Source organism: Robiginitalea insularis (assembly GCF_052497835.1).
On record NZ_CP199296.1, the window covers coordinates 830,967 to 888,637 of the forward strand.

At 46.4% G+C, this 57,671-nt stretch carries 51 protein-coding genes and 5 tRNA genes (1 of these 56 only partly in view); 22 read left to right on the top strand and 34 right to left on the bottom strand.

Annotation, left to right across the window (positions count from 1 at the left end):
- Window positions 1-542 carry the start of a TAT-variant-translocated molybdopterin oxidoreductase gene (locus tag ACT6NV_RS03770; RefSeq protein ID WP_445385938.1) on the bottom strand. Its footprint begins 2,575 nt before the window's first position, so only the first 542 of its 3,117 coding nucleotides appear in the window; it begins with the start codon at window positions 540-542; its stop codon lies off the left edge, out of view.
- 27 nt (window positions 543-569) lie between these two features.
- Window positions 570-1,964 (bottom strand): cytochrome c3 family protein, encoded by a 1,395-nt coding sequence (locus ACT6NV_RS03775; protein WP_445385939.1) that lies wholly within the window; start codon window positions 1,962-1,964, stop codon window positions 570-572.
- A gap of 322 nt (window positions 1,965-2,286) precedes the next feature.
- Here ACT6NV_RS03775 and ACT6NV_RS03780 point away from each other — a divergent pair, with 322 nt between their 5' ends.
- Window positions 2,287-2,658, top strand: coding sequence for an SPOR domain-containing protein (locus ACT6NV_RS03780; RefSeq protein ID WP_445385940.1), 372 nt, complete (start codon window positions 2,287-2,289; stop codon window positions 2,656-2,658).
- 79 nt (window positions 2,659-2,737) lie between these two features.
- Here ACT6NV_RS03780 and infB read toward each other — a convergent pair whose 3' ends face one another.
- The 3 genes from infB to rimP are packed head-to-tail and all read right to left on the bottom strand — an operon-like array spanning window position 2,738 to window position 7,155.
- Window positions 2,738-5,392, bottom strand: coding sequence for a translation initiation factor IF-2 (gene infB, locus ACT6NV_RS03785; protein WP_445385941.1), 2,655 nt, complete (start codon window positions 5,390-5,392; stop codon window positions 2,738-2,740).
- Between the two features lie 44 nt (window positions 5,393-5,436).
- On the bottom strand, window positions 5,437-6,669 hold the full coding sequence (nusA, locus tag ACT6NV_RS03790) for a transcription termination factor NusA (RefSeq protein ID WP_445383150.1): 1,233 nt from the start codon (window positions 6,667-6,669) through the stop codon (window positions 5,437-5,439).
- Between the two features lie 12 nt (window positions 6,670-6,681).
- The gene (rimP, locus tag ACT6NV_RS03795; RefSeq protein WP_445385942.1) at window positions 6,682-7,155 is read right to left on the bottom strand and encodes a ribosome assembly cofactor RimP; all 474 of its coding nucleotides are present in this window, start codon (window positions 7,153-7,155) and stop codon (window positions 6,682-6,684) included.
- A gap of 189 nt (window positions 7,156-7,344) precedes the next feature.
- Between rimP and ACT6NV_RS03800 the strand changes: the two genes are divergently transcribed.
- Window positions 7,345-8,694: a cation:proton antiporter domain-containing protein gene (locus tag ACT6NV_RS03800; protein ID WP_445385943.1), complete on the top strand. Its 1,350-nt coding sequence runs from the start codon at window positions 7,345-7,347 to the stop codon at window positions 8,692-8,694.
- Between the two features lie 184 nt (window positions 8,695-8,878).
- Here ACT6NV_RS03800 and ACT6NV_RS03805 read toward each other — a convergent pair whose 3' ends face one another.
- Window positions 8,879-10,135 carry a S8 family serine peptidase gene (locus ACT6NV_RS03805; protein ID WP_445385944.1) on the bottom strand — a complete coding sequence of 419 codons (1,257 nt, stop codon included), beginning with the start codon at window positions 10,133-10,135 and terminating at the stop codon, window positions 8,879-8,881.
- Window positions 10,136-10,386: 251 nt separating this feature from the next.
- Window positions 10,387-10,458, bottom strand: a tRNA-Gln gene (locus tag ACT6NV_RS03810).
- Between the two features lie 170 nt (window positions 10,459-10,628).
- On the opposite strand from ACT6NV_RS03810, the gene ACT6NV_RS03815 reads away from it, so the two are divergent.
- Window positions 10,629-13,952: a protein O-mannosyl-transferase family gene (locus ACT6NV_RS03815; protein WP_445385945.1), complete on the top strand. Its 3,324-nt coding sequence runs from the start codon at window positions 10,629-10,631 to the stop codon at window positions 13,950-13,952.
- A gap of 46 nt (window positions 13,953-13,998) precedes the next feature.
- Here the strand turns inward: ACT6NV_RS03815 and ACT6NV_RS03820 are convergent, their stop codons facing one another.
- The 3 genes from ACT6NV_RS03820 to ACT6NV_RS03830 all read right to left on the bottom strand — a co-directional run bounded on the left by ACT6NV_RS03820 (window position 13,999) and on the right by ACT6NV_RS03830 (window position 16,389).
- The gene (locus tag ACT6NV_RS03820; RefSeq protein WP_445383155.1) at window positions 13,999-14,295 is read right to left on the bottom strand and encodes a thioredoxin family protein; all 297 of its coding nucleotides are present in this window, start codon (window positions 14,293-14,295) and stop codon (window positions 13,999-14,001) included.
- Between the two features lie 91 nt (window positions 14,296-14,386).
- Window positions 14,387-15,616: a metallophosphoesterase gene (locus ACT6NV_RS03825; RefSeq protein ID WP_445385946.1), complete on the bottom strand. Its 1,230-nt coding sequence runs from the start codon at window positions 15,614-15,616 to the stop codon at window positions 14,387-14,389.
- A gap of 29 nt (window positions 15,617-15,645) precedes the next feature.
- The gene (locus tag ACT6NV_RS03830; RefSeq protein ID WP_445385947.1) at window positions 15,646-16,389 is read right to left on the bottom strand and encodes a copper homeostasis protein CutC; all 744 of its coding nucleotides are present in this window, start codon (window positions 16,387-16,389) and stop codon (window positions 15,646-15,648) included.
- A 41-nt stretch (window positions 16,390-16,430) separates the two neighbouring features.
- Between ACT6NV_RS03830 and ACT6NV_RS03835 the strand changes: the two genes are divergently transcribed.
- From ACT6NV_RS03835 to tsf, 6 genes are all read left to right on the top strand, one after another.
- A complete protein-coding gene (locus ACT6NV_RS03835; RefSeq protein WP_445385948.1) occupies window positions 16,431-17,414 on the top strand; it encodes an isoaspartyl peptidase/L-asparaginase family protein in 984 nt (327 codons plus the stop codon).
- Between the two features lie 39 nt (window positions 17,415-17,453).
- The gene (polA, locus tag ACT6NV_RS03840) at window positions 17,454-20,285 is read left to right on the top strand and encodes a DNA polymerase I (protein WP_445385949.1); all 2,832 of its coding nucleotides are present in this window, start codon (window positions 17,454-17,456) and stop codon (window positions 20,283-20,285) included.
- Between the two features lie 140 nt (window positions 20,286-20,425).
- Window positions 20,426-20,881, top strand: coding sequence for a 50S ribosomal protein L13 (gene rplM, locus ACT6NV_RS03845; protein ID WP_445385950.1), 456 nt, complete (start codon window positions 20,426-20,428; stop codon window positions 20,879-20,881).
- The gene (rpsI, locus tag ACT6NV_RS03850; protein ID WP_445385951.1) at window positions 20,881-21,267 is read left to right on the top strand and encodes a 30S ribosomal protein S9; all 387 of its coding nucleotides are present in this window, start codon (window positions 20,881-20,883) and stop codon (window positions 21,265-21,267) included. Before rplM ends, rpsI begins: the two co-directional genes overlap by 1 nt.
- Window positions 21,268-21,501: 234 nt before the next feature.
- A complete protein-coding gene (rpsB, locus tag ACT6NV_RS03855) occupies window positions 21,502-22,653 on the top strand; it encodes a 30S ribosomal protein S2 (protein ID WP_445385952.1) in 1,152 nt (383 codons plus the stop codon).
- 65 nt (window positions 22,654-22,718) lie between these two features.
- Window positions 22,719-23,543, top strand: a complete 825-nt coding sequence (gene tsf, locus ACT6NV_RS03860) for a translation elongation factor Ts (RefSeq protein ID WP_445385953.1) — start codon at window positions 22,719-22,721, stop codon at window positions 23,541-23,543.
- A gap of 51 nt (window positions 23,544-23,594) precedes the next feature.
- Here tsf and ACT6NV_RS03865 read toward each other — a convergent pair whose 3' ends face one another.
- Window positions 23,595-25,457 carry a M61 family metallopeptidase gene (locus ACT6NV_RS03865; RefSeq protein WP_445385954.1) on the bottom strand — a complete coding sequence of 621 codons (1,863 nt, stop codon included), beginning with the start codon at window positions 25,455-25,457 and terminating at the stop codon, window positions 23,595-23,597.
- Between the two features lie 147 nt (window positions 25,458-25,604).
- Here ACT6NV_RS03865 and pyrH point away from each other — a divergent pair, with 147 nt between their 5' ends.
- Window positions 25,605-26,312 carry a UMP kinase gene (pyrH, locus tag ACT6NV_RS03870; RefSeq protein ID WP_445385955.1) on the top strand — a complete coding sequence of 236 codons (708 nt, stop codon included), beginning with the start codon at window positions 25,605-25,607 and terminating at the stop codon, window positions 26,310-26,312.
- 39 nt (window positions 26,313-26,351) lie between these two features.
- On the top strand, window positions 26,352-26,906 hold the full coding sequence (frr, locus tag ACT6NV_RS03875; RefSeq protein WP_445385956.1) for a ribosome recycling factor: 555 nt from the start codon (window positions 26,352-26,354) through the stop codon (window positions 26,904-26,906).
- 50 nt (window positions 26,907-26,956) lie between these two features.
- Here the strand turns inward: frr and ACT6NV_RS03880 are convergent, their stop codons facing one another.
- The gene (locus ACT6NV_RS03880; RefSeq protein ID WP_445385957.1) at window positions 26,957-27,097 is read right to left on the bottom strand and encodes a hypothetical protein; all 141 of its coding nucleotides are present in this window, start codon (window positions 27,095-27,097) and stop codon (window positions 26,957-26,959) included.
- 134 nt (window positions 27,098-27,231) lie between these two features.
- On the opposite strand from ACT6NV_RS03880, the gene ACT6NV_RS03885 reads away from it, so the two are divergent.
- From ACT6NV_RS03885 to ACT6NV_RS03900, 4 genes are all read left to right on the top strand, one after another.
- The gene (locus ACT6NV_RS03885) at window positions 27,232-29,631 is read left to right on the top strand and encodes an efflux RND transporter permease subunit (protein WP_445386665.1); all 2,400 of its coding nucleotides are present in this window, start codon (window positions 27,232-27,234) and stop codon (window positions 29,629-29,631) included.
- A gap of 104 nt (window positions 29,632-29,735) precedes the next feature.
- Window positions 29,736-31,169, top strand: coding sequence for an asparagine--tRNA ligase (gene asnS / locus ACT6NV_RS03890; protein ID WP_445385958.1), 1,434 nt, complete (start codon window positions 29,736-29,738; stop codon window positions 31,167-31,169).
- 49 nt (window positions 31,170-31,218) lie between these two features.
- Entirely contained in the window at window positions 31,219-32,676 is a 1,458-nt protein-coding gene (rpoN, locus tag ACT6NV_RS03895) for an RNA polymerase factor sigma-54 (protein ID WP_445385959.1), read from the top strand.
- Window positions 32,673-33,281, top strand: coding sequence for a hypothetical protein (locus tag ACT6NV_RS03900; protein WP_445385960.1), 609 nt, complete (start codon window positions 32,673-32,675; stop codon window positions 33,279-33,281). The genes rpoN and ACT6NV_RS03900 overlap by 4 nt, the downstream gene beginning before the upstream one ends.
- A 77-nt stretch (window positions 33,282-33,358) precedes the next feature.
- Here ACT6NV_RS03900 and ACT6NV_RS03905 read toward each other — a convergent pair whose 3' ends face one another.
- The 8 genes from ACT6NV_RS03905 to ACT6NV_RS03940 form a co-directional block, all read right to left on the bottom strand.
- The gene (locus tag ACT6NV_RS03905) at window positions 33,359-34,042 is read right to left on the bottom strand and encodes a porin family protein (RefSeq protein ID WP_445385961.1); all 684 of its coding nucleotides are present in this window, start codon (window positions 34,040-34,042) and stop codon (window positions 33,359-33,361) included.
- Window positions 34,043-34,124: 82 nt separating this feature from the next.
- The gene (locus tag ACT6NV_RS03910) at window positions 34,125-34,607 is read right to left on the bottom strand and encodes an ExbD/TolR family protein (RefSeq protein ID WP_445383172.1); all 483 of its coding nucleotides are present in this window, start codon (window positions 34,605-34,607) and stop codon (window positions 34,125-34,127) included.
- 11 nt (window positions 34,608-34,618) lie between these two features.
- Window positions 34,619-35,224, bottom strand: coding sequence for an ExbD/TolR family protein (locus ACT6NV_RS03915; RefSeq protein ID WP_445385962.1), 606 nt, complete (start codon window positions 35,222-35,224; stop codon window positions 34,619-34,621).
- A gap of 11 nt (window positions 35,225-35,235) precedes the next feature.
- Window positions 35,236-35,679, bottom strand: a complete 444-nt coding sequence (locus ACT6NV_RS03920) for a hypothetical protein (protein ID WP_445385963.1) — start codon at window positions 35,677-35,679, stop codon at window positions 35,236-35,238.
- Between the two features lie 22 nt (window positions 35,680-35,701).
- Window positions 35,702-36,490, bottom strand: coding sequence for a MotA/TolQ/ExbB proton channel family protein (locus ACT6NV_RS03925; protein ID WP_445383175.1), 789 nt, complete (start codon window positions 36,488-36,490; stop codon window positions 35,702-35,704).
- Window positions 36,491-37,032: 542 nt separating this feature from the next.
- Window positions 37,033-37,120: transfer RNA gene (locus tag ACT6NV_RS03930), tRNA-Ser, on the bottom strand.
- A gap of 72 nt (window positions 37,121-37,192) precedes the next feature.
- On the bottom strand, window positions 37,193-38,224 hold the full coding sequence (locus ACT6NV_RS03935) for an asparaginase (protein WP_445385964.1): 1,032 nt from the start codon (window positions 38,222-38,224) through the stop codon (window positions 37,193-37,195).
- A 19-nt stretch (window positions 38,225-38,243) separates the two neighbouring features.
- Entirely contained in the window at window positions 38,244-39,011 is a 768-nt protein-coding gene (locus tag ACT6NV_RS03940) for a TatD family hydrolase (protein ID WP_445385965.1), read from the bottom strand.
- Window positions 39,012-39,047: 36 nt separating this feature from the next.
- On the opposite strand from ACT6NV_RS03940, the gene ACT6NV_RS03945 reads away from it, so the two are divergent.
- Window positions 39,048-39,485 carry an aspartyl protease family protein gene (locus tag ACT6NV_RS03945; RefSeq protein WP_445385966.1) on the top strand — a complete coding sequence of 146 codons (438 nt, stop codon included), beginning with the start codon at window positions 39,048-39,050 and terminating at the stop codon, window positions 39,483-39,485.
- A 26-nt stretch (window positions 39,486-39,511) separates the two neighbouring features.
- Here the strand turns inward: ACT6NV_RS03945 and odhB are convergent, their stop codons facing one another.
- Together odhB and ACT6NV_RS03955 are read right to left on the bottom strand one after the other, a co-directional pair.
- Window positions 39,512-40,759, bottom strand: coding sequence for a 2-oxoglutarate dehydrogenase complex dihydrolipoyllysine-residue succinyltransferase (odhB, locus tag ACT6NV_RS03950; protein WP_445385967.1), 1,248 nt, complete (start codon window positions 40,757-40,759; stop codon window positions 39,512-39,514).
- Window positions 40,760-40,794: 35 nt separating this feature from the next.
- Window positions 40,795-43,611, bottom strand: coding sequence for a 2-oxoglutarate dehydrogenase E1 component (locus ACT6NV_RS03955; protein ID WP_445385968.1), 2,817 nt, complete (start codon window positions 43,609-43,611; stop codon window positions 40,795-40,797).
- 101 nt (window positions 43,612-43,712) lie between these two features.
- Here ACT6NV_RS03955 and ACT6NV_RS03960 point away from each other — a divergent pair, with 101 nt between their 5' ends.
- Together ACT6NV_RS03960 and ACT6NV_RS03965 are read left to right on the top strand one after the other, a co-directional pair.
- Window positions 43,713-43,973 (top strand): hypothetical protein, encoded by a 261-nt coding sequence (locus ACT6NV_RS03960; protein ID WP_445385969.1) that lies wholly within the window; start codon window positions 43,713-43,715, stop codon window positions 43,971-43,973.
- Entirely contained in the window at window positions 43,930-44,241 is a 312-nt protein-coding gene (locus ACT6NV_RS03965; protein WP_445385970.1) for a hypothetical protein, read from the top strand. Before ACT6NV_RS03960 ends, ACT6NV_RS03965 begins: the two co-directional genes overlap by 44 nt.
- A gap of 2 nt (window positions 44,242-44,243) precedes the next feature.
- On the opposite strand, the gene ACT6NV_RS03970 is transcribed toward ACT6NV_RS03965, so the two are convergent.
- The 4 genes from ACT6NV_RS03970 to ACT6NV_RS03985 form a co-directional block, all read right to left on the bottom strand.
- Window positions 44,244-44,606, bottom strand: coding sequence for a hypothetical protein (locus tag ACT6NV_RS03970; protein ID WP_445385971.1), 363 nt, complete (start codon window positions 44,604-44,606; stop codon window positions 44,244-44,246).
- A gap of 31 nt (window positions 44,607-44,637) precedes the next feature.
- Window positions 44,638-45,915, bottom strand: coding sequence for an amidohydrolase family protein (locus tag ACT6NV_RS03975; RefSeq protein WP_445385972.1), 1,278 nt, complete (start codon window positions 45,913-45,915; stop codon window positions 44,638-44,640).
- A 21-nt stretch (window positions 45,916-45,936) separates the two neighbouring features.
- Complete coding sequence (gene galE, locus ACT6NV_RS03980; RefSeq protein ID WP_445385973.1) at window positions 45,937-46,968, bottom strand: UDP-glucose 4-epimerase GalE; 1,032 nt, start codon at window positions 46,966-46,968, stop codon at window positions 45,937-45,939.
- Window positions 46,969-47,037: 69 nt separating this feature from the next.
- Window positions 47,038-48,192 (bottom strand): DegT/DnrJ/EryC1/StrS family aminotransferase, encoded by a 1,155-nt coding sequence (locus tag ACT6NV_RS03985; protein WP_445385974.1) that lies wholly within the window; start codon window positions 48,190-48,192, stop codon window positions 47,038-47,040.
- 93 nt (window positions 48,193-48,285) lie between these two features.
- On the opposite strand from ACT6NV_RS03985, the gene ACT6NV_RS03990 reads away from it, so the two are divergent.
- The 4 genes from ACT6NV_RS03990 (at window position 48,286) to ACT6NV_RS04005 (ending at window position 51,454) form a co-directional block, all read left to right on the top strand.
- Window positions 48,286-49,527, top strand: a complete 1,242-nt coding sequence (locus ACT6NV_RS03990) for a 3-deoxy-D-manno-octulosonic acid transferase (RefSeq protein ID WP_445385975.1) — start codon at window positions 48,286-48,288, stop codon at window positions 49,525-49,527.
- 15 nt (window positions 49,528-49,542) lie between these two features.
- Window positions 49,543-49,749, top strand: a complete 207-nt coding sequence (locus ACT6NV_RS03995; RefSeq protein ID WP_445385976.1) for a hypothetical protein — start codon at window positions 49,543-49,545, stop codon at window positions 49,747-49,749.
- A 62-nt stretch (window positions 49,750-49,811) separates the two neighbouring features.
- Window positions 49,812-51,140: a sugar porter family MFS transporter gene (locus ACT6NV_RS04000; protein ID WP_445385977.1), complete on the top strand. Its 1,329-nt coding sequence runs from the start codon at window positions 49,812-49,814 to the stop codon at window positions 51,138-51,140.
- 185 nt (window positions 51,141-51,325) lie between these two features.
- The gene (locus ACT6NV_RS04005; RefSeq protein WP_445385978.1) at window positions 51,326-51,454 is read left to right on the top strand and encodes a hypothetical protein; all 129 of its coding nucleotides are present in this window, start codon (window positions 51,326-51,328) and stop codon (window positions 51,452-51,454) included.
- 90 nt (window positions 51,455-51,544) lie between these two features.
- Here the strand turns inward: ACT6NV_RS04005 and ACT6NV_RS04010 are convergent, their stop codons facing one another.
- The 8 genes from ACT6NV_RS04010 to ACT6NV_RS04045 all read right to left on the bottom strand — a co-directional run bounded on the left by ACT6NV_RS04010 (window position 51,545) and on the right by ACT6NV_RS04045 (window position 57,666).
- The gene (locus tag ACT6NV_RS04010) at window positions 51,545-53,011 is read right to left on the bottom strand and encodes a deoxyribodipyrimidine photo-lyase/cryptochrome family protein (RefSeq protein WP_445385979.1); all 1,467 of its coding nucleotides are present in this window, start codon (window positions 53,009-53,011) and stop codon (window positions 51,545-51,547) included.
- Between the two features lie 91 nt (window positions 53,012-53,102).
- The gene (locus tag ACT6NV_RS04015; RefSeq protein WP_445385980.1) at window positions 53,103-54,056 is read right to left on the bottom strand and encodes an L-threonylcarbamoyladenylate synthase; all 954 of its coding nucleotides are present in this window, start codon (window positions 54,054-54,056) and stop codon (window positions 53,103-53,105) included.
- An 81-nt stretch (window positions 54,057-54,137) separates the two neighbouring features.
- Window positions 54,138-54,614, bottom strand: a complete 477-nt coding sequence (locus tag ACT6NV_RS04020) for a hypothetical protein (RefSeq protein WP_445385981.1) — start codon at window positions 54,612-54,614, stop codon at window positions 54,138-54,140.
- 75 nt (window positions 54,615-54,689) lie between these two features.
- On the bottom strand, window positions 54,690-55,229 hold the full coding sequence (locus tag ACT6NV_RS04025) for a DUF4287 domain-containing protein (RefSeq protein ID WP_445385982.1): 540 nt from the start codon (window positions 55,227-55,229) through the stop codon (window positions 54,690-54,692).
- A 124-nt stretch (window positions 55,230-55,353) separates the two neighbouring features.
- Window positions 55,354-55,449: transfer RNA gene (locus ACT6NV_RS04030), tRNA-Leu, on the bottom strand.
- Between the two features lie 88 nt (window positions 55,450-55,537).
- Window positions 55,538-55,619 (bottom strand) — tRNA-Leu (locus ACT6NV_RS04035).
- A gap of 110 nt (window positions 55,620-55,729) precedes the next feature.
- Window positions 55,730-55,811, bottom strand: a tRNA-Leu gene (locus ACT6NV_RS04040).
- Window positions 55,812-55,980: 169 nt separating this feature from the next.
- Window positions 55,981-57,666 carry an adenylate/guanylate cyclase domain-containing protein gene (locus ACT6NV_RS04045; RefSeq protein ID WP_445385983.1) on the bottom strand — a complete coding sequence of 562 codons (1,686 nt, stop codon included), beginning with the start codon at window positions 57,664-57,666 and terminating at the stop codon, window positions 55,981-55,983.
- Window positions 57,667-57,671 lie beyond the last annotated feature (5 nt).

Genomic DNA, 57,671 nt, shown 5'->3' on the forward strand with positions numbered 1-57,671 from the left:
TTTCCGGAAGCCTGCAGGCCTGCCAGTTTTGCCTTTACCGTAGCATCCAGTACATCCCATTCCACTGGGTTTCCCTGGGCAGTAGGACCTTGTAAGCGGGTGCTGTCATACAAAGAAAGGACGGAAGCCTGCACTCTTGCATTGGCGCCTCCCAACACGCTGGCCTCCTTGTTGTTCTCTATTTTAATGGGGCGTCCCTCACGGGTCTTCACCAGGATACTGGCAAAGTCGTAACCATCTGCTATAGTGGTAGCGTAATAGTTGGCTACACCGGGGATGATACGTTCCGGCTGGAATACATAAGGAATGGACTTGTGGACGGGGCCTTCACAGGCTGCCAGGGAAGCCGCCGCCGTGCTAAAGCCAACGTATTTGAGAAAATCCCTGCGACTGGTCTGACTGGAAGCCAGCTGCTCCTTATCCCCCAGAAATTCATCTACAGGTACTTCCTCAGGGAATTCGTTCTGTCTAAGCGTCTCAACAATGGAATTGTCTGCGGAGAGTTCCGCTTCACTTTTCCAATATTTCTTGTTTGATGCCATACGATCTTTACAATTATCTCCTTATGATTAATAATGACACTTGCCACATTCCAGACCACCCATCTGGGCTGCAGTCACTTTATCCACTCCGTATTTCTTGGCAAGCTCTTCATGAATTTGCTCGTAGTACTCGTTGCCTTCCATCTGTACGTTGGTCTCACGGTGGCAATTGATACACCATCCCATTGTCAGCGGGGAGTACTGGTACATGATTTCCATTTCTTCAACCGGACCGTGACAGGTCTGGCATTCAATCTGCCCTACCGTTACGTGCTGGGAGTGATTGAAGTAGGCGAAGTCAGGCAGATTGTGGATTCGGACCCACTCAACAGGTTGTGTCTCCCCTGTGTATTGCTGGTTTTCTTCATCCCAGCCCACGGCCTTGTACAATTTCTTGATCTCTCCCGTATAAAATTCATTGGTATACCCGTTTGCCAGATCTTCAGCTGAAGGAGGCGTACCATCTCCTTTGTATTCGTAGATGGATTTGTGACAGTTCATACAGACATTTAGGGATGGAATCCCTGAATGCTTGGATACACGGGCCGAAGAGTGGCAATATTTACACTCTATCTTGTTCACTCCTGCATGGATTCTGTGGGAGTAATGGATCGGCTGTATGGGTGCATATCCCTGATCTACCCCTACCTGCATCATCCACCCGTAAGCAAAATAAGCAGACCCAAGCAGAAAGAATATAGCAGTAACCAGCACTAAAAATTGATTTTGCGCAAAGGCTTTCCAGATCGGTGTGCGTTTTTCGGCTTTGGCCTTTTCCATAACCACCCCGTTGGCTTCTGCAATTCTCCTGAGCGTTTTGTTCACAAGAATCAGCATCATTACCAGCAAGGCAAAAACCAGAGCAAGCGCCCCTAAGATCAATTCATTGGAAACCCCTCCCGACGCGGCCTGAGCTTCCCCTGCTGCCGGAGCAGCCACTGCTGCTGCCGGAGCCGGAGGCGGTTCTTCGGTATACGCCAGGATATCGTTGATATCCTGATTGGAGAGGGTCGGAAAGGCGGTCATGGCCGCCTGGTTGTATTCGTTGTAAATTTTATTTGCGTAAGCGTCGCCAGAACTGATCATTCCAGGACTGTTCTTGATCCAGGAATAGATCCATTCACAATCCAAACCTTCCTCTTCTATCAGACGGGATGCCACATTGGCCAGGGCAGGGCCTGTCATTTTTCGGTTCAAATTGTGGCAGGCAGCACAATTCTGGTTAAACAATTGCTTTCCTTTTTCCGGGTCTCCCGGACCACAAGGCCCCTCATCACCACTGGCTGCAACGGCCTCAGTATCCGCTGCCGCCTGGGCAGCTGCCTCGTCCTGAGCCGAAAGTGCGGGTGAAAAAAGTAGGGAAACTACTAGGGAAAAACCAAAAATCGCTGTCAACGGATGGCGGTTGGAAACCTTTTTCATGTGTTGCTGTTCAATATTTTCCTTAGCCCCGACGATGCTGTATTCATGCTGGCACGTTTTGTGCTTTCAAACATTTGAATGACCGTCTGTTAAGGCTTTTTGTTTGGTTTGGCCAGACAAAATTCAGGTAATATCCCACTGATTTTACCAGGATTTTGCAGGGTTCAAATTGTCGTCAAAAATACGACATAGACTTTATTTTGGAAATCTTAAAGGTTTTATAATTTATAATTTATAATAATTCTAAATAATGCTAATTTTATCTCTCAAATACCGTAAATCAAGTACCTTTGATGGCTTAATCCGATCAATGATACGCCCTATGAAAAATGCAATGATCATCCTGGCATGTCTGGTTTTCAGCCTTTCCAAATTACATGCACAGACCGGACAGGTTTCCATAGAACAGGATCCCAAAATAGATAAACTTATGGATATTTATAAAAAAGGGGTATCCAGTTCCACCTACTTCACCATTCAGATTGGTTTTGGAAATTACGAGTTGGCCGAAAACCTGAAGGCTGAGGCTTCTGATGAATTTCCGCAATGGAGGGCAAAAATTGTTTTTGATTCACCCACATATAGGGTTCAGCTGGGGCGATTCAAAACAAGGCTGGAGGCAGAAAAGCAATATCAGGAAGTTCGTAAAAAGTATCCCGGGGCACTTATTTTGCGGCCCGGAACAGAAAATTAAAAGGTAAAGCAACTAACTAAAAAAAGCCCGGGAGCAGCTTGCTTCCGGGCTTTTTTCTATTATACTTCTGTTATCTCAATTAGAGCGTCTTTTTTACTGCGACTTCCTGGAAGGCTTCCACAATGTCTCCTTCTTTGATGTCGTTGTAATTTTTGATCTGAAGGCCACAGTCATATCCTTTGGAAACTTCTTTGACGTCGTCTTTAAAACGCTTTAAGGAAGACAGTTCCCCGGTGAAGATAACAACTCCATCCCGTATCAGACGGATATTGGAGTTTCTGTAAACCTTACCGCTGGTTACCATACACCCGGCAATCGTTCCGATCTTGGAAATCTTGAAGGTCTCGCGGATCTCAGCCGTTCCGGTTATCTCCTCCTTAATTTCCGGCGAAAGCATTCCCTCCATGGCGTCTTTCAGGTCATTTATAGCGTCATAGATAATCGAGTAGAGTCGGATATCTATTTCTTCTTTGTCTGCCAGTTCACGTGCGTTCCCCATAGGCCTTACATTAAAGCCGATTACGATCGCATCCGAAGCTGAGGCCAGTAGCACATCAGATTCCGTGATGGCGCCAACACCTTTATGGATAATATTTACCTGTATCTCATCCGTAGAAAGTTTCTGGAAAGAATCCGACAGCGCTTCCACAGATCCGTCCACATCCCCTTTAAGGATTATGTTCAGTTCTTTAAAGTCACCCAGCGCAATTCGTCTTCCGATTTCATCCAGGGTGATATGTCTTTGTGTACGTACAGATTGCTCCCTTAACAACTGGCTGCGCTTGGCAGCTATTTGTTTGGCCTCCCGTTCATCTTCCAGGACGTTAAATTTATCCCCGGCCTGAGGAGCTCCGTCCAGTCCCAATATGGAGATTGGAGTAGAAGGTCCGGCCTTTTTTACATTTTTCCCGCGCTCATCCTGCATGGCTTTGACTTTTCCACTGCAGGTTCCTGCCAGCACATAATCACCGATGGTCAGGGTTCCCCCCTGTACCAATACCGTAGAAACATACCCTCTTCCTTTGTCAAGAAATGCCTCAACTACCGTTCCACTGGCAAGTTTATCCGGGTTGGCCTTTAGTTCCAGTAATTCTGCTTCAAGCAATACTTTTTCAAGTAATTCCTTAACGCCTGCTCCGGTTTTTGCCGAAATGTCATGGGATTGAATTTTACCACCCCAATCTTCGACCAGTAAGTTCATATTGGCCAGCCCCTCCTTGATTTTATCCGGATTAGCTGTTGGGCGGTCTATTTTATTTATCGCAAAGACGATTGGTACTCCCGCTGCCTGTGCATGGCTGATCGCCTCCTTGGTTTGGGGCATGATGTCGTCATCTGCCGCGATTACGATAATCGCAATATCCGTAACCTGAGCACCCCTTGCCCGCATTGCGGTAAAGGCCTCGTGGCCCGGGGTATCCAGGAAAGTAATACGCTGGCCATTATTGAGGGTTACCCCATACGCACCTATGTGCTGGGTAATACCCCCGCTTTCTCCAGCGATTACATTTTCATTCCTTATATGATCCAGAAGGGATGTTTTCCCGTGATCCACGTGCCCCATAACAGTTACAATAGGGGCTCTTGGTTTCAGATCTTCAGGAGCATCATCCTCCTCTTCTATGGTTTCCTCAATGTCCGCAGTAACGAATTCCACTTCATATCCGAATTCATCGGCTACTATAGACAGGGTTTCAGCATCCAGCCGCTGGTTCATGGTTACCATGATCCCCAGGGACATACAGGCCGAAATGATACTGGTGGTCGGAATATCCATCATGGCAGCCACCTCTCCTACGGTAACAAATTCAGTTACCTTCAGGGTTTTGCTATCCAGTTCCTGCTGCTCGAGGTCTTTTTCGGTTTGCTGACGGTGCTGGTCCCGCTTGTCTCGACGGTACTTGGCTCCTTTGCCTTTTTTGGATTTACCCTGCAATTTTTCCAGGGTTTCCCTTACCTGCTTCTGAACTTCTTCTTCGGTAGGCTCTACTTTAGCTGTTGCAGCTCCCTGACCTCTGCGACCCGTTCCTCTGGAACGTCCACCCGGGGAATCTGCCTTGCTTACAATTCGTTTACGCCGGCGTTTGCGATCATCCCCTGAAGAACTCTTTTCCTCTTTCTTCTTTTTGGGCTTTTCAAATTTGGACAGGTCTATTTTATCGGTAATCTTTGGCCCGCTAAGCTTCTGGTACTGGGTTTCTATAGTATCAGGCTTTTCCTTTTCCTTTTCCTTTTCCTCCTTGGCAACTTCCTTCGGCGCTTCTTCTTTGGGCTTTTTAACTTCTTTTTCAGGTGCCTTTACCTCAGCTTTCTCCTCTTTTGCGGCAGGTTGTTCCTCAGCTTCTGGCTTAACTTCCTTTTTGGCAGGGGCATCCAGATCTATTTTTCCGACGGTCTTAGGCCCGCTCAGTTCCGCTTTGGCTTTTACAACCTCTTTGGCGGCTGCGCGTTTTTCCCTGGCAAGCCTTCGCTCTTCCTGTTCCTGTTCTAATTGAAGCCGAATGGCTTCTTTTTCCTTACGCTTTTCCTCTCCTACTTCCTTGGAAGCAACCTTTTTGCTCATATCGGTCTGGAACTCATCCAGCAATACCTGGTATACTTCATTGGATATCTTGGTGGTTGGACGTGCATCCACCTGGTGCCCCTGGGACGCCAGATAGTCCACTGCCCTATCCAGTGAAATATTGAGTTCTCTCAAGACTTTGTTAAGCCTTATGGTTGCATTATCTGCCATAAAAAATTCCTTCGTTTTGCGCTATTACGTTGCTAATATATAGCTTAATCTTCAAATTCTTCTTTGAGGATGCGAATCACATCCAAAATCGTCTCTTCTTCCAGATCGGTTCTTTTCACCAGATCCTCAACGTCCTGTTCAAGGACGCTACGGGCCGTATCCAGGCCAATTTTCTTAAACTCTTCAATGATCCAGGCTTCAATCTCATCAGAAAACTCTCTGAGTTCTACGTCTTCCTCCACACCTTCCCTGAAAACATCGATCTCGTATCCCGTTAACTGTCCTGCCAGGCGGATGTTATGCCCGCCTCTTCCGATCGCCTTGGAAACCTCTTCCGGTTTCAGGTAAACCTGCGCCGTCATGTTTTCATCATTGAGTTTTACCTGGGTTACCCGGGCAGGGCTCAGGGCGCGCGTTACCATCAACTGCGGATTATTGGTCCAGTTTATGACATCGATATTCTCATTGCCCAATTCCCTTACAATCCCGTGGATACGGGAACCTTTCATCCCCACACAGGCACCTACCGGATCAATTCTGTCATCATAGGAATCTACGGCAACCTTTGCTTTTTCGCCAGGGATCCGCACGGCCTTTTTAATGGTGATCAGGCCATCAAATACTTCAGGGATTTCCTGATGGAACAACTGCTCAAGGAATACAGGAGAAGTTCTGGACATTATAATAAGGGGTTTGTTGCCTTTTAGCTCAACGCTCTCAATTATTCCTCTGACGTTATCTCCCTTACGGAAAAAGTCGGACGGGATCTGTTTTTCCTTTGGCATAAGGATTTCATTTCCCTCGTCGTCGAGCAGGATGATTGCTTTATGACGGATATGGTGTACTTCCGCCGTATAGATCTCCCCTTCAAGGTCCTTGAATTGCTTGTAAATGGTTGTGTTGTCGTGCTCGTGGATTTTTGCAATCAGGTTCTGACGAAGCGCCAGAATAGCCCGTCGTCCAAGATCTTTCAGTTTCACCTCCTCAGATACATCTTCGCCCACTTCAAAATCCGGCTCAATTTTCCTGGCTTCGCTCAGAGAAATCTCCTCGTTGGGCTCTTCTACCTCCCCATCGGGCACAACAACCCGGTTCCTCCAAATTTCAAGGTCACCTTTGTCCGGGTTAATAATGATATCGAAATTGTCATCCGATCCGAATTTCCGCTTCAAAGCACTTCGGAAGACTTCTTCCAGAATTGCCATCAAGGTTACCCTGTCGATAAATTTATCATCCTTAAATTCCGAGAATGATTCAATTAACGCGAGATTTTCCATTTTACGCTGCCATTAGAATTTTAAAACTACTTTTGCCTGTTCAATTTCCGCAAAGGGGATTTTAGCCTCCTTCTTTACGGTGTGTTTGCCTTTGCCAACCGGCTTTGGCTCTCTTGTCTTCCAGTTCAGGGTTATTCCCGTTTCGCTAGTTGCGGTCAGGGTCCCTTTAACCGTTTTGCCCGCTGTTTGCACCTCCAGCGTTCTTCCGATATGCTTAGGGTATTGCCTGGGCTGTTCCAGTGGCTGGGTTGCCCCTGCCGAACTTACTTCCAGGGAGAAATCATATTGATCCCGGTCCAGTGAATGTTCAATGGCCCTGCTGATGTCCATGCAATCCTGAAGGTTAACCCCTTCGTCCCCGTCAATGATCACCCTTATCGTCTGATCCGGCAGGATGGTTAGCTCTAAAAGGAACAAATTAGGCTTCTCTGCGAATGCATCATCCAGTAATTCCTTAACTTTTTCTTCAAGCTGCGTCCCTGCCATATTGCCTGTCTGCATTTAAATACCGGTAATAAAAGAGGGGACAAATTGTCCCCTCATGAATACCTTCTATTCTTTCAGTGCTGCAAATATACGAACATTTTCGGAAATCCTAAGAATGCTTTTAAAATAAATGTTTTAGTCCATATGCCCATAACAACTTACCTTTAAGGCAAATGCCTAAATCTCCCTATGGAAATTTTCTCGTCCTACAACCTAATTATTGAAGCCTCCCTTATCCTGATCCTCTCTTTCTGGTTTAACGGGCTCTCAAAAAAGACCAATATCCCGTCCGTACTGATGCTTATCGGCCTGGGCGTGATCTTACAGTATGTGGCAAAGTTTTTTGTGAGCAGCCTTCCTGACCTGTTCCCCGCTCTTGAACTCCTCGGAATCGTGGGCCTTATCATGATTGTACTGGAGGCAGCACTGGAACTGGAGCTTCGAAAGGAAAAGACATGGGCTATCCTGAAGTCTTTATTGATAGCCCTGGCCGGTTTAATGCTTTCCGCCTGGGCAGCGGCCTGGATCCTGCACTCGCTTGTTCCGGGCATGAGCCTGAGCGCGGCCTGGTTATATGCAACCCCACTTTCCATCCTTTCCAGTGCAATTATCATCCCGAGTGTAGGAGGCCTCAAAGCTGAAAAAAAAGAATTCCATATCTATGAAAGCACCTTTTCCGACATTGCAGGGATCATACTTTTCTACTATCTGGCCGGTCAGATGAATCCTGCCGAAGCGATAGGCGCGGCTGGTTTTACAGGGAGTATTTTCCTGACTATTGTGGTAGCAGTGATAGCCAGTTATGCCATCATCCTAATTTTCCAGGAAATCAAGAGCCAGGCCAAACAGTTCCTTCTTATTGCTGTTCTCTTGTTGCTGTATGCCATCGGGAAGAAATTACACCTGTCTTCCCTCATCATCATCCTGATATTCGGACTGGTCATCGCCAATATGAAACTGTTTTTCGGGGGGAAATTAAGGAAGTACCTCAAAGTGGAAAGAGCAGATCAAATATATCACGAGTTGCATATAATTACCCTGGAAACCGCATTTGTGGTCCGGACTTTCTTTTTTGTAGTCTTCGGGCTGACCATTGTGCTTTCCTCCCTGTTCAGCCTGAAAGTCTTATTGATAAGCGTTCTGATCCTGGCATCCATTTACGGGATACGCTTTTTGATACTTCGGATTTTCTTTGGTAAAGATATCCTTCCACAGCTATTTGTAGCTCCGCGCGGGCTCATAACCGTATTACTCTTTTATGCAATCCCTTCAGATGCTGTAGTTGCCGGCTTTGAACCGGGTATCCTATTATTTATAATCATCGGAACCAGCCTTATCATGACCTGGGCCATGATTAGGAACAAACAGCAAACAGCGGGTCCGCTGGATGAACTGGACAGGGAGTTTCAGGCACGTGATGTGGCTTATGAAGAGGAACTCCCCAGCCGCGCGGTTGAACTGGATCCAAAATCACCCCTAACCCCAAAAGACCCCGGAGAGAATGAAAGGGATATCAATCCGAACGACCCGGGCTCCTAGCTTTTTTTACGAAAACAAAAAAACCATCTCCTTGCGGGATATAATCTCTTTAGAGGCCATTAAGTTCCCTTAATGAACGTTTTCCGGCAACTAACAGCTAATGCAAAGTTCTGTTGTGGCCTGTCAGAAAAAGGAAAGCCCCTTTTCAGGGGCCTTCACTTATTTATGCTAAATCTTTGTTGTATTAATTAACTCCGATTGGATCCGGACTACCATCGGGGTCTCCGATCACGGTATCAAAGCTGCTAATATTTCCCAGAAGTAAGAGGCCACAGGCGTGTGGCGCTGCCATTGACGTACCACTGATGGTATTGTAACCACCCCCCTTCCAGGTAGATTTGATGGCCATTCCCGGCTCGCAATAATCAACAGGAGGGTTGTTGTAATTGGAAAAAGAAGCCCAGACATCCCCTTCGGACATGGCAGAGATAGTGTAAATATTATTTCCATTGGCAGAGGCCGGGGATTTCGTTCCGGCATTCGTACTTTCATTCCCAGCAGCCAGGGCAAATTTAACCTTTGCAGATGCTGCAATTACTGCATCGTTGACGGCCTGTGAAAAGCCACCGCCCAGGCTCATGTTGGCAACATCACCGGCACTGCCGTTAGCAGCAACATGGTCTACGCCTGCAATCACACCAGAATAGGATCCACTGCCGCGGCTGTCCAGCACCTTAACCGGTATCACCGTGGCTCCGGCGGCAACGCCTACGACGCCTACATTATTATCTATAGCAGCTACCGTACCGGCCACATGGGTTCCGTGCCCATTTCCATCGGCTGAAAGGTCAGCATCCCGGCCTTTGGTAAAGGCATTGAAGCCTCTGGCTACATCTACATTGAGGTCCTCGTGGGTGGCATCGATACCAGAATCAATGATCCAGGCAACATTACTACCGGTATAAGCTACACCCCCGTTAACCCGGGTGATCCCCCATGGGGTTTCCTGGGTGGCGGAGCCTCCGCCATCATTATCTCCACCTCCCGGGCCTTTTCCAGGTGGGGGAGCCAGGGTGAACATTTGGTCCTTTTCGATATAGGCCACTCGCTCATCTGTCGCCAGTTCAGTGGCCTGCTTTTCACTCATGCTAACCGAAACCCCGGTAAGGGTCTTGCTATACACGTGTTCAATGGCCTCTCCTTTCAATTGGAGTCCTCCCAGTATTTTGGTTGCCAAATCCTTCACAGCCGCATTGGCCGCCTTGTAATCATTGCCGTAACGTGCCCCGACATCCCCGGTCAACTTTCGGTTAAATACCACTATATAAGATCCTTCGATGACATAACTACCCTGATTAAAAACAGCGGGGTCTACAGTTTCTTCCAGGACGTTCTGCAGATCAAGAGTTTCATCGTTTTTTAAGGTATCGTTTGTACAGGCAAACAATACCATTCCGGCGCCGGCAAGGACAGCCATGCGCTTAAAAAAAGAGTGCTTCATAATGTTAATGGTCTAAATGTTTTGGCTGAATTTAAGAAAATTTTAAGAATTGCAAAGCGGACGGAATTTTTTTTTCAAGAGTTAATCCAGGCACTATACCTTGCCTGTAAGAAGCAGTCCCCATTATACCGATAGAACTGAATCCGGCATTATTCTGGACTTATACAGAGGGGTAAAAGCCAGGGAATATTTATAAAAGGAAATAATTAATGGAAACAAAAAACCCATCTCCTTGCGGGATGGGTCTTAAGTTGGCCTACTAGGACTCGAACCTAGAATGACTGGACCAAAACCAGTAGTGTTGCCAATTACACCATAGGCCAGTGTTTCTTGAGCGTGCAAATTTAATACAAATGTTGATTTGCACAAACAATTTATATCAGATTTATCGAAACCTCATACGCGTGCGAGGCTGTTAAACGTTTATAAAAAATGCCACAGCTTCTGGGCATTAATTACTAAATTCGCCCCGTACCCGTAAAAGGACCGCTACATGTTAGTAAAGAACTTCGAGAAGATCAACACTCTGATGGGGTGGTTTGTTTTTTTTATTGCCCTTATTACCTATGGTATTACAGTAGAACCTACCGGCAGTTTCTGGGATGCCGGGGAATATATTGCTACCTCTGCCAAACTTCAGGTGGCCCACCCTCCGGGAGCCCCCCTACTTCAGATGATTGGTGCCTTCTTTTCACTGTTTGCCCTGGAAGCCGACCAGGTAGCAAAAATGGTCAACTATGTTTCCGGAGTTTCCGCGGCCTTTACCATTCTGTTCATGTTCTGGACAATTACCAATCTCAGTGGTAAGCTCCTTGGGGCTACAGAGAAACTCAGTAGCGGCAAAGCAATGGCCATACTGGGTGCCGGGCTGGTGGGGTGTCTTACACTCACCTATTCAGATAGTTTCTGGTTCAACGCTGTTGAAACCGAGGTTTACGCCATGGCTAGTTTCATTATGTCTGTCTTGCTCTGGATGGGCCTTAAATGGACAGATAACCTGGACAGCCCCAGGGGAAATCGCTGGCTGGTACTGATCTGTTTTGTTGTAGGCCTGACCTTCGGGATACAATTCATGGGCTTTTTGGCCATCCCATCCATCGGGCTGTTGTATTACTTTAAAAGATATAAGACTACCACCGTTAAAAACTTTCTGTTGGCCAATGTGGCGGTTGTGGCCGTCCTTATCCTCGTATATAAATTCTCTCTCACCTATGTCCTCAAATTATTCGGATGGGGCGAAGTATTCTTTATTAATGAAGTAGGGCTGCCTTTCAATTCCGGGACCATTATTATCGGGATATTGTTTGCTTCCGCTTTTTATTTTGGCCTGCACTATACCCGCCGCAACAATTACAGGAAAGCCAACACCCTGGTCCTTTGTGGTATGTTTTTGTTCCTCGGGTTCTCCTCCTGGCTTATGCTGCCCATTCGTGCCAATGCAAACGTAATCATCAATGAGAATAACCCGGCCGATGCCCGTGCCCTGCTGGCCTATTACAACCGGGAGCAATACCCGGGTACGGATAGTCCGGTTTACGGCGCCTATTACTCCGATCTCTTTGCACCTGCCGGCCCCAACCGGGATGATAAGCCCAAATATGAAAAGGATGAAAAGACAGGGAAATATATTATAGTAAACCACTATAAGGAAGCCCTGCCCGGTCCCAATGAAAAACACATTGGCCTGCTCCCCCGTATGTGGAGCAACCAGCACGCCGAAAATTATATGAAGTATTTTGGCCCGCTTGACTTCAGCCTGAAAAAGAACAATGAAGAGTTGCGCAGAGCCACCTCACAACTTCGGATGGCCCTGGCCAACGGGGAAATTGACGAAGGCCAGTATATCACCTTTTTAAGGCGCTTCGGGGAAGAACTAGAAGTGCATCCACCCTCTGTATGGGATAATGTCCGCTTTATGTTGCAGTTCCAGTTCGGGTACATGTACTGGCGGTACTTTATGTGGAATTTTGTAGGGAAACAGGACGATAAGCAAGGGCGATATAACGGACAGGGCGAATGGCTCAGCGGAATCAAATTTATCGACGCCATCCGCCTGGGGAGTCAGGATAACCTGCCTCAGGACAAACTGGATAACAAAGGGCGCAATACCTACTTCTTTTTGCCGCTGCTGCTGGGGATTATTGGAATAATCTTTCAGATTTCCCGCAACCCTAAACAATTCTGGGTTTTGTTTGTTTTCTTTATGTTCACCGGGATCGCCATTCAATTTTATACCAACCCCTATGTCTTCCAACCCCGGGAAAGGGATTATTCCCTGGTAGGGTCCTTCTATATTTTTTCCATCTGGATAGGGATGGGGGTACTGGGGCTGTACGAAGAATTCAAAAAATGGATCAGCCCCAAAATCTGGGCACCTGTTATCAGCCTGGTTTGCTTATTGGCCGTGCCTACCCTGATGGCATACCAGAACTGGGATGATCACGATCGCTCAGGTCGGTATACGGCCCGCTCCAGTGCCAAAGCTTATCTGGATAGCTGTGTGGAAGATGCCGGAGCCATGTTATTTACCATTGGGGATAACGACACCTTCCCATTGTGGTATGCCCAGGAAATAGAGAAATACAGAACGGATGTACGCGTGATTTGTACCAGCCTTTTTGCGACGGACTGGTATGTAGACCAGATGAAACGAAAGGCCTATGAAAGCGAGCCCATCCCGTCTCAGCTCACTCATAACCTTTATCGTTATGGCAACAGGGATGTTATCTATTATCAGCAAATTACGGAGAACCGCTGGAATATCAAGGATTTTATGAACTGGATCGGGAGTGACCGGCCGGAGACCAAATTCCGTTATTACCTTGAAAAAAATGGCCTGGATATCAATCAGTACCCCGAAAGCACGCTGGACCTTGTTTATTATCCCACCAATAAGATAAGGGTGCCGGTCAATAAGGAAAATGTATTGAAATACGGGATTGTAAAGCCCAAAGACTCTGCCCTTATAGTAGATTACATCGATATAGACCTCCCTAGCGCTATGGCCAAAAACCGGATTTTGATGCTCGATATCCTTGCAAACAATGACTGGAAGCGTCCTATTTATTTCTCCGGGGGTAGTTTTGATGATGCAGAATACTTATGGATGAAAGATTACCTGCAACTGGAAGGGCTTGCTTATAAACTGGTACCTATAAAAACCCAAAACCGCTCCGCCTTTGAGCTGGGTCGCATCGATACCGATCGCATGTATGAGGTGGTTATGAATTGGGAATGGGGCAATTCCGGAAGTTCTGAAATTTATCACGACACTCAAACCCGCTCACAGGGTCTTTCCTTCAGGAGTAACCTTGCGCGGCTCATGGAAGCCCTTATCGCCGAGAACAAAATTGAAAAGGCTAAAAATGTCATTGAATTGGCAATGACCCACCTGCCCGTTAAATATTTTGAATTCTACACCTTCGTGGAACCCTTTATGGAAGGCTATTACCAGGTGGGGGAAACGGAAAAGGCGCGGGAGTTGTTCAATCAGCTCAAAGGCATCTATCTGGACCGCCTGGATTATTATGCAGGCATTCCACTGGACGAGCAATACGACAATATTGAAGAAATCCTGGGGGATATGGAAGCCTACAGGCGTATTATCGATATCCTAATAGAAAATGACCAGAGGGACCTGGCCGAAAAGGAAACCCTTATTTTTAATGAGCAACTGGATCGTTTCCAGTTTACCGAAAACCCCCTGGAAGAAAGCCTGCCCGAGATTCCGGAAGTAACAGAGCCCGATCCGGATTTGCCAGACAGTACTATGGTACCGGACAGCACCTCACTGCAGGATACGGTTGTGGAAAATTAATTTTGGGATTGGGAAGCTAAAGCAAATAGAAAAGGCTTTCAGGCTGCTAGATATACTCGTTGAGAATGCCGATAAGGGTGTTGGCATCCTGTTCACCGCTTTGCCTCCAAACCATCTCCCCCTTCTTATAAATCATAAGGGTAGGAAGGCCCTTTATGCGTAAGGCCTGCGATAGCTCCTTGTTCTTGTCAACATCTATTTTGATAACCTTGCCTTTATCGCCAAGGGCGGCAGCTACATCCCTGAGGACGGGATGCATAGAAGTAGATTGTTCGTTCCACTCGGCGTAGAAATCCAAAAGCACCGGGATACTCTGATCTATAAGTTCACCGAATTTAGACATATAGCAATGATTGGGTTACAAATCAAAAGTAAGAAAAATTGTTAAATCCAAACGGAAACTGCCTGTTTTAGACGGAATCTCACAAACCGCTTCAGGCCATTCCCTTTTTCTTAAGGGTGATTACTGTAATTTCGGGCCATATCCCCACCCTTCCGGGATACCCCAGAAAACCAAAGCCCCTGTTTACATTAATATACTGTCCCAATTCCTCATAAATCCCTGCCCAGTACTTATAGCGCCATTTTACGGGGCTCCATTTTACCCAACCGGGTATCTCTATCCCAAATTGCATCCCGTGGGTATGCCCGCTGAGGGTAAGGTGATAGTGTAATTCATCCTCAATTACCTGGTCTTCCCAATGGGAGGGATCGTGGCTTAAAAGGATTCTGAAAACATCCTTCTCCAGGCCTGCGGTGGCCTTTCTGAGATCTCCGGCTTTCTTAAAGCCTCCCCTGCCCCAGTTTTCAACTCCTATCAGGGCTATTTTTTCATTCCCTTTTTGCAAATAACGGTGTTCATTTAAGAGCAGATCGAATCCCATTTCTTTCTGCATATGTTTGAGGTCTTCAAGATTCTGAACCTTGGCCTCTTCAGTTTCCCATGTATAATAATCCCCGTAATCATGGTTTCCCAATATGGAATATTTCCCGTCCGGGGCATCGAGTGTTCCGAAAAGTTCTTTCCACGGCAACATCTCCTCGGCCTTGTTATTTACCATATCCCCGGTAAAGAGTAGCACATCGCTTTTTTGCTCATTAATCAGCGAAACGCCGTATTCAATTTTTTCTCGGTTGTCAAAACTGCCACTATGGATGTCCGAAATTTGCGTAATGGTATAATTGTGAAATGCTTCCGGTAATTCTTTAAACTCCAGGTTGTATTTAAGAACCCTGAACCGGTATTTACCCCGGTACATTCCGTATAACAGCGCCCCGAAAGGGATAGAAGCAATGCCAAGGGCCATCAGGCTTAAAAACCTTCTACGGGTAGGAAGTGTAAATTCATCCGACCTCCCCCCTATTTTGTGGTAGGCAGCGAATATAAGCCTGAAGATATCTTCCGAAAAGAGAAAGAGAATGGTGATCAGGTTGAAAGTAAGTATAGCCAGAAGAAATCCTACGGCATAACTCTTGGGCCGGCTCAGGACCCTGCCCCCTTCTTCCGCCCAACTGAATTGATAAATAAAATTTCCCAGGATCAGAAGCGCTACCGCCATATATACAAAATACACCCAGGGAAAACGGGTCCCTGAGCGAAGCGCCTGCAGGGTGTAAAGGCCCATCGCCAAATAGACGATTATAAAAAGGATCCAACGAATCATATAGTTTACAAATATATCTCTTTTAGGGCTTACACAGTCTCCTGATTAGGATTATCCAGATGTTCACGGATAGCCTCCAGTGCTTTTTGGTCACTTTGCAGCAGAAAGTCTTCCCGCAACAATTGCAGGTTATTCATGGGCAGGGGAACCCTTTCTGATGGCGTGGGTTGCCTGGGTATTCCTGAAAGATGAATCGCCTGAAAACCCGTACCTGAAAAATCCCCGATATTGGAGGCATTAATACCTCCTCCTGCTACAATTATCGGCTCCGCAGCAAACCCCTGCAATCTTTTCAGCAATTCAAGGCCCTCAGCTGCCGTATTCCTTTGCCCGCTGCTGAGCAGGCCGTCAATTCCGTGCGCAATGAGTTCACTGAAGGCTGTTTCAGGATCCGAAACCCAATCGAAAGCACGGTGAAACGTTAAGTGCATCCCCCTGGCGGCATTTCTTAAAACTTTCAATTTAGCAAGGTCTGGCCGGCGCTCAGGAGTCAGGCACCCGCTAACAACACCTTCAAATCCGAGGGAACGGCAAAGTTCAATATCCCGTAGCATGGCTGCTGTTTCCGCTTCTGAATAGGTAAAATTCCCGGAACGCGGACGGATCAGCACATGAACCGGAATCTGAACCTTCTCCCGTACTTGTTGTAGCATTCCATGAGATGGCGTTATACCCCCTATAGCCAGTTCGGAACAGAATTCAAGCCGGTCTGCACCGGCTTGCTGGGCAATAAGGGCAGATTCGAGTGAATGCGCACAAACTTCCAGAATCATAATATGTATCTTTATTTCACTAAAAGTAATCGCTTCCAGCTATGGACAGAAGGAAATTTATCAGAAATTCATCTTTGGGATCTGCCGGACTGCTCAGTGGCAGTTCGCTAATGTCCTGTGAAGGGGAAACCACAAAGCCAGTAGCCGCTTCATCGGGCGGTGCAATTGCCGTTTGCACCTGGGACTTTGGAAATGCCACCGCAAAGGCCTGGGAAGTGCTCGATCAAAACGGCAGTGCCCTGAATGCAGTAGAGCAGGGTGTAATGGTTGAAGAAGCAGACCCCGAAAACCAGACCGTAGGTTACGGGGGGCGGCCCGACCGGGACGGGATTGTAAGCCTGGATGCCTGTATTATGGATTCCAAGGGGAGGTGCGGCTCCGTAATGGGGCTGGAAGGGATTGTCCACCCCGTTTGTGTGGCCCGGAAGGTAATGGAGGACACTCCGCATGTAATCCTTGTAGGGGCCGGCGCCCGGCAATTTGCACTGGATTCCGGATTTGAACTCAAAGACCTGCTCACCGAGAAATCAAAAAAACAATGGCTGGAATGGCAGGAAACCTCCCGCTATGAACCCGTTATAAATATTGAAAACCACGATACCATCGGAATGCTCGCCAGGGACAAAAACGGAAATCTTGCGGGGGCCTGCACTACCAGCGGCATGGCTTATAAAATGCGTGGGCGTGTCGGAGATTCCCCGGTCATTGGTGCCGGTCTTTATATTGACAATGAAGTTGGGGGTGCTACAGCAACGGGGGTGGGAGAAGAAGTAATCCGTACCGTGGGCAGTTTTTTGATTGTTGAATTAATGAGGCAGGGGATGTCTCCTCAGAAAGCCTGTGAAGAAGGGGTAGCCCGTATTATTGCTAAAAACAATGGAAAACTGGATTTTCAGATCGGTTTTCTCGCCCTGAATAAAAAAGGAGAAACCGGGGCCTATTGTATACATCCGGGGTTCAGTTATCGGAAATACGATACCCAGGGCCATCGCAATATCCCCTCGGAGAGTTACCTGAAATCATGAGAATCTTCTTAGCTTTGAAACGCTGAGAAACCCACAGATATGTCTGAAAAAAAACGCCTTTTTTTACTCGATGCCTATGCGCTTATCTTCAGGGGATATTACGCCCTGATCAAGAATCCCAGAATCAATTCCAAAGGGATGGATACCTCAGCGATTATGGGGTTCATGAATTCGCTCTTCGATGTGATCCGAAGAGAGAAACCGGACCACCTGGCCGTTTGCTTTGACAAAGACGGAAGCAGTGAGCGAACCGAGTTGTATCCGGAATATAAGGCCAACCGGGATGAAACCCCCGACGCCATCAGGATAGCCATCCCCTGGATACAAAAAATCCTGAAGGCCATGCATATCCCTTGTATTGAGGTGTCTGGCCTGGAGGCAGACGATATAATAGGCACACTTGCCAAACAGGCTGAAAAACAGGATTACCAGGTATTTATGGTGACCCCGGACAAAGATTTCGGACAATTGGTTTCCGAAAATATATTCATGTACAGGCCGGCCCGCATGGGTAACGGTATTGAGATTTGGGGTATCCCTGAAGTCCAGAAAAGATTTGGGGTACAGCGCCCGGAACAGGTAATTGATTACCTGGGCATGATGGGAGATAGCAGTGATAATATCCCCGGCTTTCCCGGGGTTGGAGATAAAACCGCAAAGAAGTTTATAGATGAGTTCGGTTCCCTTGAAAATCTGCTGGAAAATACAGACCAGCTTAAAGGAAAAATGAAGGAACGAATCATCGAGAATGCGGAACTCGGAAAATTATCCAAAAAGCTGGCCACCATCTGTATTACCTGCGATGTAACTTTCGATGAAAAAGATTACGAGTTAAGCGTTCCCGACAGCAAAAAAGTGCAGGAAATATTCGAAGAGCTGGAATTTCGCCGTCTCAGGGATCAGTTCCTTAAAATCTTCTCAGAGGAAGACGATACCCAGACCACCCAGGTAAGCAGTACTGAAACGGCCCGCAAACAACAGCGGGAAGCCGGCAGCGGTCAATTCTCCCTTTTCGGATCCGATGCGGACACCTCTGAAGTGGTTGCTTTCAGCGGAAGGAAATCCATCAAGGATGTGCCGCACCTGTATCAGCTGGTTCAGCCGGGTATGGGTCAAAAGCTCTTTATAAAAAGTCTGATGGAACAGACTACCGTCTGCTTTGACACGGAGACTACTTCCCTGGATCCGTTAGAGGCGGAACTGGTCGGAATTGCCTTCAGCTGGGAGGCGCATAAAGGTTTTTACATTCCTTTTCCCCCGGAGAAGGAGGAAGCCCTGGAATTACTGGAATTACTAAAACCTTTTTTTGAATCGGATAAAATTGAGAAAGTAGGGCAAAATCTGAAGTATGATATAAAAGTTTTGAGCACCTACGGTATTCAGGTCCATGGCAGGCTGTTTGATACGATGCTGGCACATTACCTGATCAACCCGGATATGCGCCATAATATGGATGTGCTATCCGAGACTTATCTGAACTATACGCCTATCTCCATTACGGAGCTGATCGGCAAAAAGGGGAAAAATCAATTGAGCATGCGGCAGGTATCTCTGGAGGAGCAAACCGAATACGCTGTTGAAGATGCAGATATCACCCTGCAACTTGCCCAGAAATTTGCCCCGGAATTACAGGATGCCAATACTCGTGAGCTTTTTACGGACATAGAAATTCCGCTGCTAAGGGTACTTGCAGATATGGAATTGGAAGGCATAAATCTGGATACCGCATTTTTAAAAGGTCTTTCAGGGGCACTTGAAGACGATATTGTATCCCTGGAAGCAGAGATATACAAAGAGGCTGGCGCAGAATTCAATATTGGATCTCCAAAACAGCTTGGGGAAATTTTATTCGACAAGCTAAAACTGGTCGATAAACCGAAGAAGACAAAAACAGGCCAGTATTCCACCGCTGAAGACGTACTCTCAGACCTGGCAAAGGACCACAAAATCGTACGGGCAGTACTGGACTACCGGGGGCTCAGCAAACTCAAGAGCACCTATGTGGATGCGCTCCCCGACCAGGTCTCCAGGGTTACCGGCCGGGTTCATACAGATTATATGCAAACGGTAGCAGCCACAGGAAGGTTAAGCAGTAACAACCCTAACTTGCAGAATATCCCCATTCGAACCGAAAGGGGCAGGCAAATCCGAAAAGCCTTTATTCCAAGAAATGAAGAATATTGCCTGCTTGCGGCAGACTACTCACAGATTGAGCTACGCATTATTGCTGCCCTGAGTGAGGAAACCAATATGATTGATTCCTTTAAGCGCGGGGAAGACATTCACGCCTCCACGGCTGCCAAAGTTTTTCAGGTACCCCTTGAGGAGGTAACAAGGGAACAGCGTTCCAACGCAAAAACCGTGAACTTCGGGATTATTTACGGGGTGTCGGCTTTCGGGCTCAGCAATCAGACCGACCTCAGCCGCACTGAAGCCAAAGAGCTGATAGATACTTATTATAAAACTTATCCGAAGCTGCGCAATTACATCAGTGAGCAAATAGACTTTGCCAGGGAACACGGTTACGTTCAGACCGTACTCGGGCGCAGGAGGTATCTGAAGGATATCAACGGAAGCAATGCAGTGGTAAGGGGTGCGGCAGAAAGAAATGCCGTTAATGCGCCTATTCAGGGAAGTGCAGCCGATATTATCAAAATCGCCATGATCCGTATTCATGATAAGCTCAGGGAAAATAAACTAAAGACCAAAATGCTCCTCCAGGTTCACGATGAACTGGTATTTGACGTATATAAACCCGAACTGGACAGGGTGAAGGATATGATCAAATCTGAAATGGAACAGGCCTATGAACTGTCGGTACCCCTTGTGGTAGACATCGGTGTGGGAGACAACTGGCTGGAAGCACATTAAATGATACAGGCGATATTGAGCGAATAATTCGTTAAATGCAAAAAAATATTGCCTTTCAGGCGTTTGTATTTCAACTTAATAATTGTACATTTGCAGCCCGTTATTCGGGATTGAAGTGTTTAATATTTAAAAAATTGGTAGTGGATACATTAAGCTACAAAACGATATCAGCCAACAAGAATACCGTTCAGAAGGAATGGGTACTGGTTGATGCCGAAGGGCAAACCCTGGGAAGATTGTCTTCCAAGGTTGCTAAAATACTGAGGGGAAAATACAAGCCCAATTTTACTCCACATGTGGATTGCGGGGATAACGTTGTGATTATCAATGCTGAAAAGGTATCCCTTTCCGGAAAAAAATGGGATTCTAAAGAATATATCCGTTATACCGGTTATCCAGGTGGACAAAGATCTGAAACGGCCCGGGACCTGCTGGCGAAAAATCCGGCAGCACTCGTGGAAAGAGCTGTTAAAGGGATGCTGCCAAAGAACCGATTGGGCGCTGACCTCTTCCGCAACCTACGGGTATATGCAGGAGCTGCTCACGAGCAGGAAGCACAAAAACCAAAGGCAATCAATTTAAATGACCTTAAATAATGGAGGTAATTCATAAAATAGGCAGAAGGAAAACCGCTGTGGCCCGTGTATATCTGTCAGAAGGAAAAGGAAATATTACCGTAAACAAAAAAGAGTTCAAGGAATATTTTCCAACAGCGACACTTCAATACAAGGTAAGACAACCCCTTACCCTTACGGAAACGGATGCCAATTACGACCTGAACATAAATGTATTCGGGGGTGGAATCACGGGGCAGGCTGAAGCAATCCGCCTGGCTGTATCTCGTGCCTTATGCGAAATTGATGAGGAAAACCGCTCTGTATTGAAGCCTGAAGGGCTGCTTACCAGAGACCCGAGAATGGTAGAACGTAAAAAATTCGGTCAGAAGAAAGCCCGTAAGAAGTTCCAGTTCTCCAAGCGATAAGATTTTCTCCATGGGAAACCATGGTCCGATTATATATGTTTTAAGCCTGCCTGGCAGGTTAATATTAACCCTAGTTCCTTGAAAAGTTCTCTTCGGAGAAACTAGTTAACATTCGGAAGTATATTTTACACTTCTGAATACCTTTTAGTTTAGCATCTAAATGGTGAAGGCGAACCCTATTGCGGGCGACCACTTGACCATTGCTCATTCAAAGAACGTAAACTAAATTTTAAAATGGCGACAAACGCTGCAGTTAAAGAATTATTGGAAGCAGGGGTGCATTTTGGACACCTCACCCGTAAATGGAATCCGAACATGGCTCCTTACATCTACATGGAGCGAAATGGGATTCACGTAATCAACCTTTATAAAACGGTTGCAAAACTGGATGAAGCCAGTGAAGCATTGAAGAAAATTGCTGCCTCCGGCCGCAAAATCCTCTTTGTAGCAACTAAAAAACAGGCTAAGGACATTGTTTCAGACAAGGTGTCCGCGGTTAACATGCCTTACATTACCGAACGCTGGCCGGGAGGGATGCTTACAAACTTTGTAACCATCCGTAAAGCTGTAAAGAAGATGGCGTCTATCGACAGAATGAAGAAAGACGGAACCTTTAATACGCTTTCCAAGAAAGAGCGCCTGCAAGTGGAACGACTGCGTGCTAAACTGGAAAAAAACCTCGGATCTATTGCAGAGATGACCCGTTTACCCGGGGCCCTGTTCATTGTAGATACCATGCGCGAGCACATTGCTGTTAAAGAAGCCCAAAAGTTGAACATCCCTATCTTCGCTATGGTGGATACAAATTCAGATCCACGGCCTATAGATTTCGTGATCCCGTCTAATGACGATGCATCCAAATCTATTGAAGTTATCATGACCCATGTAACGGATGCAGTAGCTGCCGGCCTTGCAGAAAGGAAATCTGAAAAAGCAGCAGAAAAGGAAGGGAAAGAAGAAAAAGCCGTTTCCAAAAAGAGTGAAACAGCAACAGCAGAAGCACCTGCCAAGAAAGAAAAAACAGAGGTAAAGAAAGCCGAAAAGGCTGAAAAAGCAGCTGTTGAAGAGACCAAAACTGAAGCAGCTCCAGCTAAGGAAGAAAAAGCCCCTAAGAAGGAAACCAAAAAGGCAGCTGCCGAAGACCTGACCAAAATAGAAGGTATTGGCCCCAAAGCAGCCGAGGCCTTAACCAAGGCGGGAATTTCAGGATATGAAGCCCTTTCCAAGGCAAAACCTGATGCGATCAAGGAAATCCTTACCGAAGCCAGTTCGAGGATGGCCCACCTGGACCCAACCAGCTGGCCAAAGCAGGCAAAAATGGCTGCAGACGGAGACTGGGACGCATTGAAAGAATGGCAGGAAAATGCCAAGGGAGGCGTAGAATAAATCCCTTATTTCAAAAAAATCAATAACGAAACGGGATCCTGACGAATCCCACAAAAATTATAACAATGGTAAAAATTACCGCAGCAGAGGTAAATAAGTTAAGGAAGAGTACCGGGGCCGGAATGATGGATTGCAAAAATGCCCTGGTAGAAGCAGAAGGCGATTTTGAAAAAGCCATAGAAATCCTGAGGAAAAAGGGACAAAAGGTAGCTGCAAAGCGTGCAGACCGCGATTCTTCGGAAGGTGCGGCCATCGCTAAAGTAAATGATGCCAATACTGAAGGGGTTATTATTTCACTTAACTGTGAAACGGACTTTGTGGCCAAGAACGAAAGCTTTGTAACCCTCGCCAATGAACTGGCAGACCTGGCTCTTTCTTATGATTCACTAGATGCTTTTATGAATGCGGATTATAACGGTTTGAGCGTTTCAGAGAAATTGATCGAACAAACCGGAGTTATTGGAGAAAAAATCGAGATCGGTGGATTCCGTAAGCTAAGTGCTCCCTTTGTTGGGTCTTACATCCATGCCGGGAATAAAATTGCAACCCTGGTTGGGTTATCTGAAGTGGTAGACAATGCTGCAGTGGTCGCTAAAGATGTTGCCATGCAGGCAGCTGCTATGAATCCTGTAGCCCTGAATGAAGAGCAGGTAGATCAGGCAACCATCGATAAGGAAATTGAAATTGCAAAAGATCAGCTTCGTGAGGAAGGCAAGCCTGAGGCCATGCTGGATAAAATTGCACAGGGAAAACTGAAGCGTTTCTTTAAAGACAATACCCTGGTTAACCAGGATTTCATTAAAGACAGTAAAATGAGCGTTTCCCAATATGTCAAAACCGCCGGAGCCAATCTGGAAGTAACCGGTTTTGAACGTGTTGCCCTTGGGTAATTACCTCCCAAAAGATCAAAAAAAACGCCCCTCAATGGGGCGTTTTTTATTTTAACCACGCAACCACGCTTCCCGCAGGGCTTTTTGTTGTTCAGTGGCCTCCGGTAGCGGGGACAAACGGTTTTGAACTACAGTAGGTTTTCCAGCCGTTCCTTTAAGGGTAATCTGCTCCCCTTCCCGCTCAACAACCATCTCAATGGGTGTTTCTGCATTCCATCCGAAACTTTCGCCCACAATGTTCCTGACAGACTCAAGGGTAATAGGTACCCCGTTTATCTCTTTGATCACATCCCCTCCTTCTGCACCTAATTCGGTAAAGAAGGTGTTCAGGCGGATCCCCTTGCGGATAAATATTTCATCTGTATTGGATGGATCCACATCAATGAAGGGAATCTGTCCGTTGAGAAAAAAGCCGCATTCAACTGCAACTTCACGGGTGCCGAGGCCTGCTTTTGCAAAATATTCCTCATAAGGGATGGGCTGCCCGCCCATGACGTGTTTCTCAAAGAACGGCCGAATCTCAGCATAGGTAAGCCTAACTATTTCATCAATTAGGGTATCATCGCGGAAGGGCGTGTCTACGTCGTATTTTTCAGAAAGTGTTTTCATCAGGTCCAGCACCCCCATTTCTCCTCCGCTGAGTTCCCTCAGGCGAAGATCCAGAGCCATGTTGATCAGGGCTCCTTTCTCATAAACATTTGCATATTGGGCTGCGTAAGGATCTTTAAGGACGTTTTTGCTCATCTCCGTAAAAGAAAGGGAGTCATTGTAACCGCTTGCATTCTGTATCTTGGCAGCCATGCGGGTATAAAATTCATCCTCTCCAATCAGCCCCTGCTGTATTTGGAAGAGGTTTGCAAAATACTCTGTAGTTCCTTCATACATCCAAAGATGTTGCGACATGCTGGGATTATTGTAATCAAAATACTGTATCTCCTCTGAATGCACGTTAAGCGGGGTAACGATATGAAAAAATTCGTGAGAGACTACATCTGTCATCGTTTGTTCCAACTGCTCCCTGGACATTTGTTCGGGCAAAACCACAACTGTGGAAGTATGGTGCTCAAGGGCGCCAAAACCGCTAGCATCGTCCGGATTCAGCGTAGACAAATAAAGCAGGATGTTGTATTCGCGTGTGCCGTCTATTTCACCGAGGAAGGTTTTCTGGGCCTTCATCATCCGTTCCATAGAGGGTTTCAGGTCAGCTGCCGAGTAGGTTTCATTAGGGGAATAAACGCTGAGTCGCACCCGGATATCCCCTACCTGAAAACTCGCAGAAGGTTGTGAGGTAAATTGAACCGGGTTATCGATTACTTCAAAATACCGATCTGCACTGAACCCAAAGTTCCCGTTCTCAAGGGGCAATTCCCTTAGGGAAGTCACCGGCCTCATTTCGGCCGGCACAATGAATTCCAGGCGGTAAGGGAGTTCTTTTAACCCTTCGAAATACCCTACAAACCCATGCAGGTTTAGCAGGTAATTCTCATTTTTCAGGATATTGCTTCCCGCGGGGGAGAATACAGCTTCCTCCTGCTCGCTTTCCGTGTCAAATGTGTCATTGACGTAATAGCGTATTTTGTCCATTTGCTGTGCCCCGTAGATGGTCCAGCTGTTCATGTCGTCCCTTTTTACCTGCAGTGGGTTACCGGTGGCATCAAGGGCCTGTAAATCTTCCACAAAACGACCATAATTATCCTCGCTATACGTGCCGGGTACCGTTTTGGGAATAAAAAAACGCAACTGTGATCCCGGAATGCTTCCGGGGTCCAGCACCACTTCCACACGGTCCGCCTCCACTCCGACCAAATCTATAGTTACCAAAACCGGGGCATCCGTAATACTGGTGTTTTGTTTGAGGGAACCGCACCCTGCCAAAAGCACACTTGCGAAAAGGAAGACAATATATTTTCTCATAAAACTGAATTACATCTACAAGATTATTGATTTAATATGTTTTGCTGCTGTTTTTTTAGAATAAATTAGGAATTATAACCCCTGCCATTACAAAGGCAATGCTAAATATTTTTGATTATTTTTGTTCGAATTCTAGATAGCAAATTCATGCAATACAAGCGCATACTTCTAAAATTGAGCGGTGAAGCGCTGATGGGGGAAAGACAATACGGGATTGACCCCTCAAGGCTGGCCGAATATGCCCAGGAAATCAAAGAAGTGGTTAACAAGGGTATAGAAGTGGCCATTGTCATTGGAGGAGGTAATATATTCCGTGGGTTGGCCGGGGCCAGCAACGGAATGGACCGCGTGCAGGGCGATCATATGGGGATGCTGGCAACCGTCATCAACGGCTTGGCACTGCAGGCGGCCCTGGAAGATGCCGGGGTGGATACCCGTTTGCAGTCTGCAATCAAGATCAATGAGGTTGCAGAACCTTTTATTCGTCGCAGGGCCATGCGCCACCTGGAAAAAGGAAGAGTAGTGATTTTTGGCGGTGGTACCGGGAATCCATATTTTACAACAGATTCCGCAGCAGTTCTCCGGGCTATAGAAATAGAGGCAGATGTAATTCTGAAGGGTACCCGGGTTGATGGTATTTACAGCAGCGACCCGGAAAAGGATAAAAGCGCGACAAAATTTGACAGTATCAGCTTTAAAGATGTACTCAGCAAGGGTCTTAAGGTAATGGATACCACAGCCTTTACACTCAGCCAGGAAAATGAATTGCCCATCGTTGTCTTTGACATGAATAAAAAGGGGAATTTGCTGAAGATCGTGGCCGGAGAAAATATCGGAACTGTGGTAAATCTTTGATATTAAATAAAAATTTCTATCTGCTAAGCAACAGCACTTATGAATGAGGATGTAAGTTTTATTTTAGAGGCAACCAGGGACAGTATGCAAAAAGCTATTTCACACCTGGAAAAGGAATTGGTTAAAATCCGTGCAGGGAAAGCCAGCCCTTCCATGCTTTCTTCCGTTATGGTAGAATATTACGGGAGTCAGACCCCGCTGTCTCAGGTATCAAATATCAACACTCCGGATGGGCGAACTATCTCAGTACAACCCTGGGAAAAAAATTTGATACCCGAAATTGAAAGCGCTATCATGAATGCCAACCTGGGCTTTAACCCCATGAACAATGGGGAGATGGTTATCATCAATGTACCCCCTTTAACAGAGGAAAGACGCAAGCAACTGGTAAAACAGGCTAAGGCGGAAGCGGAGGATGCAAAAGTAGGGGTACGTTCTGCCCGTCAGGAAGCAAACAAGGAAATCAAGGCCCTGGAAATTTCCGAAGACCTGGAAAAAAATGCCGAAATAGATATTCAGGAACTCACAGATAAATATATTTCACAGATAGATAAAATTCTGGAAGTGAAGGAGGCTGAAATCATGAAAGTGTAATTAAGTCTTATTTTTCAGTTCACCAGCAAGCTACTTTTCTACTGATCCTCCTACTGCGAGGTATCGGCCACATACCAGATCAGAACCGCACAAATCAAAGCAAGGATACATACCAGGATAACCCCCCTGTATGCCCTGCGCGCCAGCTTTCGATATCTGCGCTGTTTTGAATATTCTTCTTTTGAGGCCATACCACAAAAGATACGTTTTTAATCAGACCCTTATATGCTTACCAACTGTTAAAAGGTAAAACCAGAAGCGTTCAAAAGCGGCAAAAGTTGGGTACAGTGACAATCATTTTCTACCTTTGCGCCCGACTGAAGGGATGGTAGCGAAACTAACACAAGGTTTTTGGGCAAAAACGGCCAGGATTATTCTGAGGAACCGGATCCTGATCCTGCTGCTCATTGTCCTGGCAACCGTTTTACTGGCTACACAATGGAAGCACATGCGCTTCTCGAATTCAGAAGCAAACCTGCTGCCTGATGACCACCCCATAAATCTTGAGTATCAGGAATTCTTAAAGAAATTCGGGGAAGAAGGAAATACCATCGTCCTGGCTATTCGAGATAGCAGCCTTTATACCCCTGAACAATTCAATCGCTGGAACATTTTCAGTGAACAACTTGCGGCCTTTCCGGAAGTAGATTTTGTGCTTTCAACTGATAACCTGCAACGGCTTGTAAAAGATTCTGTCAAACAGGAATTCGTATTGGACCCCTGGCTAAAGGGACCTGTAAAGGACCAGGCCGAAATGGACCAGTTGAAAAATGAGCTTTTTACCCGGCTTCCCTTTTATGAGAAGTTGCTTTTCAACAAGGAAACCCAGACGCTCAGAACTGTAGTGTATCTGGACAAGGATCTCGTAAACACCCCAGTCCGGAAAGATTTTGTCCTTAACGATTTGCAGAACCTGGTCACTGATTTTCAAAAAGAAACCGGGCTAAAGGTGCGGGTATCCGGGATGCCGTATATCCGAACGATGAATTCACAGAACATCATCGATGAAATCGGGAAATTCATCTTTGCCGCCCTGGCCGTAACCTCCCTGATTTTCTTCTTCTTTTTCCGCTCTTTCCGCGCAACCTTCATTTCGATCTGCGTGGTGATCATAGGAGTGATGTGGGCTTTTGGAACCCTCGGGCTACTACAATATGAAATTACAGTACTCACTGCCCTGATACCACCTGTAATTATCGTCATCGGGATTCCCAATTGCATCTTCCTGATCAATAAATACCAGCAGGAAGTTAACAAACACGGGAATCAGGCACTTTCCCTGCAGCGCGTTATTTCCAAAATAGGAAATGCCACCCTGATGACAAATGTCACCACGGCCTCGGGCTTTGCAACTTTTATTATTACGGACAGTAAGTTACTGACCGAGTTTGGAATCGTGGCATCTCTCAATATCCTGGGAATCTTTGTGCTCTCCCTGCTTATCATTCCTATTCTGTACAGTTTTATGCCCCTGCCCAAAACCAAGCATCTAAAACACCTCAACAAACGATGGATCGATGCCTTTGTCAATTGGATGGAACGCATGGTGCGGCATCGCCGGATTACGGTGTATGCCGTCTCAATCAGCTTGCTTGTAGTCAGTATTATCGGGATCTACCAAATAGATATATCGGGCAGCCCCATTGAAGACATGCCAAAGAAAGCTGAATTTTTCCAGGACATACGTTTTTTTGAAAAGGAGTTTGACGGGATCATGCCCGTTGAGATAGTGGTTGACTCCAAAAGGCGGAACGGCATTTTAAAACCTGCAACCTTAAGGCGAATGGATGAACTGGGAAATTTTATAGAGGAAACCCCGGAGCTTTCCCGTTCGATATCCGTAGTGAATCTGGTCAAATATTCAAAGCAGGCCTTTTATAACGGGATTCCGAAATACTATCAGTTGCCTACTTCCCAGGAAAGCAATTTTATTCTGGATGTTGCCCGAAAATCGAAAGAAAACGGAGATCTTCTGAAAAGTTTTGTGGACAGCAGCGGGCAGGTTGCCCGGATGACCACCTATATGCGCGATGTAAAGACAGACCGCATGGAAGAAATTGAACGTGAACTCAAGCAGGAAATTGCCAGGACTTTCCCGGAAGAACGCTATGAGGTTTTCCTGACAGGAAAAGCGTTGCTTTTTCTGAAAGGCACCAAATACCTCGTTCGCAACCTGGTCATGTCGCTGGCCCTGGCAATCGGCCTGATCGCACTCTTTATGGCCTATCTGTTCCGGTCGTTCCGAATGATTGTCATTTCCCTGATCCCAAATATTTTACCATTGGTGGTTACAGCCGGGGTCATGGGTTTTGCAGGGGTCCCTATAAAACCGTCTACCATCCTGGTATTCAGTATCGCATTCGGAATATCTGTAGATGACACCATTCATTTTCTGGCAAAATACCGGCAGGAACTGGCCACTCATCATTGGCGTATCCGCAAATCCGTATATGCAGCCCTGCGCGAGACCGGGGTGAGTATGTTTTATACTTCCATAGTACTCTTTTTCGGTTTTTCGGTCTTTACGATTTCTAATTTCGGAGGAACCGTAGCCCTGGGTGCCCTGGTTTCGGCTACCTTGCTTTTTGCAATGCTGGCCAACCTGATCCTGCTTCCTTCCCTGCTGCTTTCCCTGGAGCGAAACATCGCCAACAAACAGGTACTGAAAAAGCCGCAAATCGATATATTGCCCGAGGAAGAGGACAATGGAAATGCGATAGATTAAAAGAAGTACCACCTGCTATCATTCAGGCTTTTTAAAGGGCTGCAGCGCTCAGCAATTTCCTTCAATACCGTATCTTTGCCCATTCAAACCAGTTTAATAATAGCATGAAATCCTCTAGTATCAAATCACTGCTTGAAGAAGCCGCTTTACACCAGGAACTTACTGTATCCGGATGGGTACGAACTTTTCGAAGCAACCGCTTTATTGCCCTGAATGATGGCTCTACGCTTCAGAACCTGCAATGTGTGGTGGATTTTGAAAAAATGGATCCCGATGTCTTACGCAAAATCAATACCGGAGCCGCCCTGCGCGTAGTTGGGGAAGTGGTTCCCAGCCAGGGGAGAGGACAAAAAATTGAATTACAGGTGAGCTCTCTGCAGGTATTGGGTGAGGCCAATCCGGAACAGTATCCGATTCAGCCTAAAAAACACAGTATGGAGTTTTTAAGGGAGCAGGCACACCTGAGGGTTCGGACCAACACCTTTAGTGCGGTTATGAGGGTCCGCTCTGCCCTTGCCTTTGCGGTACACCAGTATTTTACATCAGAGGGGTTCTATTATTTCCATGCTCCTATTATAACCGGTTCGGATGCTGAAGGGGCCGGGGAAATGTTTCGCGTAAGTATACTTGATCCGAAATCACCGCCCTTAACCCCCGAGGGAACAGTAGATTTTAAGGAAGATTTTTTCGGCAAAGAGACCAACCTGACCGTTTCCGGGCAGTTGGAAGCAGAGGCTTATGCCATGGGGCTTGGAAAGGTTTATACCTTCGGGCCAACCTTCAGGGCCGAAAACTCAAATACCTCCAGGCATTTGGCTGAGTTCTGGATGATAGAACCGGAAATGGCCTTCTACGACCTGGATGCCAATATGGATCTGGCAGAAGACTTTATACAGCAGGTCATTCGTTATATCCTGGAGCATTGCCAGGAAGACCTTGAGTTTCTTGAAAAGCGCTTGCTTGATGAAGAAAAATCAAAGCCACAGGCCGAGAGAAGCGAGATGCCCCTGATGGACAAATTGCGTTTTGTAACCGACCAGCCCTTTAAAAGGGTTAGTTATACCGAAGCAATCGATATCCTTAAAAACAGCAAACCTAATAAGAAGAAAAAATTTCAATATCCGATTGAAGGCTGGGGAACAGATTTACAAAGCGAGCACGAGCGGTACCTGGTCGAAAAGCATTTTAAGTGTCCTGTAATCCTTTTCAATTATCCTGCTGAGATCAAGGCTTTTTACATGCGCCTCAATGAAGACGGAAAAACAGTGCGCGCCATGGATATCCTTTTTCCAGGCATTGGAGAAATCGTGGGAGGCTCCCAAAGGGAGGAGCGCCTGGATGTACTCACCCAAAAAATGAAAGCCCTTGGGATAGATGAAAAAGAACTCTGGTGGTATCTGGATCTGCGCAGGTTTGGAACAGCTGTGCATTCCGGTTTTGGCCTAGGCTTCGAAAGGCTGGTGCAATTCGCTACCGGAATGGGAAACATCAGGGATGTGATCCCTTTTCCGAGAACCCCGCAAAACGCCGAGTTTTAAGCCTAATTGATTAAATTTATGTTTAAAGAACGGCTTTCCGCTTAAGATTATGCTGAAACAACACCTGCAATTTAAATTATCACAAAAGCTCTCTCCGCAACAGATTCAGCTTATGAAGCTGATTCAGTTACCCACCCAGGCTTTTGAACAGCGGCTCAAGCAGGAGTTGGAAGAAAATCCGGCCCTGGAACCGGGCAAGGAGGACCCCGTTTCCGCGGAGGACGATTATCAGGATTCCTACGATGAAGGGGATGAAGGGGAAGTGATCAATGCAGATGAGATCAACATTGACGATTACCTCAGTGATGACGAAATCCCCGATTATCGCACCCGTGCCAATAATTATAGTGGGGATGACGAGGAAAAGCAGATTCCGTATGCAGCCGGGATCTCTTTTAATCAATACCTTTTAAACCAGCTTAATACGGAATATCTGAGTGATGAAGAATGGAGCATTGCCGAATTCCTGGTGGGTAGTGTAGACGAAAGTGGATATATCCGACGTCCGATCTCGGACATTATGGATGACCTCGCCTTTACTCAAAACATTTTTACAGATGAGCAAACCATCCGGCAGGTACTTAAAAAAGTACAGCAACTGGACCCCCCTGGGGTAGGAGCCCGTTCCCTGGACGAATGCCTGTTGCTGCAGCTTGAGAGAAAAGAGAGCAGCCCCGCCATTGAAATGGCCATAGAAATCCTTAAAAAGTCATTTGAGCATTTCAGCAAAAAGCACTATCAGAAATTATTGCAGAAGCACGACATTAGCGAGGAGGAACTCAAAGAAGCTATTGGGGAAATTGAAAAGTTAAATCCCAAGCCGGGAGGATCCTATTCCGGAAGTAATAAAATAGTGGAGCATATTGTCCCGGACTTCTCCATCAGGATTGTTGAAGGAGAACTGGAATTGTCACTGAACGGTCGCAATGCCCCGGAACTACATGTATCCAAGGAATACAGCAATATGCTGGCTGGTTATAAAAATGCGCGCGACAAATCGAAATCCCAGAAAGATGCTGTAATGTTCATCAAGCAGAAACTGGATGCAGCCAAATGGTTTATTGATGCTATAAAACAGCGGCAACAAACCCTTTACGTCACCATGGATGCGATCATGAATTACCAGAAGGAATACTTCCTTACCGGAGATGAACGCAACCTGAGGCCCATGATTCTGAAAGATATTGCCGATCTGATCGGCATGGATGTATCTACGGTATCCAGGGTTGCCAATAGCAAATATGTGGATACTCCCTACGGGACCAAATTGATCAAGGATTACTTCTCGGAGTCCATAAAGAATGAGCAGGGAGAAGATGTCTCGACCAAGGAAATCAAGAAAATCCTGGAAACCGTCATTCGGGATGAAGAAAAGCGCAAACCCCTCACTGACGATAAACTGGCTAAGATCCTGAAGGAAAAGGGATATCCCATAGCCCGTAGGACAGTAGCTAAATACCGAGAACAACTGGGAATACCGGTGGCCAGACTTCGTAAAGAGATATGATACATTGGCTGAGTAAAATTATCTCCTATGCCTTTCATCCGCTGTTAATTCCGTTTTACGGTACTTTCCTCTACTTTGAAATCACTCCCAAATACAGTCCGGAAGGGATGAAAATGGGAAGCCTGTTGCCCATTTTTATACTTAGTGTGGTCATACCTGCGATCAGCCTGCTCATCTTGCGAAACCTTGGAATACTGCGCACCTATAAGCTGCTTTCCTCAGAAGAACGGGTTTATCCATTGCTGATCAACCTGGCGCTTTTACTGCTCATATTTTCCAGGATTATTCCCAACCATTACAGCCCGGAGATCTATTATTTTTTTCTGGGGCTTATCCTTGCCAATACGGCTGCTCTGCTAATGGCGATCTTTAAAAAAGTGATCAGCCTGCATATGGTTGGCATAGGCAGTTTGCTCATGTTTTTAATCAACCTGAGCCTGCATTTTGAAAAAAATATTATTGTTGCTGTAAGCCTCTGCACCCTGGTAAGCGGGCTTATTGCTTCTTCGCGATTGTATTCCAATATACACGGTCGGGCAAGCCTGCTTACGGGATGGCTTTTGGGAGTGATATCTCAATTAATCCTCATTCAGTTCTGGATCTAGCACTATTCCGAATCCTCCATCAGAAGGGGAGGTAACAAAACTTTATGAGGTATGAAGTCCCGCTTTTAAAACCGGTTTCAGAGTATATAAAAAATCAAGCCTATCCTTAAAGGGGTCAATTGCAACGATTGCCCATCGGGGCCCACCACTCCATCTTCAAACAGCCCATTTAGCCCGTAGTATACATGCAGGTTGAAAGTATTATAGCCAACGTCCAGGGTAAGGCCGTATTGAAAATTCTCGGTATCTGTATTATAAAAGCTATCGATAAAATCTGCAGTAACAAATTTAGAACGGCTCCCCACAATATAGCCGAACTTCATTCCGGCATACACCCTCCAGAATTTAAATTCACTGGCTGTTGAGTTCCGCCATCTCAATTGCACAGGAAGCTCAATTAAGTGGGTTTCCAATTTATTCCTGCGGTAAGATGTTGTATTATCCAGAAACAGATACTGAAATGAAGAACCATTGCGAATAGCTCTTAAATTGGAATAATACGAATTTACCCCATATCCAAGGCCCAGCCCCGCAGCTAAAGTCCTTTTGCTGTTTAGCGGAAGGTCTTTGATAAAACCGAAATGAATCCCATATGACAAATTATTTTGTGATACGGCATTGGGCTTATCCTGTAAAAGGTTGTAGTTCAAACCCAGGTAAAACTGGTCTTCAAAATAACGCGGGTCTGCCGGTTCTCCAGGCATCTGCGCCATCAGATTAGCTCCCGTGATACTGATTAAAAACACAATCAAAAACCGCATCTGTAGGGGTGGTTTAGCAAAAAAGCGCCCCAGTAACTGAAGCGCTTTTAAGCATCTATTTAGGTTTGAAAAGAAACCTGCTTTACTGCAGATTTCGGAATGCATCACCCTCAAAGGTGGTATAGTTTACCTTAAGGGCATTCACTTTTCTAAGTTCCTGCTTAATATCGGATATAAGTCCCATATTAGCCTCTTTATCAACTTTAAGAGCTGTTGTCAGCACATTCTGAAGCTCCTGTGGCTTCTTGGCCCTTTCCTGAAGAATGAAATCGCCTACCTCTGATACATCGGCAAACTTGTCATTCAACTGGATTTTCGGTTCAGAACCAAAAACTTTTTGATACTGACTGGTAGGGGCTCCTACAAAAATATAGATTACCCTATCTTTCTTCTCTAATTTTTTGGTCTCACTTGCATTTGGCAAGGTATTTTCCACCATCAGCGTACTGTCTTTCATAGTGGTAACCGTCATAAAGAAGAACAACAGCATAAATACAATATCGGGAAGCGAGGCCGTGGATACAGCTGGTACGTCTCCGTCTTTTTTCTTATTAAACTTAGCCATTTTTCGTCTTTTTAATTAGTAGAAGTCTCAGCTTCTGAAAGTTTCTGTGGAAACAAATCCTGGATCCGTTTTACCTTATCCTTCAATTCGTCCCGAATTTCAGACGGGGTTTCAGGGTTCAGGTATTCCGCTTCCATCTCTGTAAAATCCCTTCCGAACAGCCTTTGGGCCTCCCGGTTTCTCAGGTCATTATAGGCTCCCACCAGTTCATTCTGAACGGTAATATAGGTGCCATAACGCGTTTCCCGATCGTTTTTCAGGGATATAATTGCTTTGGTAGGGTTATCTGATGAAGATTCATCTTTCCTCCCTTTACAATAATTACAGGTGCCATCTCCTCCGTTATCGAGAAAGGCGATCGCCCGTTCCCTTAATTCAGTCAGTTCTATCAACTCCTCTTCAGCCAGCAACTGGCCATTCTTGTTGATATTCACCGTAAAGATGTTTTTTTGCTTAATAACCACATCCTGATCCGGCGGTTCTATGGGCGGCAACATACGGTCCAGCCCTGAATCCGTTTCAATGGTAGTGGTTACCAGAAAGAAGATCAACAACAGGAAGGCGATATCCGCCATGGACCCTGCGTTAACTTCTGGTGGTGCTCCTCTTCTAGGCATTGTCTAAAGATTTACTTGTTCGACATTTTCTTGATTCCTCCCCATGCCATGGCAACCACGGCAATAATCACCAGGATAAAAAATACATTCAATCCTGCACCAATATTCTTAACTACGCTTTCAGTGGTAGCCACATTTCTGCTGGCCATTGCCTCTACTGTACCGTCTGCCCCATTGGACAGGGCGTAGGATAGTATAACCACAAGTGCAAATCCAATAATTACAAACAAGGATTTCTTGAGGCTTTCCGGATTAGAAAACAAATTCTTCAACGCAAATACCAGGCTGAACAATACTGCTATTGCCAACAGCAGATAGGTAATGATGAACATAAAATTCATCGCGCCGTTTTCAACGGCTTCCCCTACCGGTACATTCTTATCAGGCAGCTGGAACCAGAGTATGGCTCCGATAGCTCCCAATACAATCAATACTATTTTTACAATTTTATGCATGCTTTTGTTTTAAGAGTCCGACTTATTTCTTGTGATCAACAAGCATATCGATCAAAGAGATCGATGAATCTTCCATATCATTAACGATGCTGTCAATTTTCGCAATGATATAATTGTAAAAGATCTGTAGAATGATCGCAGTAATAAGACCGAAAACCGTAGTCAAAAGTGCTACCTGGATATCTCCTGCAATCAGGGATGCACTCAGGTTACCAACGGCGCTAATTTTCTGGAAGGCCTGAATCATACCAATTACCGTTCCCATGAATCCAAGCATGGGGGCAATTGCGATAAAGAGCGACAACCAGGATACATTCTTTTCAAGCTGGCCCATTTGAACACCACCATAAGCAACTACTGCTTTTTCAGCAGACTCTATGCTCTCACCGGCACGGTCAAGACCCTGATAGTAAATAGAGGCAACGGGGCCTTTGGTATTACGGCATACTTCTTTTGCGGCTTCAATTCCACCGGAAGCAAGGGCATCTTCAACCTGTTGCTTTAATTTGGTGGTATTGGTACTGGCCATATTCAGATAAATGATTCTTTCGATGGCAACAGCCAGTCCTAATATTAAACAGAGTAGTACGATTCCCATGAATCCGGCACCCCCCTGAATAAACTGCTCTTTTAAGACTTGGGTAAACCCTCGATCCTCTGAAGCTGCTGCGGCCTCATCCTGAAGCATTAATGACGCTGTGGCCAAGGTTGAAGACAGATTCGAAACCATTACATTCGCTTTTGCGCTTACCGTATTTGTACTAAGGACAAATAGCCCAGCCATTGCCAGGATAGAGAATAATTTTTTCATTTCTTTCAAACTTAAATTTAGATTAGTTATTAGGGTTAAAGATAAAAAAAAAATAGAATTAAAAAATTAAAATTAGGGGGCCTTAGCCCCTATTTTCCCAAAATTCACGGGATATTTTAAAGCTTTTGATCCAATAAATTGAATATCCTTGAATATTCCATAAAATGGGGTTTGACTCAGCTGGTTCCCAGGATTGGAAATTGAGAGGTCAGATTACTCTCTTTTTCTCCCAAATAAAGGCTAATGCAACAAAATTTGGTTGTCAAAAGTGCTGCTACAACCCCTGCAATATGATCGGTCTTCAGGGATAAACAGCCCGGAACAGCCAGGCTGTGCCCCTATTTTCCTTTCAATCCTGTCACTGGGATTAGCTGTCGCTGATCCCTTTACCTCCAACATCCAACAGGGGGCCGGACAAGCATGGGAATCATAGCCCGGCTGCGCCGGTCTTTTTTCTTCGAAATTTCAGCACTTGCAAAAGCAAGCTTTTGACGCGCTTCTTTTCAAAGAAATGTGCGCTTCGCGCACGATTCCCTTTTGAGCAGAGAGGAAGGGATTCGAACCCTCGATACACTTTTGGTGTATACACACTTTCCAGGCGTGCGCCTTCGACCACTCGGCCACCTCTCTAAATATTCCCCCAAACAGGGGTGCCCAAGAAACGAAATTTTTAGCAATCTGTAAAATTTTGCAGCCTTAATTTTAGGCCATTTCGCCCCTGAGGGAAGCCTCGAAGATCGTTTTGAAAGAATTTGAGGAAACCCTGCTTCCAAGCAGGTACATCAATTTTGCCAGGGCAGCCTCCGTTGTAATATCCTTTCCGTCAATCAAAGGGATCTGAGCCAGTTCAACACTGGTTTCATATTGGCCCATCAGGACACTGCCTCCCCTGCATTGGGTGACATTTACAATATGCAGTCCCCTGTCTACTGCCTCCTTTAAGGCATGGATCATCCAGGGTTCCGTTGGGGCATTTCCCGCTCCATAAGATTCCAGGACAAGGGCTTTCAATCCCGGGGTTTGCAACAGGGCACTCACCCATTGCTCATGGATGCCGGGAAACAGTTTGAGTATACCAATTCTGTTATCCAGTTTCAGGTGTACTTTCAGGGCCTTTCGGCTTTGTTTTTTCAGGAGGAATTCGCGCTGAACACTCAGGTGCACCCCTGAATAGGCCAAAGCAGGGTAATTAGGGGAATCAAAAGCCTCGAACTGTTCGGCATTCATTTTTGTGGTCCGGTTGCCACGGAATAATTTATTCTCAAAGTAGAGGCATACCTCCTGTATAACTGCCTGCCCTCCTTCCCTAAGGGAAGCGAATTGAATGGAGGTGATAAGGTTCTCTTTGGCATCAGTCCGCAGATCTCCAATCGGCAACTGAGATCCCGTAAGAATTACTGGTTTAGCCAGGTTTTCCAGCATAAAACTCAGGGCAGAGGCTGTATAACTCATTGTATCGCTTCCATGCAAAACAACAAAGCCATCGTAATCACTGTATTGTTTTTCAATAATGGAGGCAATCTGTTTCCAGTGTGAGAGATTCATATTGGAAGAATCTATTGGTTTGGAAAAGGATACAGAATGTATAGTACAGTCTAACTGATACAATTCAGGGATTTGCTGTACCAGATTGTTAAAATTAAAGGCCCGTAACGATCCCGAATCGTATTCCCGAACCATCCCAATGGTACCTCCGGTGTAGATCAGTAAAATTTGCGGCGTCTTGTTTTTCACGGGTACGGACTGTTTTACACTAAATGCCAAATACCTCTTTGGAATTTGTGGTGGTTGCGGAAGCTATAGATTCTTGTGTGTTTCCATAAATTTCGGAAAGTTTCTTTAAGACTTCCCGAAGATAGGAACTTTCATTTCGTTTTCCCCGGTAAGGCACAGGAGCAAGATATGGTGAATCGGTTTCCAGAACGATGTGCTCCAACGGGATTTTATTCAAAAACTGGTCAATTTTTCCATTTTTAAAAGTAACCACTCCCCCGATTCCCAGTTTCATATTGTAGGATATTGCTTGCTGCGCCTGCTCATAGGTTCCCGTAAAACAGTGGAATATCCCTCTTAGCTCCGGGCCTTTTTCAGATTCAAGTACTTCAAATATCTCATCGAAGGCTTCCCTGCAATGGATTACGATAGGCAGCTTATGGGCTTTTGCCATTCGGATCTGCCTCCTGAAAGCATCGGTCTGTTCCTGCAGATGGCTTTTATCCCAATACAGATCAATACCAATTTCGCCTACCGCCACATAGCCGCCCTTTGCCAATTGTTGGGAGACGTGTTCCAGTTCCTTTTCGTAATCGGCTTTCACATGGGTTGGATGCAGGCCACACATCAGATGCATAAGTTGCGGATATTTTCTTTTTAAGGCCAGCATATCCTTGGTATAAGACGCATCTATTGCCGGGATAAAGAATCGCTTAACCCCTGCTGCCAGTGCCCGCTCAATAATTTCTTCCCTATCCTCTTCAAAAGCCTCTACATAAAGGTGGGCATGTGTATCCGTAAGATTCATGCCACAAAAATAGAACTATCTTTGTCAAAAAATGATATGGCATCGCTGAAAAAGCACTTGCTGAAAAAAGGATATACGGCAATACCCCTCAGGCGTACCAATACTGAACATTTTGAAGTGGATGTGGTCCTTAATGGGGTTGCGGGAAGATTTATATTAGATACTGGGGCTTCCAATACCTGTGTGGGTTTTGAAGGAATTGAAACCTTCGAACTACGGTCCGAAACTTCAGAAATAAAGGCTGCAGGAGCCGGGGCTGTTGACATGGAGACCCTTATTTCGACCAAAAATACCCTGGAGGTGGCCGGATGGAAAAAGAAAAAATTAAAGATTGTACTTTTTGATCTAAGCCATGTCAATCAGGCACTCACCGCACATAAGGCCGTTGCTGTTGACGGTATCATTGGCGCAGACGTGCTGAGAAAAGGCAAAGCGGTTATTGACTACAAAAAGTGCCGGCTATTTTTGAAGTAGCAAAAAAATAAATATTTATTCAAACACTATAATTCAAGGGCCTTCTCCAGGTTCCCATCCATCAGGTGCTCTACAGGATTCTCTACCGCTTCCTTAACCGCTACCAGGAATCCTACAGACTCCTTTCCATCTATAATTCGATGGTCATAGGAAAGCGCTACATACATAACAGGGGCTATCGCAATAGCATCATTCCTTACAATAGGGCGGTCCACAATATTATGCATCCCAAGGATACCACTTTGGGGCGGGTTGATTATTGGAGTTGAAAGCATGGATCCGAATACCCCGCCATTTGAAATTGTAAAGGTTCCTCCGGTCATTTCATCAACTGTTATCTGCCCGTCCCTTGCGCGAAGCGCCAGCCTTTTAACCTCGGCTTCTATTCCTCGAAAACTCAGGTTTTCAGCGTTTCGGATAACCGGAACCATCAGGCCCTTAGGCCCGGACACGGCAATACTGATATCACAATAATCGTAGCTGATCATCTCCTTCCCGTCTATCATAGAATTGACTGCCGGATACATCTGAAGGGCCCTGATGACAGCTTTGGTAAAGAAAGACATAAAGCCCAGACTAACGCCGTGTTTTTCCTTAAAGGCTTCTTTATGCGCTTCCCTGATTTCAAAAATTGCAGACATATCCACCTCATTAAAGGTGGTGAGCATGGCCGTTTCGTTCTTCGCAGAAACGAGTCGTTCTGCTACCTTGCGACGCAACATAGAAAGCTTGGTGCGGGATTCCCCTCTTGATCCGGACCCCGGACTACCCATTGAGGGAACAGCCTTTACCGCATCTTCTTTGGTGATCCGCCCATCCTTGCCCGATCCGGACACTTCAGAAGCATCCACGCCTTTTTCATCCATTATTTTCCGAGCTGCCGGGGAGGCCGTTCCGCTTGCATAGGTTTTTTTCTTTTCCTCCTTTTGCGGTTTACTTTTTTCAGTATCTCCCGAAGCATCTTTCTTGTCTTCTTTTTTGGCTTCCTGCTTTTCCTCTGAAGCCTTCCCGGGCTTCGAACCCCCTTCAGGCTTCTCCGCACTGGTATCGATAAGGCAAACTACTTCACCTACGGCAACTGCATCTCCCACTTCCGCCTTAAGGGTGATAATTCCACTTTCCTCCGCAGGAAGTTCCAGGGTGGCCTTATCTGAATCTACCTCAGCTATTGCCTGGTCCTTTTCAACATAATCTCCATCGGCTACCAGCCATTCGGCAATTTCAACTTCTGTAATGGATTCCCCGGGTGAGGGAACTTTCATCTCTAAAATCATGCACTCTGGGTTATAGTTATTCTAACTCTTGTTTTTTATTTCGATGCTTCCGCAGGCTGTTTCGGCCTGGTCATATTGTCTTTACTTTTGTCAAATACATAGTCAATGACTTGCTGGTGACGCATTTTTGACCGAACAGCGCTTCCGGCAGCCGGAGACGCATAGAACCTTCTGGAGGCTACCCGTAAACGGGATGCTTCGCTGAAATGCATCATCATATGGCTCCAGGCTCCCATATTTCGGGGTTCTTCCTGTGCCCATACAATATCATCCGCCTTTTTGTATTTTTCCATAATCTCCTTCATCTGCTCTGAAGGTAAGGGGAATAATTGTTCGATGCGCACCAGGGCCACATCGTCCCGCTCAAGTTCCTCCCTGGCCGCCAGCAAATCGTAATAGAATTTTCCGGTACAAAAGACCAGTGACTTTATTTTATCCACTTCCGCTTCTGTATCGTCTATGACTTCCTGGAAGTGTCCTTCTGCCAATTCCTGTACTGATGAAACACATTTGGGGTGCCGCAACAGGCTTTTTGGAGTAAACACAATAAGCGGTTTACGATAGTTTACCAGCATTTGCCGACGCAACAGGTGGAATAGATTTGCAGGGGTGCTGCAATCTGCCACGAACATATTATCGCGTGCGCAGAGCTGCAGGTAACGCTCCATACGGGCAGAGGAGTGTTCGGCACCCTGTCCTTCGTACCCATGAGGGAGTAGCATCACCAGTCCATTCTGAATTTTCCACTTGTCTTCAGCTGCAGAAATATATTGGTCGATCATGATCTGGGCCCCATTGCTAAAGTCTCCGAACTGAGCCTCCCAAATGGTGAGGGTCCCCGGACTGGCCATGGCATACCCATAATCAAATCCTACCACCCCGTATTCTGAGAGCAGGGAATTATATATCTGGAATTTTCCCTGATCCTCAGAGAGGTGGTTAAGGAGCAATACTTCTTCTTCACTCTCCTCTACCTTCATTACCGCGTGGCGATGGGAAAAGGTTCCCCGTTCCACATCCTGTCCGGACATGCGGACGTCAAAGCCAGCCTGCAGCAAGGAACCGTAGGCGAGTAATTCCCCCATGGCCCAGTCCAGCTTGTCGGTTTCATAAAACATTTTACGCCGGTCTGCCACAAGTTTTTCTACCTTGCGCAGAAACTTTTTATTCTTGGGCAATTCAGTAATCACACTGGCAATTTCTTCCAGCTTCTCCCTAGGGATGCTGGTGTCTACCCGTTCCATCATTTCCCATTCCCGTGCATTCTCGAAACCTTTCCATTCATCCTCCATGAAAGGGGTAATCACGGTTTTATCTTCTTTTCGGGAATCCTCAAGCTTTTCTTCCAGGCTGGCGCGGTAATCGGCCTCTAATTTGCCCACGTAGTCCTCATCGATAACCCCTTCAGAAATCAGCTTTTCCGCATAGATATCCCTGGGGTTTTTATGCTTTGATATGGCCTTGTACAGCTTGGGCTGGGTAAAGCGGGGTTCGTCTCCTTCGTTGTGGCCGTATTTGCGATAGCCCAATAAATCAAGGAAAACGTCCCTTTGAAACCGCATGCGGTATTCCAGGGCAAAAAGTGCGGCATGCACCACTGCTTCCGCATCATCCGCATTGACATGTAGTACCGGGCTAAGGGTAACTTTTCCCACATCCGTACAATAAGTGGACGAGCGCCCGTCCAGGTAATTGGTAGTGAACCCTATCTGATTATTGACAACCATATGGATGGTCCCTCCGGTTCCATAGCCATCCAGACTGGCCATCTGAACCACCTCATAGGCAATCCCCTGTCCGGCAATGGCAGCATCTCCGTGAACTACAATTGGCAGCACATTGCTTACATTGTCCGGGCAATGAGCATCCTGTTTGGCCCTGGTAATTCCCTCCACTACAGCTCCTACCGTCTCCAGGTGCGATGGATTAGGGGCAATATTCATATTGATGCGGGCCCCGGAATCGGTTTTGCGTTCGGAGGTCCAGCCCAAATGATATTTTACATCCCCGTCAAAGATCTCCTGTTCGTAATCCTTACCGTCAAATTCACTGAAAATATCCTTGGCTGATTTCCCGAAGATATTGGTAAGCACATTTAAACGACCCCTGTGGGCCATTCCCATGACAAATTCTTTTACCCCCATTTCAGCCGCCCGTTCCACAATGGTATCAAGGGCCGGGATCAGCGATTCGTTCCCTTCCAGAGAAAATCGTTTTTGCCCAACGTATTTCGTGTGCAGGAAGGCTTCAAAGGATACGGCCTCATTCAATTTCCGCAGGATGTGTTTCTTGGTATCCGCATTGAAATTCGGGTGGTTGTCATTTACGTTCAGCCAGTCCTGTATCCACTGCACCCGTTCAGGGCTTCGGATATACATATATTCCACACCTATGGCATCGCAATAGATGCTTTGCAGGTGGTCAATGATATTTCGTAAAGTGCTCGGGCCAATCCCTAGGATCTGCCCAGCACTGAAGGTTACCTCCATATCGGAATCAACCAGGCCAAAATTCTCAATGTCCAGAGTTGGGGAATAACTTCTCCTTTCCCTTACCGGGTTTGTTTTTGTAAATAAATGACCCCTGCTGCGATAGCCATCGATCAGGCGGACAACCTGGAATTCTTTTTGCAGGGTCTCAGGCATAGAGCTTACCGCCCCGTCACCATGGCGTACCAGCCCGGACAGGGCATCGATGTCCAGATCTTCCAGGGCGCTTTCGGTCCCGAAATCAAATCCCTGGAAAAAAGCCCTCCAACTGGGCTCTACACTGTCCGGATGCGTTCGGTAACGGTCGTATAGGTCTGAAAAAAAAGCGGTGTGAGCCGCGTTTAAAAAGGAATATTTGTCCATCGAAAAGCTGGTAAAACTCGCTTAAAATAATTTATCAAAAATACAATTTTTCAGATGTATAGAGTAACTTGGAGAGGTATTTTAAGCAAAACTGTTGCAGTATGGCCCCATTTAAGACCATTCTTCCAAAAAATCGGCACTTTTTTGTGTTTTTAGTGCTGATTTGCCTGACTGCGCCATCCCTGCTTCCGTCCCAAAGAGCATCTTTCGGTTCCAAACTGCAGTATGGGGGCGGATTGGGTCTTAGTTTTGGACGGGATGCCTATTCTGTTAACCTGGCTCCCAGCGCCATCTATCCGGCTAGTGAGGAAATAGCCATTGGATTGGGGGGTCAGTTTTTCAAGCTCGAAATTTGGCGATGACAAGCTGCTCGCTTACGGAGGAAGCCTGATAAGCCTTTTTAATCCCATTCCGCAATTACAGACTTCCCTTGAATTTGAACAGCTGCGCGTACGTTTTGATTACAATAATGACGGGTTTCGGGAAAAGTACTGGCTGCCTGCCTTATATGCCGGGCTTGGATACCGCTCCGGAAATGTGACTGTGGGCATTCGATACGACCTTTTATTCAATGAAAACCGCAGCCTGTATGCGGATCCGTGGGCCCCTTTCCTCCGTTTTTACTTCTGAGGTCAGGGTTTGTAATGCCGCCGGGTCCATACCTTTAACCATTCCCTTTGCAGTATTTTAAAGGTAATTTGCTCTGAAGCCTCTACTGCATCTGAGGGAGTGAAATTCCTGAATGCCCGTTCGGGTATATCCATGGCATACATCAGGGTCAGGTATTGGTCAAAGTTTTCGAGCAACAAACGGTAAATGAGTTCTTTCAGGTAATCCGTCAATTCACCGGCCATGGGTTCGGGCTCCAGCTTCAGAGTAAATGAAATCCCGGCCCGGTTTACGTCTTTTTTCAGCTGAAACAAGAGTTCTTCGTACATTTCCTGTTGCCCGGCATAGGCCAGCAACTCTGCACTATTGTCAAACTCCTTTCTCATTTGATCAGCGGCTGTCTGTAACCCTATGGGCTCAGTTCTTGTAGATCTTTCCGTCTTTCATGACGAACTGTACCTTTGCCAGCAGGCCTACATCTTCCAGCGGGTTACCTTCAACTGCAATGATATCCGCCAAAAAGCCGGATTTAAGTTGTCCGAGGGAATCCCCCATTCCCAACAGCTTTGAATTGGTAATGGTGGCAGCCCGGATAGCAGCCTCTGCAGGCATTCCAGCCTCAACCATATAGGCGAATTCCCCTGCATTTTCCCCATGCGGGAATACTCCCGCGTCGGTTCCAAAAGCAATCGGGACGCCTTTTTTGTAGGCCCTGGAAAAGGTATCCTGGATGAGCGGGCCAATTTCTTTTGCTTTTTTGGCAACTACCGCAGGAAAATACCCTGGGATTTCAGCATTGCGCGCCGCTTCTTTCCCCGCAGAGATGGTTGGGACCATGTATACGCCGTACTGCTTCATCAGTTCCATGGTTTCTTCACTCATCATGGTACCGTGCTCAATGGTATTGATCCCTCCTTTTATCGCCCGCTGCATCCCTTCATCCCCATGGGCGTGTGCGGCAGAAAGCATTCCGTAATCCCTTGCGGTCTGTGTGATCGCCTTGATTTCCTCTATGGTAAATTGTGGATTTTGCCCGTTTTTGGCTACGCTGAGCACCCCTCCTGTAGCTGTAATTTTTATCACATCCGCTCCTTCCTTATAACGTTGCCGCACCGCTTTTCTTCCGTCTTCCGGGGAATTAACGACCCCTTCCTTTGGTCCGGGATCTCCCATGAGGTCATAACCCCGGCCATTGGTCGGGTCTGCATGCCCGCCTGTAGTGGCGATGGCTTTTCCAGCTGTAAAGATCCTTGGGCCGGGGGTCAGACCCCTGGCTATCGCTTTTCGCAGGGCAATGTTTACCCCGGATCCTCCCAGGTCACGGACGGTGGTGAATCCGGCCATCAGCGTGCGTTCTGCATAAACTGCAGCTTCAAAGGCAACATCTGCCGGGTTAGCCGTAAACTGTTTGATATAGCGATCAGGGCTGGATTGTCCTTCAATGTGAACATGCATATCGATCAGCCCGGGCAGTACTGTAAAGGCTCTCAGATCTATCACCTGGTCCTGATCCGACCCCTTTGTAAAACCATTTTCTACCGCAACGATACGGTTATCAGAAATTACCAGGGTTTTCTCGTTTTGCAGTTTTCCACTAGCCACGTCCAGCAAGCTGCCGCACTGTAAGTAGGTTTGCTGTCCGAAGGACAAAATGCTTGCCCATAACATCAAGAATAGGATGCGGTATTTTTTCATAGTGTTCTCGTTTAAGTTGTTCTAAATTTCAGGTGTTTCCTGGCGGATCTTTTGTTCCCACTGCCAGGCCGATTTCATGGCATCATCAAGGGTGGATTTAGCCTTCCACCCGAGCACATCATTTGCCTTTGAAGTATCTGCATAGGCGGTTGTAATATCCCCGGGCCGCCGGCCTACTATTTTGTAGTTCAGCTTTTTTCCGGAAACCCGTTCAAAACTTTGAATGACCTCCAGAACGGAACTGCCAGTGCCCGTACCAATGTTAAATACTTCATAGTTACCTTGTTGCTTCTCCTGAAGCAAGCGCTCAAGGGCTACCACATGTGCTTTTGCCAGATCCACCACATGGATGTAATCTCGTATACAGGTGCCGTCGGGAGTAGGATAATCATCTCCAAAAACGGATAGCTCCTTGCGAAGCCCTGCAGCGGTCTGGGTGATAAAAGGTACCAGGTTCTGGGGTACCCCAATGGGCAACTCACCAATCTCGGTTGAAGGATGGGCCCCGATCGGGTTAAAATACCTCAGAGCAATGGCCCTGAAGTTATCCTGAACCCGGCAGGTATCCCGTATGATCTCCTCTCCTATCTGCTTGGTATTCCCGTAAGGTGATTCTGCCGGCTTTACCGGGGCCTGCTCGGTGATGGGCATCTCGTCTGCTTGCCCGTACACCGTACAAGAGGAGCTAAAAATAAAATGCGCCTGCTCTTTCTTAACCAGTTGCTGCAGCAAATAAACCAGGGAACTCAAGTTGTTTTCGTAATATTTCAGGGGTTGCTCTACACTTTCTCCCACCGCCTTGGAGGCAGCAAAATGGATTACCCCACAAACCTCCGGATAGGCCCTGAAGAAACCCTCCACAGCATCGCGATCCCTTAAATCCATCTTTTCAAAAGCGGGCCGTTTGCCGGTTATGGCCGTAATCCGGTCCAGCACCTCTTCCGAGGCATTGGAACAATCGTCGATAATGACCACATCATGTCCTGCCTCCTGTAATTCTACAACGGTATGGGATCCTATAAACCCCAGTCCTCCCGTTACAAGTATTTGCATAGTATTTTATTAAAGCGACCGCATGTTACGCCAGGCGGCAGAAAATCCCAAAAACTTTAGACAAAGTTGCTATTGATCCAGATAATGCAACACGGTTTGGGTAATATGTTTCAATTGTTCCTCGTCCAGTTCAGTATGCATTGGCAGGGAAATGACCTCCTCACTGAGCTGGTTGGTTACCGGAAAATCAGCCTCCCTGTAGCGGGAATCCTGATAGGCTTTCTGGCGATGCAGGGGGATGGGATAATAGATCCCAAAGGGGATCCCTTTTTCAGCAAGTTCTGCGGCCAGCCCATCTCGCTTGCCTCCTCCAACTTTGAGGGTATATTGGTGGAATACATGGCAATCACAGGTGTCGCAAATCCCCTCGCAGTTTCGGACCGTCTTTGGAACCGTCAGCAGGGGGTGTGCCCTGAAAGCCTTGTTGTAATACCGGGCAGCATCCCGTCGCCGTTCACAATAGCGGTCCAGATGGGGTAGTTTCGCTCGCAAAACTGCCGCCTGCAGGGAATCCAGGCGCGAATTAACCCCTATTACATCGTGATGATAACGCTCGTACATACCGTGATTCACGATTCCCCTGATATAATGAGCCAGGTCGTCATCATCGGTGAAAATTGCTCCTCCATCCCCATAGCATCCGAGATTTTTAGAAGGGAAAAATGAAGTGGCACCTACATGGCCCAATGTCCCTGCTTTCTTTTTGCTGCCATCGGGAAACTGATAATCTGCACCAATGGCCTGTGCATTGTCTTCAATAACCCAGAGATCGTGTTTTTGGGCGATCTTCAGAATCGCATCCATATCTGCACACTGTCCGAAAAGATGCACCGGTACAATGGCCCTGGTCTTAGGAGTTATGGCTTTTTCAATGGCCTTGGGATCAATATTGAAGGTTTCCGGGTCTACATCAACCAAAACAGGGGTTAATTGTAAGAGGGCAATAACCTCCACGGTGGCGGCAAAGGTGAAATCGGCCGTAATTACCTCATCTCCGGGTTTAAGCCCCAGCCCCATCATGGCAATCTGCAGGGCATCCGTACCATTGGCACAGGGAATAACGTGTTTTACGCCCAGATACGTTTCGAGGTCTTTCTGAAAATTTTGAACCTCAGGACCGTTAATAAAGGCAGCACTTTCTAAAATGTCGTCAAAGGAATTTCTTATCTGATCTTTAATGTCCTGATATTGATTCACCAGGTCCACCATTTGGATTTTTCGCATAGCAGAAGATTCTTCTCACAAACTTACAAAATAAAGGAGCCCTCAACAATGAATTAATCAAAGAAGCGTATTTTAGCGCAAAACCCTGTACCGTTGTTTTTTCTATACGATCTGGCCGTTCGATTCTCCGCATTTATCCTGAGAATTCTCGCATTCTTTTCTCCAAAAATAAACTTGTTTGTCAAGGGCAGGCAGCATACGGCTGGCATATTAAAAAACTTCAGGGAACCGGAAAAAAAGCTTATCTGGATGCATACGGCTTCCCTTGGGGAGTTCGAACAGGGATTGCCGGTTCTGGAATCACTTCAGCAGGAATACCCACACTACCAGTTTTTAGTCAGCTTTTTCTCTCCTTCGGGCTATGAAGTGAAAAAGGGTAAGGTTAAGGGAGCTTACACCTGTTACCTGCCACTAGACCAGCAAAGTAAGGTTAAGCAGTTTCTGGACACCATAAAACCGGAGATAGCCATCTTTGTCAAATATGAGGTCTGGCCCAATTACTTTAGGGAATTACAGCACAGACAAATCCCGCTTATTCTGGTTTCTGCCATATTCCGGGAGAACCAGATATACTTTAAATGGTACGGCTACTTTATGCGTAAAATCCTGGATAGTGTGTCTCATTTTTACCTGCAGGATAAACGGTCTGCTGAATTACTGCAGGGAATTGGTATTCAAAACCTGAGTGTAAGCGGGGATACCCGTTTTGACCGGGTTTATAAAATCCGCAAGCAGCATACATCACTTGATTTCATGGAACGCTTTAAAGGCAATCGCTTTTGCCTGGTAATGGGCAGCAGCTGGCCGGAAGATGAAGCCCTGTTGCCGCCATTGCTGGAAGCTTCTGATATAGAAAACCTTTGCCTGGTTATTGCCCCGCATAAAACGGATTCAAAAACCATTGAGAAGCTACACCGCAATTTGGGTGCGCAGGCTGTCCGGTATTCCCAGAGAGAAGATATGGATTTAGAAGCTGCCAGAATACTCATTGTTGATACTATTGGCCTGCTTACAAAGATCTACGGCTATGCAGACCTTGCCTATGTGGGAGGGGGCTTTGCCACAGGTCTGCACAACACACTGGAACCTGCGGTTTATGGTATTCCGGTTCTTTGCGGGCCTCAATACGAAGGTTTTAAAGAGGCTGAAGACCTGGTAAGACTTGGGGGAATCAGGGTCATAGGCCATGCTTCGGAATTTAAAGATGCTGTTCTGGAATTTTTGAATAGTCCGGCAAAAAAGGAAGAAATCGGCAGTATAAATCTCAATTATATTACAGAAAACAAGGGGGCCGGCATCCGAATCATAGGCGGGATTCGTACTTTATTAAATTGATCACCCCCCAAATTCATGAAATACACCATTTGCCTGATGGCTTCCCTCCTTTTTTGCCTGGTCCTCAGTAGTTGTCTGCAACGGGAGAAAAGCCAGGCACCTGCCCTGGATTCCAAACCCATTCCGGATACAGCAGAATTCCGACAGTATCCCAGACCGCAAATCCCGGATACCAAAAAGAAGCAAGACTCGCTCCGTGCTGTATTGGCCCAGCGGAATTAAAGCAAGTATTAATCCATTAGTTTTTTTTGGCTAGCTTTAACGGGACCAAACCTTTCCCGCTTATGAGCGCCAAGATCTTCCGTATTTCCCTCATAGCAGCTTTAGCAGGCTTCCTTTTTGGATTCGACACAGTGGTAATCAGTGGGGCAGAAAAGAAATTGCAATTCTTATGGGAAACTTCAGATGCTTTCCATGGAACTGTCGTTATTGGCATGGCCCTTTTCGGAACTGTTTTAGGGGCTATTTTCGGAGGGATCCCCACAAATAAGCTGGGTCGAAAAAAAACGCTGATCCTGATCGGGCTTTTGTATACGGTTTCCGCTTTGGGTTCTGCCCTTTCAAATGACCCTGTAACTTTTGGAATCTTCCGCTTTATCGGGGGGATAGGCATCGGGGCATCAACAGTTGCTGCGCCTTCCTATATTTCTGAGATCGCACCCGCCCGAAACAGGGGAAAACTGGTTGGTATGTACCAATTTAATATTGTTTTTGGTATCCTTATTGCTTTTTTCTCGAATTACCTGCTGAACGGTATCAGCGAGAATGACTGGAGATGGATGGTTGGAGTAGAAGCCATCCCGGCCTTTATCTATACCGTTTTTGCCTTAGGGATCCCAAAAAGTCCCAGATGGTTATTAACCCGTGGAAGGGAGGCCGAAGCTTCTGCTATCCTGGACCGCCTGGGGCTGGAAGTAACCATAGACCAGATTAAGGAAGATATGCTGCAAAGCCAAATGGCCAGCAAAAAGTCTGAAACGATCTTCATAAAAAAATATCGTTTTCCACTGATCCTGGCATTCCTGATAGCGTTCTTTAACCAGTTCTCAGGGATTAATGCCTTCCTGTACTACGCCCCGAGGATCTTTGAGGCCGCTGGCCTCGGTGAAGATACGGCCCTGCTCAGCAGTATTGGTATTGGTTTTACCAACCTGGTCTTCACCCTTTTTGGGATCTACCTGATTGATCGGCTCGGACGCAGGCAGCTCATGTATTTCGGGTCTTTCGGATATATAATTTCCCTGACCCTTGTAGCCATGGCCTTTTTGCTCAACTGGACCGGCCTGATGGTCCCCACCTTCCTCTTTCTCTTTATTGCCGCTCACGCCATCGGGCAGGGGGCTGTAATCTGGGTGTTTATCTCAGAGGTTTTCCCCAATCACCTGCGCGCCTCCGGACAGGCATTTGGCTCTTCGGTGCATTGGATCCTTGCCTGGTTGATCCCTTCCTCTATACCCGTCTTATTTAGCTGGATCGGACCCGGGCCCGTCTTTGGCTTCTTTGCCTTTATGATGGTCCTTCAATTGCTGTTTGTTCATTTTATGATGCCGGAAACCAAGGGGGTTTCCCTGGAAGAATTAAGCAAAAAACTCACCGGCAGGAACGCATCCTGAACACGCTCTAATTACTGAATCAAAAAAGCCATCAGACTTTCCGGGAGCATTTTTCGGACGTTTATCGGAAGATTTGCGTGTTTTGTCCGGGGGCCCGGCATACCCGTATACATTGATCGAAATCCTGACAGAATCCGGCTTTAGTTGCCCTGCTTTTTAGTATATTGTATGAAATTATATGAATTATGGAAAGAGAAATATCCATAGGCACCCGTTTTCTGAATGGGTTCCTAAGTGTTATGGTCGTGGTTTTGATACTGGTGCTGGCTGCTGTGGTAGTGTGCCTGATCCTTGCCGCTTTTGGCGTATTTTAACCGGTCTTTCCCCAAACATGACAAATCTTTTGAAGTTTTGAATAACTTCTAACCTCAGCAAAAACATCCCTCCATTGGAGGGTTTTTTGTTTAGCGGGATTGCGGAATACTGTGCTTTTTAAGGATGCGTATCTTTTCCTTTTCACCATAGTGAGACTTCCTTTGCCTGTAAAGTGCATCCAGAGCCCTGCTGCGGGTTTTGGCGATGTCCACAATTCGCTCCGGGTAATCTGCCCCATACTGAAAATTATAAAATTGCATTTCCATGGGCTGGATCTTCCAGGGTTCTATTGCCAAAGCCGGGGGCAGATTCCTCAATTCCGGAACGTACTTTTTTATAAAGATGGCTTCCGGGTCATGTTCTATGGCATTTTTGGTCGGATTGTATACCCTCAGGGTGTTGGTGCCTGTGAATCCGGCCTGCATTTGTAACTGTCCATAATGTATGCCGGGCTCAAAATCCAGGAATTGTCGCGCCAGCCAGTGACTCCCCTGGCTGAAATGCTGAAACAGGTGATGGGTTAGGAAAGAAACGACCATTGCCCTGAGCCGGAAATTGATGTACCCGGTCTGATGCACACAACGCATGGCGGCATCAATAAGCGGGTAACCGGTCTGGCCCCTTTCCCAGGCCGAAATATATTCAGCATTCACCGGTTGTTTTAAGGAAAGGAAGGCCCTGTTGACCGCTTCGAACTGCATTCGGGGCTCAGCTTCAAATTTTTGGATAAAGTGGCTCTGCCATCGGAGCCGGGAGCCAAAGGCCCTGGTTTGCTTCTGCCATTTCCCGCGGTCTTTGCAACCCTGCAATTGCTGGTAAACTTCACGGATGGAGAGGTTGCCCCATGCAAGGTAGGGAGACAGGCGGCTGCATCCGTTGCGCGAAGCTTCCGGTTTGGAAATAGCAGATGAATAATTAGCAATACGATTTGTAAGAAAACTGTTGAGGTACTTCAGCGCTGCTTTCCGGCCGCCTTTCTGGAAGCCGTGGTTCAAGGAGGGCAGGCCTGTAGACTCCCAGCCAGTTCCAATCTGATTGATTTCTGAAGGGTTGCATAAATGTGCCTGATCCCATCGGTCCATTTCTAAGGGCTGCCTCATGTAGGCATTCCAGTTTTCTACCCAACCTTCCCTGTCTGTGCTGCCACGACGCACTCCATTGTTCTGAAATTCCTTCCAGCTTATTCCCTGTTCACGGCAATATGTTGCAAATTCCAAGTCTCTGCTGTAAGTCAGGTCGATGCCTGTTTCCATATGGCTAAAGATGGTCTTGATTTCAAATGAACGGCTAAGGACCTTGAAAAAAGGAATTGCCTCCGCACGTACCTGTAAAATGGCTGTATTATATGAGGCCAATTGCTCCTGCAAATCCAAAAGGCTTTCCCGTATAAAATTCCAATGCCGCTGGCTATAGTGGGGATCCGCTTCCAGACTCGGTTCCAGCAGGTAAAGGAGCAATAATTTTTCCCCGGAGGCAACCGCACGGGCAAGCGCCTCATTGTCTTCCAAACGGAGGTCCCGCTTAAACCAAAAAATATTGCAACTGGGTTTGTTCATCTGTAGAAATACAAAAATAAGGCAGGAGGTGAGAGAGGCCAAACAAAGCAGTACAAGTCTCCAGGAAAGAATAAAGACCAGGGGCTATTTGCTATTTCCGATAATCATGGGCAGCCTTCCTAAGCCGGTCCATAATAGCTTTGCCGATCCCTTCTTCCGGAACGGCTTCAGCTACAATACAATCCAGCCCGGCATTTTCCATCTCATGCATGGCCCCAAACATCCTGGACGCATATTCTTTAAGGTCTGCCGTTTTAGTCAATCGGATAAATTTCGCATAGCGCTTATGCTCAGGCAGGGAATAGCTGATCAGCCCCGCTTTGGACCAATCCAGGGATTCTGCAAGTTCAGGACTGTACAAATAAAAGGGGGTCTCAGGGCTGTAGTGTGATTCCAGCATGCCGGGAGCGGGCAGGCCTTCTGCCAGTGGTGCCTTGGATTCAGGGATCACCCTGGCCAGGTCGGAAGCGGTAATTACACCCGGCCGCAGAATCTGGAAACCATCCGCATTGAGACGAATGATGGTAGATTCTATCCCTACCCTGGTGGGCCCTCCCTCCAGAATAAAATCAGCCTCGGGTAAATTCCTTTTAACGTGATGGGCTTCGGTAGGGCTGATCCTCCCAAACTTATTGGCGCTGGGCGCGGCAATCGGACATCCGGCTTCCCGGATGAGCTGCAGGGCTACCGGGTGGTTGGGCATACGGATTCCCACGGTTGGTAAACCCGAGGTTACTATATCGGGAATGAGTTCTTTTTTGGGCAATACCAGGGTCAGCGGCCCCGGCCAAAAAGCTTCGGCAAGTGTTCCAATCCGTTCATCTTTTGAAACTGCCAGTTTCGGCAACATGCCCAGGTCTGCAATATGAACGATGAGCGGATCAAAAGAAGGCCGTTCCTTTAGCTCGAAGATACGGGCAACCGCCAGCGGGTTCAGTGCGTCCGCGCCCAGTCCGTAAACGGTTTCTGTCGGAAATGCAACCACCCCGCCTTTCTGGATGCAACTGGCTGCTTTCTTTATGGAATCTGTTTCTGACAATGCCATTGTAACCATGGGGTTATACCCCAATGCAGTTTATGGCTGTAAAACTATTAAATTATTCTATGGGTATTCGTAAGAAGGCAATCATTGTTTCCTTCCTTTTAAAAAGGAAAAAAGCATATTCAGGACAAAGACAAGTTGTGCCAGGGCTGTAAGCATAAAAACGGCAAGTACCAGCCAGTTGATCCTTCGATTCATAAAATAGGCCTGCATTTGTTGTTCAACGTTTTCAAAAAAATCAGGGCCTTCGGGTACGGGCCTTGAACTTCCGAAAAGAAAAAATACAAAAAGGGCACTCAGGCCCAAAGCCATTAACAATACATGGGCCACAGTCAACATATCTGATAGTGGTATTTTCCTGCGTTTAAAAAACCAGTAAACCAAGCCGGTCAAAACGGTAGTAAGGGCCAGAAACAAAGCAAAGAGCGGGTAAGCAACAACGAAATAGGTGCCTGCCAGGTCAAAGTCTACCGATTCCTGCCGAAACAGGAAAATGGAGAGCAGGAAAACAAAGGCTATTAGCCAGAAAAAATACTCCGGATGGCTGATGATTTTTTTCACAATGCTATTTAATTGTATTGAAGCTTTTTGAATACATCATTCAGCTTCTTAATATTGGTATCCAATAGCTTCCTTTCAGGATCCTTCATAGGCCTCCTTTATCCAGGACAGCAGTTCCTTATCCACTTCTTCAGTGCTGTGGAGTTGCACCCTGTGGGTGCACATGCTACCAAATGGACCGGAATCTCCCAGCCGTTCATTTGTGGCCTTCCCGGGTAATTTCAATCCCAGATCGATCCTGGATTTTGTAGCTGGTTTAACAAGGGCAAACTGGCGTTTGCGGATAAAACTTACACTTCCTTTTTTTGGGCTAACCGTTATATCCTCCCCAAACTTAAGAATGCCGGATTTAAGCATTTCATAGATTGGGAACAGATGTTCTTTCCCTTTGTATTGGGCGGCTACCAAATCTTCGGGTGAACTGTCTTCAGACTTGGATAAACTTACAATGGTATTTGCAAAACCATGGGTTATTCCGTGTTCCTTCTTTAGATAATTAACTGCCTCAGAATGTTTTGTGAAAGCCTTCTTTTTAAGAACCACTTTCCACTCTTCCAGGGATTTCCCTGTTTTTTCGGGCATATTGGCTATCATAGTCTGGAGGGCCTGGTCCATGCTTTTCAGTTTTATTTCTCCCTGAAAGATCAGGGATGCCAATTTAACTACAGTAAGTTACGATTTTTGGAGATATGCGGGAGACACAAACAAAAAACCCGTCCTAAGGGACGGGCTTTAAGTGTACAGGTGAAAGGACTCGAACCTTCACGCCTTGCGGCACTAGTACCTGAAACTAGCGTGTCTACCCCCCGATAGCTATCGGGGCCACCACACCGGCGCCTAAGCCAAAAAATCCATTGATATGTATGCGTAATATCAGATGATGCACAACAAAAAACCCGTCCTAGAGGGACGGGCTTTAAACGTACAGGTGAAAGGACTCGAACCTTCACGCCTTGCGGCACTAGTACCTGAAACTAGCGTGTCTACCAATTCCACCACACCTGCATTTTGACATTGGTTGCCAATTGGGCGACAAATGTAGTAATTTTTCGGTGTCTCCTACAAAAAGAAAATAAAAAAAGCCATCCCATCTTGGATAGCTTTTTTTTGAGTTGTACAGGCGGAGAGACTCGAACTCTCACACCTTTCGGCACTAGATCCTAAGTCTAGCGTGTCTACCAATTCCACCACGCCTGCAACTAAGTTCCCGGAACGGAATCTTGTTTTCCGATAAGGGACTGCAAATATAATTCAATTTTCAATATTTACCAGAGCTTCCACAATTAATACTTCAGACCATTTGTATTGACTAATAAAGGGGTATAAGTACTGGCAAGCTGTTAGTATCTGTAAATGGGTTAAGGGGTTACTTAAAGGTCATGGTCTCCACCCCTTTCCAGTTATCCTCTATTTCCTGGGTGATCAGATGGGCAGACCTGTTTAGGAATAGTTTTGCTGGTTGGTCGCTGGTATTCTTTTTGAAGATTTCCTGAAAACTAACTGCAGCCATGGCAAATTCTTTTTTAAAAAACAAATCCATGGCCCGGTCAAAATTCTTCAGGTTAGACAATTTATGATCTTGCAATTCCTGTTCATCCCCATTGATACATTCATACAATTTGATTGGTTTCTTTTTCCCCTTCAACTGTACCTTTCCCAGGTATCTGAAATCGAATTCTTCGGGAGCTAACATGTTATCCAAACACTCCTGGGTAAGTAAAATAGTTGTCCCGTAATGCTTGGAAAGTCCTTCAATACGAGCAGCGGTATTTACGGTATCCGAAATGATGGCTGCATCCAGGCGTTCCCGGTCGCCTGTGATCCCGAGAATTAACTTCCCACTCTGCATTCCCACGCCCACCTTTACCGGTTGCCTATTCTTCAGTGCCCTTTCGTTATTGTATTCCCTCAATGCAGCCTGCATCTCTACCGATGCATTCAGGGCCCCCTGTGACCCTTCGGTAAACAAAGCCATAAAGCCATCGCCCAGGTATTGCATAATAAATCCGCCGTTTTTGCGAATAATGGGTCCCATCCGATTATTAAAGGAATTCACAAATAAAAAGTTATCAGTGGGGCTCAGGTTCTCTGAGATACTGGTAAAGTCCCGGATATCCACAAAAACCACAGTAACCTCTCGTTCCACCTGGTCCCCCAGGAAAACCTCCGTGATTTTTGCCTTCCCCAGGGACTTAATAAATTCTGATGGGACAAACTTCTGGCTTATGTCGTGAATTTTCCGGATGGCTTCCTCCCGCTCCTGTACTTCCTTTAGTCCTTTTTGATACAGATGGGCACTTTCTATCGCAGTAGCAGACTGCAGGGCAATGGTGGTCAGTAATTTTAATTCGGCAGCCGTATACTCAATTGAATCCTGATGTCCCAGCAGGACCATTCCGAGGGTACGGTGCTTTACTTTCAGAGGCGCATACATAACTGTCTTTAAATGCTGCAGGGCCGGATTACTGGCTATACGCTCTGCCGGAACAATTGAAGAGGTACCCTTCTTTATCAATTCCTTGAGCATGTTGTTCTGGCTGTCTATAAAATCCTGTCGCCTGGGGTTTTGTCCGAACTGGGCTATACTGATCACCCTGTCTTGTTCGGCCTCGTACATCAGGAAAAGCCCGTGGGTCATCTCAATAATCTGGGAGGCCTCCTGCAGCGCCACCTGCGCGATGGATTCGGCGTCAATCTTCTCAGATATCATCTCGCTCAGCCCATAGATCATATTGATTTCCCGATAAAGCCCAAGTACTTCTTTCCCGATATTCTTCTTTTCCCATTCCTTCTGAAACAGCAATAACAAGGTGTCGCTTAAGAGTAACGCCCCTTCTTCGGAGTAATAGAACTTTCCCAGGGTGATCTCTTCAAATTTTAAAGGGCAGGCGTGTTTCATGCCTTCGGGATTACCCCATAAAACAGTACCTCCGGTATCTTCAACACTAAAACGATGTCCGCTTTTATGGGAAATCTCGCTTAATATTTTCACGGAAGCTTCATCGCGCTTAAGGATGTACTTGAGTGTTCTTAATGCGGTTTTCTGGATCATTATCG

What these genes read in the sequence shown, in the direction of transcription:
- rpsB (WP_445385952.1), top strand. Translation starts at nt 21,502, where the DNA reads ATGGCGACAAACGCTGCAGTTAAAGAATTATTGGAAGCAGGGGTGCAT.
- ACT6NV_RS03985 (WP_445385974.1), bottom strand. Translation starts at nt 48,192, where the DNA reads ATGCGAAAAATCCAAATGGTGGACCTGGTGAATCAATATCAGGACATT.
- ACT6NV_RS03975 (WP_445385972.1), bottom strand. Translation starts at nt 45,915, where the DNA reads ATGAAAAAATACCGCATCCTATTCTTGATGTTATGGGCAAGCATTTTG.
- ACT6NV_RS03970 (WP_445385971.1), bottom strand. Translation starts at nt 44,606, where the DNA reads ATGAGAAAGGAGTTTGACAATAGTGCAGAGTTGCTGGCCTATGCCGGG.
- ACT6NV_RS03885 (WP_445386665.1), top strand. Translation starts at nt 27,232, where the DNA reads ATGGTAGCGAAACTAACACAAGGTTTTTGGGCAAAAACGGCCAGGATT.
- ACT6NV_RS04025 (WP_445385982.1), bottom strand. Translation starts at nt 55,229, where the DNA reads ATGGACCAGGCCCTCCAGACTATGATAGCCAATATGCCCGAAAAAACA.
- rpsI (WP_445385951.1), top strand. Translation starts at nt 20,881, where the DNA reads ATGGAGGTAATTCATAAAATAGGCAGAAGGAAAACCGCTGTGGCCCGT.
- ACT6NV_RS03900 (WP_445385960.1), top strand. Translation starts at nt 32,673, where the DNA reads ATGATACATTGGCTGAGTAAAATTATCTCCTATGCCTTTCATCCGCTG.
- ACT6NV_RS03780 (WP_445385940.1), top strand. Translation starts at nt 2,287, where the DNA reads ATGAAAAATGCAATGATCATCCTGGCATGTCTGGTTTTCAGCCTTTCC.
- ACT6NV_RS03925 (WP_445383175.1), bottom strand. Translation starts at nt 36,490, where the DNA reads ATGAAAAAATTATTCTCTATCCTGGCAATGGCTGGGCTATTTGTCCTT.
- ACT6NV_RS03865 (WP_445385954.1), bottom strand. Translation starts at nt 25,457, where the DNA reads ATGAGAAAATATATTGTCTTCCTTTTCGCAAGTGTGCTTTTGGCAGGG.
- ACT6NV_RS03815 (WP_445385945.1), top strand. Translation starts at nt 10,629, where the DNA reads ATGTTAGTAAAGAACTTCGAGAAGATCAACACTCTGATGGGGTGGTTT.
- ACT6NV_RS03835 (WP_445385948.1), top strand. Translation starts at nt 16,431, where the DNA reads ATGGACAGAAGGAAATTTATCAGAAATTCATCTTTGGGATCTGCCGGA.
- tsf (WP_445385953.1), top strand. Translation starts at nt 22,719, where the DNA reads ATGGTAAAAATTACCGCAGCAGAGGTAAATAAGTTAAGGAAGAGTACC.
- ACT6NV_RS03940 (WP_445385965.1), bottom strand. Translation starts at nt 39,011, where the DNA reads ATGAATCTTACGGATACACATGCCCACCTTTATGTAGAGGCTTTTGAA.
- pyrH (WP_445385955.1), top strand. Translation starts at nt 25,605, where the DNA reads ATGCAATACAAGCGCATACTTCTAAAATTGAGCGGTGAAGCGCTGATG.
- ACT6NV_RS03945 (WP_445385966.1), top strand. Translation starts at nt 39,048, where the DNA reads ATGGCATCGCTGAAAAAGCACTTGCTGAAAAAAGGATATACGGCAATA.
- ACT6NV_RS04045 (WP_445385983.1), bottom strand. Translation starts at nt 57,666, where the DNA reads ATGATCCAGAAAACCGCATTAAGAACACTCAAGTACATCCTTAAGCGC.
- ACT6NV_RS03960 (WP_445385969.1), top strand. Translation starts at nt 43,713, where the DNA reads ATGGCCCCATTTAAGACCATTCTTCCAAAAAATCGGCACTTTTTTGTG.
- ACT6NV_RS03775 (WP_445385939.1), bottom strand. Translation starts at nt 1,964, where the DNA reads ATGAAAAAGGTTTCCAACCGCCATCCGTTGACAGCGATTTTTGGTTTT.
- ACT6NV_RS04005 (WP_445385978.1), top strand. Translation starts at nt 51,326, where the DNA reads ATGGAAAGAGAAATATCCATAGGCACCCGTTTTCTGAATGGGTTCCTA.
- asnS (WP_445385958.1), top strand. Translation starts at nt 29,736, where the DNA reads ATGAAATCCTCTAGTATCAAATCACTGCTTGAAGAAGCCGCTTTACAC.
- ACT6NV_RS04015 (WP_445385980.1), bottom strand. Translation starts at nt 54,056, where the DNA reads ATGGCATTGTCAGAAACAGATTCCATAAAGAAAGCAGCCAGTTGCATC.
- ACT6NV_RS03920 (WP_445385963.1), bottom strand. Translation starts at nt 35,679, where the DNA reads ATGCATAAAATTGTAAAAATAGTATTGATTGTATTGGGAGCTATCGGA.
- ACT6NV_RS03995 (WP_445385976.1), top strand. Translation starts at nt 49,543, where the DNA reads ATGAAATACACCATTTGCCTGATGGCTTCCCTCCTTTTTTGCCTGGTC.
- ACT6NV_RS03805 (WP_445385944.1), bottom strand. Translation starts at nt 10,135, where the DNA reads ATGAAGCACTCTTTTTTTAAGCGCATGGCTGTCCTTGCCGGCGCCGGA.
- ACT6NV_RS03955 (WP_445385968.1), bottom strand. Translation starts at nt 43,611, where the DNA reads ATGGACAAATATTCCTTTTTAAACGCGGCTCACACCGCTTTTTTTTCA.
- ACT6NV_RS04000 (WP_445385977.1), top strand. Translation starts at nt 49,812, where the DNA reads ATGAGCGCCAAGATCTTCCGTATTTCCCTCATAGCAGCTTTAGCAGGC.
- infB (WP_445385941.1), bottom strand. Translation starts at nt 5,392, where the DNA reads ATGGCAGATAATGCAACCATAAGGCTTAACAAAGTCTTGAGAGAACTC.
- galE (WP_445385973.1), bottom strand. Translation starts at nt 46,968, where the DNA reads ATGCAAATACTTGTAACGGGAGGACTGGGGTTTATAGGATCCCATACC.
- rimP (WP_445385942.1), bottom strand. Translation starts at nt 7,155, where the DNA reads ATGGCAGGGACGCAGCTTGAAGAAAAAGTTAAGGAATTACTGGATGAT.
- ACT6NV_RS03880 (WP_445385957.1), bottom strand. Translation starts at nt 27,097, where the DNA reads ATGGCCTCAAAAGAAGAATATTCAAAACAGCGCAGATATCGAAAGCTG.
- ACT6NV_RS03910 (WP_445383172.1), bottom strand. Translation starts at nt 34,607, where the DNA reads ATGGCTAAGTTTAATAAGAAAAAAGACGGAGACGTACCAGCTGTATCC.
- ACT6NV_RS03820 (WP_445383155.1), bottom strand. Translation starts at nt 14,295, where the DNA reads ATGTCTAAATTCGGTGAACTTATAGATCAGAGTATCCCGGTGCTTTTG.
- ACT6NV_RS03800 (WP_445385943.1), top strand. Translation starts at nt 7,345, where the DNA reads ATGGAAATTTTCTCGTCCTACAACCTAATTATTGAAGCCTCCCTTATC.
- ACT6NV_RS04010 (WP_445385979.1), bottom strand. Translation starts at nt 53,011, where the DNA reads ATGAACAAACCCAGTTGCAATATTTTTTGGTTTAAGCGGGACCTCCGT.
- odhB (WP_445385967.1), bottom strand. Translation starts at nt 40,759, where the DNA reads ATGATTTTAGAGATGAAAGTTCCCTCACCCGGGGAATCCATTACAGAA.
- ACT6NV_RS03830 (WP_445385947.1), bottom strand. Translation starts at nt 16,389, where the DNA reads ATGATTCTGGAAGTTTGTGCGCATTCACTCGAATCTGCCCTTATTGCC.
- ACT6NV_RS03825 (WP_445385946.1), bottom strand. Translation starts at nt 15,616, where the DNA reads ATGATTCGTTGGATCCTTTTTATAATCGTCTATTTGGCGATGGGCCTT.
- ACT6NV_RS03915 (WP_445385962.1), bottom strand. Translation starts at nt 35,224, where the DNA reads ATGCCTAGAAGAGGAGCACCACCAGAAGTTAACGCAGGGTCCATGGCG.
- nusA (WP_445383150.1), bottom strand. Translation starts at nt 6,669, where the DNA reads ATGGAAAATCTCGCGTTAATTGAATCATTCTCGGAATTTAAGGATGAT.
- rpoN (WP_445385959.1), top strand. Translation starts at nt 31,219, where the DNA reads ATGCTGAAACAACACCTGCAATTTAAATTATCACAAAAGCTCTCTCCG.
- frr (WP_445385956.1), top strand. Translation starts at nt 26,352, where the DNA reads ATGAATGAGGATGTAAGTTTTATTTTAGAGGCAACCAGGGACAGTATG.
- ACT6NV_RS03905 (WP_445385961.1), bottom strand. Translation starts at nt 34,042, where the DNA reads ATGCGGTTTTTGATTGTGTTTTTAATCAGTATCACGGGAGCTAATCTG.
- polA (WP_445385949.1), top strand. Translation starts at nt 17,454, where the DNA reads ATGTCTGAAAAAAAACGCCTTTTTTTACTCGATGCCTATGCGCTTATC.